This is a genomic window from Pseudomonas sp. PA1(2017) (genome assembly GCF_001945375.1).
Classification (GTDB): Bacteria; Pseudomonadota; Gammaproteobacteria; order Pseudomonadales; family Pseudomonadaceae; genus Aquipseudomonas.
In genome coordinates this window covers 491,192-547,797 of the sequence record NZ_MSXU01000015.1, presented here as the reverse complement: position 1 = coordinate 547,797, position 56,606 = coordinate 491,192, and the positions used below count along the sequence as shown (strand labels likewise).

Sequence of the window (56,606 nt, the reverse complement as noted above, 5' to 3'; positions counted from 1 at the left end):
GATCGCCAATTCGTTCAGGCGCTTGGCATGCTCGGGTTGGATAAACAGGTTGAGGCGGGCTCGGCTCATAGGGCTATTCCATCGTCAGGGTCTAGGGCGGCCAGCCGCGCCGCGCGCTGCAGGCGTGGATCCGGCTGGGTGGGGAAGGGCGTGGGAATGTCATCCTCGTCGAGCAATAGCAGGTCGCTGGTCAGCTCGTCGTGATCTGGCAACTCGGCGGGTTCCGCCAGTTCGGGCTGACGGCGTGCGCCGCCGTCCTCGATGGTCGAGTCATCGCTCATGTCGGTCTGCGATGCTGTAACGGCCTCAGGCACGGCCAGACCGCTCCAGTCGTCCGTGCGCGGCACCGGTGCATCGACGTAATGGCCCGGCTGCAATCGTGGCGCCGGCAGTACCCGGCTCTGGAAGTTGGCGTCGGTGAAGTAGCGCAGCTTCTTCGCGCGGATTGGCGCCAGGCCCGAGAGCATCACCACTGCCTCGTCGCTGGGCAACTGCATCACTTCGCCAGGAGTCAGCAGCGGGCGTGCTGTTTCCTGGCGCGACACCATCAGATGGCCCAGCCAGGGCGCCAGACGGTGGCCGGCATAGTTGCGCTGCGCGCGCAGTTCGGTGGCAGTGCCCAGGGTCTCGGAGATGCGTTTGGCGGTGCGCTCGTCGTTGGTCGCGAAGGTCACTCGCACATGGCAGTTATCGAGGATCGAGTGGTTCTGGCCGTAGGCCTTATCGATCTGGTTCAGCGACTGGGAGATCAGGAAGGCGCGCAGCCCGTAGCCGGCCATGAAGGCCAGGGCCGTCTCGAAGAAATCCAGTCGCCCCAACGCAGGAAACTCATCAAGCATCAGCAGCAGCTTGTGCCGGCGTTCGATGCCGTCGGAACCGTCGAGCGATTCGGTCAGGCGCCTGCCGACCTGATTGAGGATCAGGCGGATCAGCGGCTTGGTGCGGCTGATATCCGAGGGCGGTACCACCAGGTACAACGACACTGGATGCTCTGCCGAGATCAGATCGGCAATGCGCCAGTCGCATCGCGAGGTGACCTCGGCCACCGTCGGGTCCCGGTACAGGCCGAGGAAGGACATGGCCGTGGAGAGCACGCCCGAGCGCTCGTTGTCGCTCTTATTCAGCACCTCCCGCGCCGCAGAAGCCACCACCGGATGCGGCGCATCGCCCAGGTGCAGCGTGGTCATCATCCGGTGCAGGGTCAGCTCGAAGGTGCAGGCCGGATCGGAGAGGAAGTTGGCAACGCCGCGTAGGGTCTTGTCCTGGCCAGCGTAGAGCACGTGCAGGATGGCACCGACCAGCAGCGCATGGCTGGTCTTCTCCCAGTGGTTGCGCCGCTCCAGCGCGCCTTCTGGGTCGACTAGGATATCGGCGATGTTCTGCACGTCGCGCACCTCGTGGGCACCGCGACGCACTTCCAGCAGCGGGTTGTAGGCGGCCGAGGCCAGGTCGGTGGGGTTGAACAGCAGGCAGTGGGAGAAGCGTGATCGCCATCCTGCGGTAAGGCTCCAGTTCTCGCCCTTGATGTCGTGGATGACCGCCGAGGCCGGCCAGGAGAGCAGGGTGGGTACCACCAGGCCGACGCCCTTGCCCGAGCGCGTCGGCGCGAAGGTCAGCACATGCTCGGGGCCTTCGTGGCGCAGATACTGATCGCCGAACTGCCCGAGGAATACGCCCGCAGGCTGGGTCAGGCCTGCCTTGCCCACCTCATCCGCATCGGCCCAGCGCGCCGAGCCGTAGGTGGTGACCCGCTGTGCCTGGCGCGCCCGCCAGATAGCCATGCTGATGGCCACCACCAATGCCAGCAGACTGCTGCAGGCGGCGATGCTGCCGCCGACGTTGAAGACGTCCGGCGCATAGGCATCGAAGACGAACCACCACTCGAACAGACGCCAGGGGTGGTAGACCGGCGTGCCCATTAGTTCGAACCATGGCGCGCCGAGGCGTGCCTGGTAGCCAAGCGTGGCTGCCGTCCACTGCGTGGCACCCCATACCCCGGACAGGGTAATGGCCAATACCACCAGTACATGGCCGTACAGCACCGTCGTTGCATGCATCTCTGAACCCAACCTCCCAGGCAAAACTCACGGCACGCGGATGTGCCGCGGGCGAGAGGTTCGGCATTGGGAGGGGAGGGGTCAAAGACCGTTTTGGCGAGGACTAAGAAGTTAGGGGCGACACAGCAGGCTGGGGCGGTCGGTGGAAAAACTCAGCAGGGTGTGTACACGAGGTAGATGTCTATCCGAAGCTGCGCCTGGCGACAGGCAGAAACCGGCCAGAAGCAGACCTTCAAGCCGCAAGGGGTGATATTGCCCTATGAATGGACAGTCGGTGGACGACGATCGTGCGCCCCAGTAGCTTTACCTGCTTGCGAATTGCGGATGGGGAAAGCAGCTGTGATCGATGATCCACTACCAGATAATTGGCGGGACCTCCAGACAGGTGTCCAGCGTATCTTCCGTAACGTCGGCTTGCTTGCTGAGGTAGAGGTTGATCTGGAAACGCCGCGTGGCTCGGTGAATGTGGATGTCCACTCGATAGACGTTCGAAGCGTGGACAAAATCAGATACATCGTGGAGTGCAAAAACTGGAGCAGTGCCGTACCCCAGTCTGTAGTCCATTCCTTCACAACTGTGATGCACGAAACCGGTGCGAACATCGGTTTTATCATCTCGAAGCATGGCCTTCAGCAGGGTGCCAAACAATACACCCAGAATACAAATATCGTTGGGATGTCGTACTTAGAGTTTCAACAGAGATATTTCGAAGCATGGTGGAAGAGGTATTTTTGTCCACGTATCGGTGATGCCGCGGACAACCCGCTTCGTTACACCGAGGAATTCAATAGCGATCGAGACCGTGCTTACGAAAAGCTTAGTCGTCAGGATCAAGAAAAATTTGATCTGCTAAGACGAGAGAGCGGTGGATCGCTGATGGTCTTTTCTATGTTCAATTACATGGCCATGTCGCCAGCGTTGAGTACGGGCACATTGCTCGACGTTCCAAAGAGTCTGGATGATTTTAAGGCTAGGGTGCTCGCACGGATTACCCCTCATATCGAATGGCATTGCGACACGTTCAGAGGATTGCTAGAGATTATTTTGAAATACCTAGCTGACGTGGAAGCAGATTTCGACGCGATATTTGGGGGTTCCATCTTCGAGCCAAGAGACCCTATCAGCAGGGTCTCTGCCGATGGCCCCCCTTTGGAGGATGGTATTTACCACCGCTGACTCGCCGGTTAGTGCGGTAGGGCATATGGCAGATTGCGGTCGCCTCAGCGTTGCGACGGCGGGCAAGCATCATCCCCTATGTCTTGTTCTGGTCGATAACAGCCGGTGACGACGGGCAGCTACCGGCCAGATGCGGTCAGTCGCCGAGACATCACGCTGCCACTCGCCGCGGTTCCGGGCTACGCCTTCATCACGCCCCTTCCCAGCGGCGAAACAGCACGCTGGCATTCACCCCACCAAAGCCAAAGCCATTGGAGAGCGCATGGGTGATCGGCATCGGGCGGGCGTTCAGCGCGACCAGGTCGAGCCCCGCTGCAGCTTCGTCCCGATTGTTGAGGTTCAGGGTCGGCGGCGCGATCTGGTCACGCAACGCCAGCACTGTGAAGATCGCTTCGATTCCGCCGGCGGCTCCCAACAAATGGCCCGTGGCGGATTTGGTCGAGCTGATCGCGACGCCTGCATGGGCGCCGAACAGCGCCTGAATGGCGGCCAACTCACCCTTGTCGCCAACCTGGGTTGAGGTTGCATGGGCGTTGATGTGCTGCACCTGTTCAGGTTTCAGGCCTGCCTGCTGTAGTGCCTGTTGCATGGCGCGGCGCGCCCCGCTGCCATCTTCGGGGCCAGCGGTAAGGTGATAGGCATCGGCGCTGGTGCCATAGCCCACCAGCTCGGCCAGCGGCACAGCGCCGCGCACCTGCGCATGTTCGAGTGACTCGATCACCAGTAGCCCGGCACCTTCGGCCATGACGAACCCATCGCGGTCACGGTCGAAGGGGCGCGACGCCTCCTGCGGCCGCCCGGCAAAGCCGGTCGACAGCGCGCGGGCAGCCGCGAAGCAGCCCAGGGTGACGCGATCGATAGCCGCCTCGGTACCACCACAGATGGCGATATCAGCCTCGCCGCTTCTGATCAGCCGAGCCGCATCGCCAATCGCCTGCACACCTGCCGCACAAGCCGTCACCGGCGCGCCAAGCGGGCCCTTGAAGCCGTGGCTGATCGACACGTGCCCCGCTGCCATGTTGGCGAGAAACGACGGCGCGGTGAACGGCGATAGCCGGCGTGGCCCGCGCGCGTCGGTAATGCGTACGGCCTCGGCGATCGCGCCGAACCCGCCCACCCCCGACGCGATGACCGTCGCTGTACGCTGCCGCGCCTCCTCCGTGCCAGGCCGCCAGCCCGCTTGCTGCAATGCCTCGTGCGCGGCTACCAGGGCGAATTCGATGAAGCGATCCATCTTCTTGCGTTCCTTGGCCGCGATGACGAGCTCGGGTCGATAGCCGGCAACACCATCCTCCTCGAGCGAGGGCACTTGCCCGCCGACCGTCACCCCGGTGCCGTCGCTGATGGCTGCCGGCAGCGTACGAATGCCCGAGCGCCCGGCCAGCAAGCGCTGCCACACCGTCTCGGTACCACAGCCCAGGGGGCCGACGAGGCCGACACCGGTTACCACGATGCGCTTGTGCTTTTGGAAATTGATCATTGCAGCCTCTCAGCCAGGTTGGTGGCGAGCAGCCCAGTACTGCTTGCCGGGGATTACGCGTGTGCGTCCTTCGGTTCGTCGCTCGGGCGGATCCTGAACCAGATGGCATACATCGCCGGCAGGAACACCAGCGTCATGATGGTGCCCACGAAGGTGCCGCCGATCAGGGTGTAGGCCAGGGTTCCCCAGAACACCGAGTGGGTGAGCGGGATGAAGGCGAGGATCGCCGCCAGCGCCGTCAGCAGTACCGGGCGAGCGCGCTGCACGGTGGCCTCGACCACGGCCTGGAAGGGATCGAGCCCTTCGCGCTCGTTATGGTGGATCTGCCCGATCAGGATCAGCGTGTTGCGCATCAGGATCCCCGACAGCGCGATCAACCCGACCAGGGCGTTGATGCCGAACGGCTGCTGGAACAGCAGCAGCACCGGCACCACGCCAATCAGGCCCAGCGGCGAGGTGAGAAACACCATGACCATGGCCGAGATCGAGCGCACCTGCAGGATGATGATCAGCAGCGTCAGGGCGATCATGATCGGCAGCAACGGCGCGATCGCCTTGCTGGCCTTGCCGGACTCCTCGATGGAGCCAGCCATCTCGATGCGATAGCCGGCCGGCAGCGTTTCGATGATCGGTTGCAGGTCTTTCCATACGGCCGTGGACACGTCCGGCGGTTGCAGCCCCTCGGCAATGTCGCCGCGCACGGTGATGGTCGGCGTACGGTCACGGCGGCGCAGGACCGTGTCTTCCATGCGCACGTTCACTTCGCCGACCTGGGACAGCGGAATGCGCTGGCCCGCTGAGCCAACCAGCGTGAAGCCCGCGATCTTCGACGGGTCGAGGCGAATCTCTCCCGCCGCGCGACCGACCACCTGCACGGCGCGGATGTCCTCGCGCACCGAGGTGATCGGCACGCCGCTGAGCAGGAACTGCAGTTGCTGCGCCACGGCGTTGGAACTCAGGCCAACGGCCTGCAGGCGATCCTGATCCAGGGAGAAGTGCAGCGTCGGCACCCGCGGGCCCCAATCGGCGTTCACCGTGCGCATCATCGGGCTGGCCTGCAACACCGCCTGCACGCGGCTGGCGATTTCGCGCAGCTGCATGGCATCGGGCCCCATCACCCGGTAGGCAACCGGGTACGGTGAATACGGGCCGAACACCAGTTGGGTGACGCGCACCTTGGCCTCGGGCGCCAGGCCTTCGGAGGCCGCTTCACGGATGCGCAGCTTGAGGGCTTCACGGGCGTCCTGACTGTCCGTCAGCACCACGATCTTGGCAAACGAAGGGTCGGGCAGCTCCGGTGCCATGGCCAGGAAAAAGCGTGGCGGGCCCTGGCCGATGTAGGCGGTGATGATCTTGGCTTCTTCCTGCTCGCGCAGCCACGACTCGACCTTGATGGCCGTGGCGTTGGTCTGCTCGATGGAGGTGCCGTAGGGCAGTTGCAGCTCGACCAGCACTTCCGGGCGATCGGAGGTCGGGAAGAACTGCTTCTTCACCAGCCCCATGCCCAGTACGGCGACCACGAACGCGGCGATCACCACGCCGGCCACCAGCCACTTTTGCGCGATGACGCGCCCCAGGAGCCTGCGAAAGCGGTTGTAATGCCGCGTGTCGTAGATGGCCGCGTGCCCACCCTCGACCTGCTTGATCTCGGGCAACAATTTCACGCCCAGATAGGGGGTGAACGCCACGGCCACCACCCAGGAAGCGATCAGCGCGATGCCGACGATCCAGAACATGTTGCTGGTGTACTCGCCGGCCGTGGACTGCGCGAAGCCGTTGGGCATGAAGCCGATGGCGGTGACCAGCGTACCGGAGAGCATCGGCGCCGCAGTGTGGCTCCAGGCGTAAGCCGATGCCTTGAAGCGGTCGTAGCCCTCCTCCATCTTCACCACCATCATTTCGATGGCGATGATGGCGTCGTCCACCAGCAGGCCCAGGGCGAGGATCAGCGAACCCAGGGTAATGCGGTCGAAATTCTTGCCGGTGGCCGCCATCACCACGAAGACGATGGCCAGGGTCAATGGCACGGCGGCCGCGACCACCACCCCCACGCGCCAGCCCATGCTGATGAAGCAGACCAGCATCACCACCAGCAGGGCGACGAAGAACTTGACCATGAACTCATCGACGGACGAGCTGATGTTGACCGCCTGGTCGGTGACCTTGTCCAGCGTCATGCCCAGCGGCATGGCGTCATTGATGCTCACCGTTTCCGCGTCCAGCGCCGCGCCGAGGTCGAGGCCGTTCCAACCCTCGCGCATCACCACGCCGAGCAGCAGCGCGGGCTCGCCACCGTTGCGCACCAGAAAGGTGGCGGGATCCTCGTAGCCACGCTCCACGGTCGCCACATCGGCAAGTTTCAGGGTGCGCCCCTGCACGGCAATCGGCGTGTCACGGATCTTCGCCAGGGTGTCGAACGCGCCATCCAGGCGCATCACCACTTGCGGGCCGGAGGTTTCCACCGAGCCGGCTGGGGTCAGCGAGTTCTGGCTGTTGAGTGCAGCGAAGATGTCCTGTGCAGTCACGCCCAGCGTCGCCAACCGGTCATGGGAAAAGGACACGAAAATGCGCTCGGCCTGCTCACCGATGATGTTGACCTTCTTCACCCCCGGCACATGCAGCAGGCGCTGACGCAGCGATTCGGCTTCGCGTACCAGCTGGCGTTGCGGCTCGCCCCTGGCCTTCAGGGCATACACCGCGAAGGTCACGTCCGAGAACTCGTCGTTGACCATCGGCCCGATGACCCCAGCCGGCAGGTTCCTGGCTTCGTCACCGAGCTTCTTGCGGGCCTGGTAGAACTCCTCCTGCACCTGCGCAGGCGGGGTGCTGTCGAGCAGCGACACCATGGTGAATGCCAGCCCTGCACGGGTGTAGGTTTCGCTGCGGTCGTACCAGCGCAGCTCCTGCATGCGCTTTTCCAGCGGTTCGGCGACCTGATCCTGCATTTCCTGAGCAGTGGCGCCCGGCCAGGCGGTGATGATGGTCATCTGCTTGACGGTGAAGGGCGGATCTTCGGCGCGGCCCAACTGGAAGAACGCCAAGGTGCCGGACAGCGCGATCAGCAAAATGAGAAACAGGGTGATGGCGCGCTCGCGAACCGCCAGTGCCGACAGGTTGAAACGGCCTTCGCTCATGGCTGGCTCCCGGCGACGGCAGGCGCCTGGGCAACTCGCACCTCCTGATCGGCATGTAGCAGGTGTGCGCCCAGTGCCACCACCTGCTCGCCAGCGCCAAGACGGCCCTCGACTCGAGCCGCCTGATCGCCGATCCCCATAACCCGTACCGGGCGCCAGGCGACTTTCGCCGGCTCGCCTGCGACCACCCAGACACCGGGGCCATTGCCCGGGTCGTGCAGCGCGGCAGCAGGCACCTGCAGCGCCTGGGCTGCATCGCTCGCCGCGGCGATATCGAGGGTGATGGTGGCGCCGAGCGGGGCGTTGGCCAGCGCGCCGTCGAGTACGTAGCGGGCCTCGAAGGTGCGCGTGGTGGCATCGGCGGCCTCGGAAAGCAGCCGCAGCCTGGCCGCAACCGAGGCGCTGCTGCCATACAAGGCAGCCTGGGCAGTCGAACCCGGCGCCGGGCGCAGGGTTTCCGGCAGGTGCACGATGGCTTCGCGCTGCCCTGCTCGCGCCAGCCGCACCACGGGCTGCCCGGCGCTGACCACCTGGCCGGGCTCGGCCAGGGTTTCCATCACCACGCCGTCGGCATCGGCCAGCAAGGCGGCGTAACCCGTGGCATTGCGCGCCACATCGGCCTGGGCCTGGGCAGCGCTGAGCTGCGCCCTGGCGGAATCGGCAGCCGCCTTGATCTGATCGTAGGTCGAGGCCGACACCGCCCCGGCGGTGACCAGCCCGCGGTAACGGGCTTCGTCGTCAGCCGTCTGTTTGGCGCGCGCCAGAGCAGAGGCGACGGCCTCCTGCTGCGCCCGCGCCTGCAACTGCAGGTCGACGGGGTCGAGGCGCATCAGCGGCTGGCCGCGCCTGACCGTTTCGCCGGTGTCGACCAGACGCTCCAGCACCTTGCCCGAGACGCGAAAGCCAAGGTCGCTCTGGGTCCGCGCGACCACCACACCGGTGAAGGAACGAGCGGCCCCGGCTGCCTGCTCGACCGCTGCCACCCGAACCAGCGGCGGCTTGTTGCGGGGGTCTTTCTGGACAGACGAATCGCCGCACGCCACCAGGACGAGAGGCAGCAGGCAAACGGCAAGAACGGCGGGCACGAGGCGCATGGGTTCCATCACTCAAGAGCAATTCAGGAACCTCATTCTTAAACCAGTGACCAATATTGTCAATGGTCACTAACGCATGACTATGGAGCCAAGCTGCGCAATATCAGCGCCGGCAGGTGCGCGGCGGCCTCGGCGGCGTCGTCCAGGTTGTACTGCAGCTGAGCGGAATTGACGTAGGGCCGCAGGATCAGAAAGATCGCGTTGGTGGTTTCGTCCAGCGGCGTCTTGCGCTCGAATTCCCCCGCTTCACGGCCCTCGAGGAGAATCTGCTGGATCAGCTCGCGAATGCGCAGCTCGTGCGCCTTGACCGACGGCCACTGGTCGCGCGAGGCCACCGCCGCGATGTCGTAGAGCTTGCGGTCGTGGAAGAACAGATCGCTGCCAGCCTCTGAAATCGAGCGGAACAGGCGCCTCAGCTTCTCCGAGGCACTCGGCGCATCGGCCAGTGCCGCGTCGACGATGTCCATGATCATGGCCAGGCGATTGGTGCAGATCACCCCGCCGATCGCCTGCTTGGAATCGAAGAATTTATAGATGTAGGCCTTGGAAAAACCGATCGCCTTGGCAAGGTCCGAGACCGTGGTTTTCTCATAGCCGTAGTGGCCGAAATGCTGGGTCGCGGCGTTGATGATCTGGTCGCGGATCTCGTGATCCTGCGGCCCGCGTGTGGTCGAGTTGTTCATGTCGTCGTTCATGCCTAGAGCTTAACTCCACGGTGAGCTGATTGACAGCAAGTGACCAATCTATAATATGGTCACTATCTATTTTCGCCTACGAGAATTCCCATGCTAGCCATGCGCCCCCTTGCCCTCGTGATCAGCACCAGCCTGGCGGCGGGATGCGCGGTCGGCCCGGATTACCATCGCCCGGACGCGCCACTGGCCGACCATTACCTCGGGCAGGCCGCCGTGGAGCGGCGAGCCGCGCCGGCACCCGCCAGTTTCGCCCGCTGGTGGGAGGGCTTCGGCGACGCCCAGCTGAGTGCGTTGATCGACCAAGCCCTGGCGCAGAACCTCGACATCGCCCAGGCCCGGGCCCGCGTCCTGCAAGCCCGCGCCGGCCTGGGCGCTGCCAATGCGGCGCTGCTTCCCTCGGCCACGGTCAACGGCCAGGCCGCACGTGCCTATCAATCGGTGGAAACGCCCTTGGGCCAGGTGTTGGACGCCACGCCCGGCTACGACCGCTATGGTAATAGCTACGAGGCCAACCTCGAAGCGAGCTGGGAGCTGGATGTATTTGGCGGGCTGCGCCGAGGCAGGGAAGCCGCCCTGGCGGATTACCAGGCATCCGAAGCCGGCGTCGTCGCCACCCGGCTGGCGGTCGCCGCGCAAACCGCCGACGTCTACACCAGCATCCGCGGCCTGCAGGCGCGGCTGGCGATTGCCGAGCAGCAGGTCGGCACCCAGCAGGCGTTGCTGGAGAAGGTGCGCCTGCTGCATGCGCGCGGCCTGGCCGCCGACTATCAGGTACAACAGACCGAGGGCGAGCTCTCGCAAGTAAGAGTCAGCGTGCCGGTCTTGCAGACGGGCCTCGATGCAGCCATGAACGCGATGGACGTGATGCTCGGCAGCGCGCCGGGCACCCATCGCGCCGAACTCGCCAACGCAGCCGCCATTCCACGCGCGCCGCAGCTCACCGCCACGGGCACACCTGCTGACCTGCTGCGCCGCCGGCCGGACCTGATCGCCGCAGAGCGCCGACTGGTCGCCGCCAATGCGCGTATCGGCGAGGCGATCAGCGAGTACTACCCGAAATTCTCACTCAGCGCCCTGCTCGGCAGTGCCACCACGCAAAGCGGCAACCTGTTCAGCGCTGGCGCCGCGCAATCGGCAGGCGTGCTGGGCCTGCGCTGGCGGCTGTTCGACTTCGGGCGTATCAACGCCCAGATCGACGGCGCCAAGGGCCGGGAAGCCGAAGCGCTCGCTGCCTATCGCCAGTCCGTGCTGATGGCCAGCGAGGATGTGGAGAATGCCTTCTCGGCGCTGGTCAACCGCGAAACCCAGGCGGCTACCCTGACGGCCGGCGAAACCTCCCTGGCAAGCGCCCGGCAGTCTTCATTCGTCGCCTATCAGAACGGCGCCGCCAGCCTGATCGACGTGCTCAACGCAGACCAGACCCTGTTGCGCGCGAGGGACGCTAGGGCCCAAGCCCAGATCGAATCCGCACGTGCAGGCATCGCAGCATACCGTGCTCTAGGAGGAGGCTGGAATTCCGAACAACTGGCACGTGACCGCGCTGTTGAAAGGTGAATACTTGGAGTCCGCTTTTGGCCGATTTCTGCCGGTTGTGATCGGCAGTCCGTGGCCGGAGGTCGCTCCTTACCTGATTGTAGGGTTCACTCAGCGCTGGGAACTATTCGGCTAGCGACGTTGTAATCTGGTTGACTCTGATTGCTTTCCACTCCAGATCATCATCGAGATGGGTAGGCTGGATGATCAAGGTGACAGCGCGCAGACTCATCATTGTCCAGCAGACGCTGTCGGGAGGCGAACGAGTTGTGGTGGAGGGCTGTGCATGCGGTTCGCCTCATATCGCTTCCCAATCTATTTGAGTACCCGGCGAGTGATTCTGCCCGTTTACTGTTGTTACAGGGACCATCTGCACTCTGGTGATCTACGCCAGTTCGCGTATGAGTTCCGGGTGCTTGCTCAGGATACGGATCAAGACGGTGGCCTGGTCGTTGGGCTTTGAGCGGTTCTGCTCCCAGTTCTTTAAGGTCGCAGGCTTGGCGTGAATGGCCTGCGCAAATACACCCTGGGACATCTGCAGCTTTTCGCGCAGAGCGACGATTTCCGCGCCCGTCGCGGGATCGATTGGCTTATATTCGACCTTGTGAGTACGCAGCGTACGCTTGCCTTCACGTGCTGCGGCCAAGTCGTCGAAGCCTTCGATCAGCTCGAAAAAAATATCGCGTTTGGTCATGGTGCTTGCCTCGCTTTCACTTCGCGCTCAAGGAGCGCTTTCAACTGCTTACGCTGATCACTGCTCAGGTCATCGAGTTCGTCTTTGTCATACAGGGTGAAGAGCCAGAACTGCAGACCGCTGTGCCAGTAGTAATAAATCACCCGAACGCCACCTCGCTTTCCCTTGCTGCGCCTAACTGATCCGAAGCGGACCTTCCTGAGCCCACCGCTGTTGGCGATGACCGCGCCTGCCTCTGGATTGGTCAAGAGCATCTGCTGGAATAGCGAGTATTCGCCGTCATCCAGGTGGGCTTTTCGGTTGCGCTCAAAGGGTGACAATTCAACGAACAATGCTTTCATATATGTGCGCTATCTGCGTATAGTTAATGGTGGCTGTGTTCTTGTCAAGAAATGAGCAGGTGGCCAGATATAGGAAATGCGGCAGCCTGGCTGAGCTGCCGCCAAGACGCTCTTCTGAAAGGCTCGCCGTGAAGGGGAGATCTAGTGATCTGGGCGATCAGGCGATTTCCTTCCGTGAAGTGTGATCCGGCAGCAACACCTGGGTTTCCGCCGGGCTCACCCGCACAATAAATCGCGCCAGTTGCTCGGCCGGCTCGCCTTCTCGCCTTACCATGTAGGTGGTTAGCATCGATGCGCAGCCGTCTAGCGTCCGGGCCACGACGTCCGGATTGTTGAGTTCGTTGATGCGCGCCAGACTGGAGAAGCCTAGCCCGTATCCCGCCGCCACCAGCGCCATCATCAGATCCAGGGTGGGAACGCGGTCGGCAATGGTCAGTCGCGTATCCACGGCGCCCAATACTCGCTGTAATTGTTGCCAGAATCCTTGGCAGACCTGTGGATCGCAGAGCACCAGCGGGTAGCGCACCACCTCATCGAGCGGTACGCGCCGGTAGCTAAGTAGCGGGTGGCGGGCAGGCACCGCCACAACTAGTGGATCGAACCAGACCGGCTCGGCCACCAGCCCTTCGCCGACCTCGTCCGATTGAGCGAGCCCGATGTCGTACAGGTCATCGTTCAGCCCTCTGACCTGTTCGCTGAAGGTGACCTCCGACAGACAGATCTCGACCTCGGGTTCTTCCTCGCGGCATTGGGCGAGCAGGGCGGCCAAGCGTGCCTGAGGTATACCGTCGGACAGCGCGACGCGAATGCGTCCACGGTAGCCGGCCGCTGCGCTCTTGACGCTGGCCTTGGCCTGATCGACCACAGCCATCACCCGACGCGCCTCTTCCAAGAGTACCTTGCCGGCCCAGGTCAGGCGCGTGCGCCGCGTGGTACGCTCGAACAGTTGCACGCCCAGGCGGTACTCCAGTTCCTTGATGATCCTCGACAGGGGCGACTGTTCGATATGCAGGCGCGCGGCAGCACGCGCGAAATGCAGTTCTTCTGCAACGGCAATGAAACAGCGAAGGTGGCGCAGTTCCACGGCCTTTCCTCCATCAGTTAGATGTTGAATTTAAGCGTCGACGTTAGGCCCGGCGACGCAGATTGATGATTTGCAGGAGAGCACCCAAGGCGGCCACACCCCCTGCGCTGGCAGCCAGTGTCCAGGTAGGCATTTGCAACAGCAGCACGAAACCGCCGGCCGCGGCACCGATAGCGCTGCCCAGGTAGAGCGCGGACTCGTTCAATGCGATGGCCAGGTTGCCGTCACCCTGGGCCTGGCGCGCCAGGATCAGCTCGTTGTTCTGTGGTACCTGCAACGCCCAGCCGACGGCTCCCCACAGGGCAATGGGCAGCATTACCAGCCAGGTGCTGAGGGCAGCCGCCAGCGGCAGCAAGAACAGCGACACGGCAAGGATGATCATGATGGCGAAGGTCAGCACCGGGCCCTTGATGCGATCCACCAGCGGGCCGATCAGGAAGCTGCCCAGCACCCCGCCGATACCCCAGACCCACAAGTAGGGGGTGACCGAGCGCACCCCGCCGTAGGCCGGATCAGCCAGCAGCGGAGCGATGAAGGTGTACATGCCCAGGCTGGCAATGGCGGCCAGCAGCGACACCAGCAGGATTACCAGCACATGGCTGTCGCTGAGGATCGCCAGTTTCTGGCCCAGCGTGGTGGCGGTGGCAGCGGGCAGGGAAGGGAGCTTCAGCAGCAGCCCGAAGAAGGCCGCCAGGCCGAGCAGGGTGACCAGCCAGAGGGCGGCCTGCCAGCCGAGCTGTTCGGCGATCAGCAGGCTGAGCGGAACGCCCAGCACCACGCCACTTGCCATGCCTCCCATGATGATGGCAATGGCCTTGCCACGGCGCTCCGGGCTCGAAACAGCGGCAGAAGCACCGATGCCCATTGCTAAGTAGACGCCTGCGCCGATGCCAGCGATGGCACGCCAGGCCATCAGCGCGGTAAAACTCTCGGCCAGCGCGCTGGCGGCGTTGGCGATGACGAACAGGCCCAGGGCCAGCAATAGGCCGGCGCGCTGGCGATGCGCTGGAGTCAGGGCGACGAAAATCGGTGAACCCAGGCCGTAGGCCAGGGTGAATGCGGTGACGAGTTGCGCCGCCACCGCGACGGACACGGCAAACGAGGCCTCGATCATCGGGATCAGGCCTGCGGTGACATAGGAGGCCATGCCAAGGGCGAACGCCCCCAGCGCTATGAGGTAGATAGGAGATTGGTTGGATGTGTGCATTCTCGGACTCGCTTGTGCTCCTCGGAGCGCTTGAGTGGTACAGCGAATAGGAGTGACCCGCACCGGGGCCACTCCCGGTTTGGGCTACAGCTCGAGACTGACGTCGTACTCGCTCAGCCAGGTGTTGAGGCCGACCGCCAGTTCCATGCCCATGCGTTCGTACATGGGCGAGACGCTGCCGAGCGGCTTAGCCAGGGTTTGATGGATACGGCCGCTGTCGAGCAGAGGCGTCACCGGCGCATTGCGATCCGCCTGAATGGCGGTCAGCGCATCACGCAGTGCCTGCTCGTAGGCCGGATCCTGCGTCGAGGGGTAGGGGCTCTTGACCCGCTCGCTGATCGATTCGGGTAGCAGGTCGCGGGTCGCCGCGCGGAGAATGCTTTTCTCCCGGCCATCAAAGGCCTTCATCGCCCAAGGAATGTTGAAGGCGTACTCAACTAGCCGGTGATCGCAGAAGGGCACCCGTACCTCTAGGCCAACCGCCATGCTCATTCGGTCCTTGCGATCGAGCAGGGTTTGGACGAAGCGTGTCAGGTTGACGTAGCTCATCTGCCGCATACGCTGGTCGACGGCGCTCTCACCGGGCAGCACCGGTGCTTCGCTAATGGCCTGGGCATAGCTGTCACGCAAGAAGGTCTGCATGTCGAGTTGGGCTAGCAGGCCAGGGTCGAACAGGGTCTTGCCGTCGAAGTACTTGCCTGTCACCGAGGTCAGCCAGGGGAAGGTATTGGCCTGAATGGCTTCAGGGTCGTGGAACCAGCGGTAGCCACCAAATACCTCGTCTGCGCTTTCACCAGAGAGCGCTACTGTCGAGTGCTTGCGCACTTCCTGGAACAGCCGGTAGAGCGATGGCCACATGTCGCCCCAGAAGGCCGGTGGCAGATCCAGTGCACGCACGATCTGCGCCCGCAGGACAGGATCAGCAAGCTCACGGCTATCGAGGACGATCTCCTGATGACTGGAGCGAATTTTCTCCACCAGATCTCGTACGAAAGGGGCATCTGGAGTACCGCGCACGGCATCGCCGGTGAAGCCGCTACCGTGGTCGACGAAGTCGACAGAAAAGGAGCGGATGTTCTCCTTGCCAGCGGCCAGCAATTTCTTCGAGGCCAGCGCGGTAATGATCGAAGAATCCAGTCCGCCGGAGAGCAGGCTGCACAACGGTACGTCAGCGACGATCTGGCGGTCGACGATATCTTCCAGCAGGTCACGGGTATGGCGGATTGTCTCGTCCAGCGTGTGTTCGTGCTCACGCGCCTCCAATTTCCAGTAGTGGCGGCGTCCCAAACCCCGGCGGTTGATACGCACAATCTCGCCCGGCATGACCTCGCGCATGCCTTCAAAAACGGCATGTCCCGGCGTCTTCACCATCTCAAGAATTTCGCGCAGACCATCGGCGCGCACTTTGCGTGGCACCAGCGTGTTAGCCAATAGCGCTTTGGGTTCGGACCCGAAAACTACGCCGTCAGCGGTGGGGTAGTAATACAGCGGCTTTACGCCCATTCGATCGCGAATCAGCAGAAGCTCTTGGGAACGCAGGTTCCAGATAGCGAAGGCATACATGCCGTTGAGCCGCTCGACGAAGGCTTCACCCCATTCGATATAAGCGCGCAACACCACTTCGGTGTCGCTGCGGGTTTCGAAGCGGTGGCCGAGTGTTTGCAATTCGGCGCGCAGCTCGCGGAAGTTGTAGACCTCCCCGCTGTAGGTGATGGCGGCAAGCTCGAGCGGCCCACCATGTTTTGCGATCATCGGTTGGCGACCGCCCTCGAGGTCGATGATCGACAGGCGCCGATGGCCCAAGCCAACGGGGCCATCAATCCACAGACCGCCCGCGTCGGGGCCTCGCAGTGCCATCGTGTCGGTCATGCGCTGCAGGGTTTCGCGTTGCGTTTCCAGGTTCTGGCTGTAGGACAGCCATCCAGCGATTCCACACATAGTCCTTCTCCTTGTGATTGAGTTACCCGAGGCTTTCCAGATCGCTGTCCTCGGCCAGCAGTACGCGCGTCTCGCCATGGACGTAGCGCGCCGGAGCTGGGGTTTGGGCATGGGTTTCCAGGTTGTTGAGCAGGCGCTGCAAGGCCACAGCGGTATCCAGGCCGGCGAATGGCTGGGGTGGCGATTCTCTAAGAGCCACAGCGCGCACCACATGTCGGCACAGACGAGACAGCTTGTGCACGGCGTCCAGGCCAGGTTCGTCTGGGGCCGTGGCGAACTCGTGGAGCAGCTCCTCGCTGCCGTTGGCACCGCGCGTCCAGATGCGCAGTTGGTCGTGATCCCAGCGCGGCGTATCGAATACCAAGCGCGCATGGATCAGCCGGGCATCGCGGTCGACGAAGCTGAAATCCACGGTGCGCTGGCGCACGATGTTGACGAAGCTGGCGTAACCGGTGACGCGCGCCTCGCCCAGGCTGGCGGTGAGCTGAACGGTGTCAAGCACCTCTGCGCCGGAGATAGAGAAATCCGAACGAACGCCCAGTACGCCATCGAGGCGGAGTTGGCCTGCACGTGGGCAGATCCAGCCGAGTAGATCCAGGGCGTGGATCACCTCGCTGGTCACGCCGCAGGTGGGTCGGTAGTCGTTGATGCGATCCTTGCCCCAGTGGAAGCTGGCGCGTACCAACTGCCACTCATGACGCTCGACCAAGTCCCGTAGTTGCCGGGTTACGTCCGAGTAGCGCTCAACCAGATCCAGGGCAAAGCCACTGACTTGCCCTAGTGCGCCGAGCAGTTCGTCCAAGTCGTCACCGGGCGTGACTAGTGGCTTTTCGCAGAGCACGAAACCCCGGTAGGCGGCGAGCTGCTTGAGCACAGGCGCATGGTTGTGGTCGTTGACGCTGACCACCACGATGTCCGGCTCAAATACCTGTAGCGCTCGCTCGACGTGGTCGAAGTAGGGCAGTTCGGTCGTTTTCCGCCGGCGCCCGACATAGGCCAGCGTTATGGGGATCCCAGTGCTTGTGGCGATATGCTCGAAGGCACGGAGGTAGCGCTTGCCGGCGTAGCCCAGACCGATGATCAGGATCTTCATGCCGAGGCCTCCTGACGGATCAGCAGGCACTCGTCGCTGACGGCGAAGCCCAGGCCCTGGTAAAGCGTGCCGGCCGCCGCAGTGCTCTGCAGCACCACGCAGCCGACGCCTCGGTTGGCGAACCAGCGCAGCAGGTGCTGCATCAGATGCCGGGCGATGCCGCGGCCCCGCCACTGCGGCTCCACCACCACCGATTGCACCCAGCCGGACAGGCCATTGAGGTAGCCCGGTGCAGGCGCACGCTGGTCGATAATGGCGGTCGCACAGCCCAGCACCTGACTGGATTCCTTGTGCTCGGCGGCGAGGATCTGCACGCAGTCACTGTCGTTCAGGCGGCTGCCCAGCCAGGTGCGGTAGGCCGCCCGCCAGCGCGCCGCGTCTTCTGGTGTCTTGCTCGAATAGCTGGCGTTGGTGCCGTCCAGCAGATACGCGCGCAGTTCAACCAAACTGACCAGGTCGGCCTGGGTGGCCGGACGTACCGTGAAGAAGGACTGTTCCATCTCAGGCCACCTCCGCAGCAAACACCTCGGATGCCAATGGGATGCTGAAATAGTCGAAGGTCTCGCGCAGCGACACCGCCAGATGTTCGATCTGCGCATCGTTGTGGTTCGGCGTGGCGTTGACGCGGAAGCGCTCTGTCCCTACCGGCACGGATGGATAGTTGATTGGCTGCAGGTACACACCATGGTGGTGGAGCAGCCGATCTGCCGCCGCCTTGCAGCGCTTAGCTTCGCCAACCAGTACCGGCAGCACATGAGTTTGTGAGCAGGGCATCACCGGTACGTCGTGATGCTTGAGGCGTTCGCGCAGCTTGCTCGTCTGGCGATGCAGACCATTACGCTCTTTGTCGTTCGCCTTGAGGTGTTCGACGCTGGCCAGGCATCCGGCAGTGACTGCCGGTGGCAGCGAGGTCGTGAAGATGAAACCGGTGGCAAAGGATCGCACCGCATCAACGATTACCTGAGTCGAGGCGATGTAGCCCCCGATAACGCCGATGGCCTTGGCCATGGTGCCCTGGATGATATCTACCTGATCGGCGACGCCCAGTTCTGCGGCGATACCAGCGCCTCGGGGGCCGTACATGCCCACCGCATGCACTTCGTCCAGATAGGTGAGGGCGTTATAGCGCTTGGCGACAGCAACAATTTCAGCGATAGGCGCGATATCGCCATCCATTGAGTATATCGACTCGAAGACCACGATCTTCGGTTGGCCAAGCGGATAGCTGGCTAGGATCTGCTCCAGGTCTTCCATGTCGTTGTGGCGGAAGATCTTGCGCTCGTTGGGCGTCGAGCGGATGCCGTTCACGATGGAGGCATGGTTCAGCTCATCGCTGATTACTACGCAATCGGGGATGCGTCGCAGCAGGCACTGAAGAGTGGCATCGTTGGAGCCAAAACCAGTGGGAAATACCAACGCCGCTTCCTTGCCGTGCCATTCGGCAAGAGAGGCTTCCAGCTCTGCGTATACCTCGTGTGATCCACCGATATTGCGCGAGCCGCCGGAGCCCGCACCGTAGGCATCCAACGCCTCGTGCATTCGCTGACGCACAGCGGGATGTTGCGACATACCGAGGTAGTCATTGCTGCACCAGACCACCACCGGGTTCTCTTCGCGACCATCCAATTTGGCCAGAGGATATTGGCCGCACATGCGGCTCAGGGTGGTGAAAGTGCGGTATTGGTTGGAGGACTTCAATGTCTCCAGTTGTTCTCGAAGAAGTGCTTGATACATCCGTTTATCTCCTTAGCGAGTTGATGACACGTCTCTGTGTGCTTTCCTCATCAAGCAAGAGCCTGGTAGGGGCAATTCCCTCCAAGCCGGGCTATTCTTAGCGGGATTTATGGGGGTTACAATTTGACTGTTTATCCTATTACTGGAGGTAACCGGATGAGCGCGCCTCGCACTGCTGAACGCACTCGAATAGAACTGGCCGAATTCCTGCGCAGTCGCCGTCAACGTATTTCGCCGGAGGAGGTGGGCCTGCCCGCCGGTAGTCGGCGGCGCACGCCTGGGCTCCGACGCGAGGAGGTCGCGGCATTGGCTGGGGTGGGTTTGTCTTGGTACACATGGCTGGAGCAAGGTCGGGACATCAGTGTCTCGGCAACCTTCCTCGACAACCTTTCGCGCGCGCTCAAGCTGGATGCCACCGAGCGCCGCCACCTGTTCCTGCTCGCTCACCAGCGTCTGCCGCCAGAGCCGGGCAAGACGTGGTGCATAGTGCCTGCGCTGATTCACCGGCTTATGGGTGACCTGCCGTCACGTCCGGCCTACGTGCTCAACCTGCGCTGGGATGTGCTCGCTTGGAACGCCGCAGCGGATCGGGTTTTCGGCTTCTCCGCGTTGCCGGCGGATCGCCGCAACATGCTCTGGATGCTCTTCACAAGCCCCGCTATGCGAGAGCTGTTCAATCCCTGGAGTGAGCAGGCGCTGCAGATACTCTCCAGCTTCCGTCGTGACTTTGTGCGTGCCACCCAGGATCCTGATATCGCTGCTCTGGTGAAGGACTTGGAGAAGGCGTCGCCCGATTTCAGAGAATGGTGGCGGCAGCAGGACATCCATGGCCCGTGCCAGGGAATACGCCACCTTGAGGTCGATGCGGTGGGACACGTGGTGTTCGAACACACCACGTTAACCATCGATGAGGATCGCCATCTGCGCTTGGTCTACTACGCGGCCAAGGAAGGCTTACCGCAGAGCCAAGCCTTCGAACAGTGGCTGCAGCAAGAACCGGCGCAGGTTTAACGCCCGGTGCCGATTGCTCAACCAATCGAAGGCCCACGCTGGCGGCCTAGTTGCCACGAGACGCTGTTGCCTTGAATCACTGCCGACACGCTTTGCCCGAGCTTCCGCTCGATCACCGGCTTCCACGGCACCAGGCTGAAGCCGATGCCATCATCGAGCAGGGCATAACGGCCGCTGGCCAGTTGCATGCTGCGTCGGTAGATCCCACTGACGCGTTGGCCCTCGACCGCAGGGCGGTACTGCATACCCGTCTGCGCCGAGATCTCACGTGCCGTTGCCGTCAGCTCCCTGACGCGCAATGTGGCCAGCAGGTTGCGTGAAAGTACCACGCGTTGGCCCTGGCGTTCGGCGAGGCCCTGTTCCACCAGAAAGTCCGCGCGCTGCCGCAACGCTTCGCGCACTTCCTTGCCGAAGCCCGTGCCGACCAGCTCGCGGTTGCCACCGATCAGCTGTTGGTCCAGCCAGGTCGCGCCGACGGCGCGCACCTGCTGCTCAAGGGACAGCGGCGTGCGCACCTCGACAGCGACGTCGCCCAAGCGGCGAGCATCATGTTGTCGACCTTGCTCGTGTAGATCGGCGGGGATCCGCCAGACACCCTCTGCCAACCGTTCGACGATACCGGCCCGGCGGAGGGCTTCCAGACGCCGAACGTGGCGCTCGACCAATGCCTCGCGATCCTGTCCTTCGACTGATTGTGATCGTGCCAGGGCCAGGTGATGATCGGTGCGATACAGACCATCTGCAGCCAGCGCGGTAATCGACCGATCCACCGCGCGCGGCTCGCTCAGGCTGTGCGTTTCCACCAGGCCGCCGATTGGGTAGTCGGCCAGTTCCGCGCGGGCAGGCAAGGCCAGGTAGTGGGCCTTGCCGTCGAGTCCGTCGACCACCAGATAACCGCGGTCGTTGAGCTCGTCGGCTAGGCCTTTGGCTACGATCCTACCAATCACAACAGAACCATCCTTGCCCGGCTCGTATACCGCCAGCTCGCGTTGCACGCTACCAATGGCCCGCTGCATCGTGCGCACGATATCGCCGCGCTCACCCATGGCGCGCAGGGTCACCTCGACGTCGTCACGTAGGATCCATTGTCCTGGCCGAACTTCATGTGCGAGTTCAAGCTTCTGCAATTGCTGCAGGCGGCCGATCAGCAACTGCCGGCGCGGATGGTTGGCGAGCAATTTCAGGCTGAGCACGCTAGCTTTGCGTTCGCGCAACAAGGTGCGATCCAGAGTGGTGAAACGCTCCTGCTGCACCTCGCGCTGCAGACTCTGCTGGATCTCCAATTCAGTACGCGGGCCGAGCCATTCGGTGGCCAGCTCCGAGGCGCGGTTGCGCATGCCATCGGCGATGTAGTCACGAGCGATCACCAGGTCCTTGCCGGTGTCGCCCTTGCCGCGCAGGACGATGTGGATGTGCGGGTTGTCGGTGTTCCAGTGGTCGACCGCCACCCAGTCGAGGCGGGTGCCGAGGTCGGCCTCCATCCGGCTCATCAGATGGCGGGTGTAGGTGCGCAAGTCGTCGAGTTGCTCGGCATCCTCGGGCGAGACGATAAAGCGAAACTGGTGACGGTCGTCCCGGCCACGCTCCTCGAACGCATTGAGGTCGGCCTGGTCGGTCAATGGTCCGTAGGCCTTGCCCGGATCGCCCTCGCGACTGACGCCGTCGCGCTCGATGTAGCGCAGATGGCTGAGCGTCGAGCGCTTGCCCGCCTGGCGCAGGTTTACCAAGCGCGTCTTGATGGTGACGCGACGGGCGTTGGACGGCAGTTTCTGCGCGCTGAAGCGAGCAGCGACATGCCCGCGGCCGAGACGGGCACCGGGCTGGTGTCCCGCCTTGCGCGGCTTGCCCGTGCCGGCCTTGTTGGCCTGACGCAGCACCTGGTTGACGAAGGCTTGGCCGCGTTGTTGCGGCTTACCCGGCTGCGGGCGAAAGCGCAGTTCGTCGTCATGACGACTTCCTTTGCTCATGCTTAGACTCCTCCAGGTTGATCGTGGTAGGGCGTATCAGGCACGCTTCATGGCCAGCACAACTGCGGGTCGAACACAGTTTCGGCACCTGGCTATCCCGGCGCTGTGTCGCCGCCAACCCCCGTGCAGACTGCTTTCCGGGCCAACGAAGTGCCGCCCCCTTTTATCTTGCCCTCAGTTTTCTCCGTGCCTTTTGCGTTCAGTAATGGGTAAACAGGGTGTGGGTTCGCTACGGGCGGGCCAGTTGCGTGTCCCAAGTGAGGGCGGTGGAGACAGCAACAGGTGGCCCGCGGCTATAGTTGCTGACCGCAGCCGTTCTGCAGCTGAGCTGAAATTGCGATGATGTAGTCATGGGCGTGCCTCCACCCACAATGGCCGCGCCTGACCTATCACCGAGTCGACAGGCACAGGGCCGAAGTACCGACTGTCGAAGGACTCCGGATTGGCGGTGCTGAGTAGAAAGAGTTCGCCGTCATCCAGCTGTCGGCAGCCACTCCACTGGGGTAGAACGCGGCCTTCCCGATCAACTCGCGAGCGAATGGCGACAGGTTCACTGTCGACGACAATCAAGCTGCTCAGCATGCATACATGTTGGGGAGCAATTGCTGCCACAGTCTTCAGCAACGGGACGTTCGCAGGCAGGTAGCCGCGTTGCGCCGCGAACGTCCTGGCCTCGTAAGGCAAGTTGATCAGCACTGTGTCGCCTGGGCGCAATGAACGAGGCGTCTCGATGTGGTACCAGCCTATGGGTAGGCTGTCTGAGGCGTTGTAAACCAGCCGCGGCATGGGTGTGTAATTGGCCGTCCAAGTCAGTGCGAACAAGCTGCCTGCTATCAGTGCCAATGGTCGTCGACGACGGTACGCGGTAGCTGTCATGGCGAGACCTCCGGGAACTCTCGCTCAAGCAACTCACGCAGCATCTGAGCCATCGTTATACCGCGCTCGATGGCGGCTAGCTTGATTCGCGTGCGTAGTGCTGGCGTCACATCCAGCGTCATACGTGCGGTTTGGCGATCACCTTCTTGGCGTACTGCATCAACGCGCTGCTGTATCCAGGCTTCGGCTCGCGGATCGGCCACTGGGCGTGCCCCAATTCCTACGCGCTTGCTGCTCATGAAGACCACCGCAGAAGCTCATCGACCAGATTGCTGACCTCGCGTGCCGCAGCGCTGTCGGGTGCCAGCTCCCGTGCCAGGCGACCGGCAGCTACGCTCTCGGCAAACACGATTCGCTGGCGCACTTCGCTATGCAGAGCCGGCACCGGTTGGTCCGCCAATGCAGCGCGTGCTTCGCGACCGATGATCGTGGTGCTGACCCGCCGGTTGATTGCAAACGCCGCACGCATCGATGGTTTGAATACCTGCGCTTCGCGAATCAGGCTGACCATTTCCGAACTGGCCCATAGGTCGTAGGGACTCGGTTGAACAGGGATCAATACACGGTCGGCAGCGAGCAATGCAGAGCGGGCAAGGGCAGCGATGCGAGGAGGTCCATCGATGATGACGTGGTCGGCACGAAGGGCCAGCTCCGGTGCTTCCTGATGCAGCGTTTCGCGTGCAAGACCGACCGCACTAAACAGTCTCGGCAAGCCTTGCTGGCTGCGCCGCTGCGCCCAGTCCAAGGCAGAGCCTTGTGGGTCGGCATCAAGCAGGACGACTTTTCGTCCTCGTACAGCCAGCTCGCCGGCGATATGGGTGGCCAGGGTGGTCTTCCCCACTCCACCTTTCTGATTGAGCAGGGCGATGATCATGACCAGACGCCTCCCGCAGACTCCTCGCGATCAGCGTCTGTGCACAAATGCCCGGCGCCCCAATAACAAGTTAGAGCTTTTAAGTTAGTTAAGTTAAGGGGGGCGCTAGGCCGCGTCCTGCGTGGCCTGCAGAGGTGAAGATGCGCCTGATAGCACGATAGTCTTGCGCCTGATAGCACGAGCCCAGTTGCGCCTGATAGCACGACAGAACTCACAGCTTTTCCAGAAAATATCCACGTGCCGTCTACGGCACCGGCTTGAACGCGAGCAGCTCCGTTGAGGGGGAGAAACGGACGAGCTCCAAGTAATAGCCGGGCATCGACTGTCGAGAAACCAATGCCCGCAGATCGCCGGCAAAATCCGAATAACGCGCCATGCTTCCTGATTTGCGGTACAGGTGGCGCAGGTCGAACTGCCAGCCGTCTTTCTGCCTGCCGCCGTGTTTGCGGATGAGTCGATATAACCAGCGCTCCAGGCCGCCGGTGAGGCGGAAGTAAGCCGGATCGATGGTGAGTACCAGGGACTGCTCCAGCACCCCACAGTAGAACCAGTCTGCAAGGATCAGCTCGATACCCTCCGGTCGTCCGTCGGGCGCTGCCAGCTCCTTCCATTCGTTGATCCAAGAGAATCGGTGCAGACGTCTGCCTGTCGTTTCTCGTATCGAGGTGGCTACGCTGGTCGATTGCAGTCGATCCAAGGCCGCTTTCAGACGCTGGTAGTCGCGAGTCGAGGTGCCGCGACCGATGAACCGCAGTATCTGATAGGGCGTTGCACGCATGAGTCGAGAAGTCGGAATGCTCGAGTCGCGCGCCTCGACAATTTGGCTGGCGGCCCAGATCAGGATATCGGCATCCCAGATCGTGGCGATGCCGTGCGCGTGAGTACCCTCTACACGCACCGTCACGTCGCCGGAGCGAAAGTCGATCGGCACCGTGCGCCGTGACTTGGCCAGGGAGAAGAAGGGATGTGCCATCAGATCCTGTGCATCGCGCGGAGCCATATCCCCGGGTAGAGCCCGAAACAGGTCCAGTTGCTCGCTTTCTCCCGACTTCTCCTGCACGCGGCGATTCATGGAAAACTGCTTTATTGATCATCGCGGTTTGCTCCTGAGTGGCGGTCGACATATTCAGGATCGAACGTGGTCTCGAAGCTGCGCTCACCGGCCCACGCTTCCAGGTCAGCAAGGGCGTACATCACGCGTCGGCCGAACTTGTGAAAGCGCGGCCCCCCACCAATCACGCGATGCTTCTCGAGCGTCCGTGGTGAGAGCCGCAGGTAAGAGGCTGCTTCGCTGTTGGTGAGGTAGCGAGGGGCAGGGCAGGCCTGCGGCACGTACGCCTCGCCAGCGCCCTCCACAGGCCGCATGGCGTGCGCCGTTGGCCCTGCCTTGCGGTGCAGCGGGGAGTCGAGATCGATGCACCGCGGCTGACGGGAAAGATCGATTGAATGCGACATGGTGTGTCCTCCGTTGACGTGGGAGGTGCACCGTGCGGCAGCAATCGCATCCGATCATGCCGGGTTGGGTCTGGGCGAATACGCAGGCAGGAGGGGCGAGGATTGATACCGGGACGGTCTGGACGTTGACCGAGTACGCCCATCCACGCGCGTCACCGGTCATGGTGCCCGGCACGCCAAGCTCCGCACGCGTAGCCCCATGGATATACGGATCTGTGGCTTTCCACAAAACCGGAAAACCGCATCTGCGTATTTCCGTAAATCCGTAAAAATCGTAAATCCGCTTCCCCACCAATCCGTAAATCCGTGGATACAGATCGACGGATTTGGGCAAAACCGTAAGACCGTAACGGTCTCAATCAACTGGCAGCATAACGTGGTTGCTCCAGGCTGATCGCCGGGGGCGCGCACCCGTGCATCAATCGTCCGGGTGGGGCGCGCGGGTGGCCCTCAGGACAGGGGCGCAAAAAACAGGCACCGGCTCGCCCCGGTGCCTTCCGCTGGGTTAGCGATTCCAGAACACGTGCACCTGCTCGAAGCCGGTCTCCAGGGTGAACAGGTCGCCGCCGTACTCCATGTCACGGGCCATGGCGCGGTAGTCGATGTATATGGCCAGATGCTGCGGAATGCTGCTGGTTTCCTCGGTCAACTCCTGAGCGTAGTCGGCCAGCGAGCTGTAGCAGCCGCAATAGTCTTCCTCGGCCGCCTTGCGCGCCTGCTCCAGGTCGTTGAAATGCGCGAGCAGCGCGCCGCCGAACTCGGGGTATTCCTCGATAAAACACGCAATCTCATGGGCGCTCTCGAGGCTTTGGTACTCACCGAGGCGGTAGCCGTCGAAGCCCTCGAAGTCATGGATGGCGTACTCCTCCGCACCCTCGACCGGCGAGGCCGCCAGCATGGCGTCGACCTGTTCCTGGATGTCGTTCAGCTCCAGGGTGGCATCGATCCAGACGCCATGCAGGTGACCCGCGTTGTAGGCGGCTAGGTCGGCAACGTAGATCCTGATTTCTTCGCTCATGGCTTTCGCTCCTTCATCTTCAGGGTTCTGCGCTTGCGCTGCGCATGAACCCCTGCCGACTAGGGCGACTAAGGCGGTCGTGAAAAAATCAGGAAAAATCGCGGAGGTTCCACCCAGCGCAGCGGCCGGGTGGAAACCGTCTATTTTTCTTGATTTTGAGGGGGCAAGAACCCCTGCTTTTGTATCAGGGAGAGCGTCACCGCCTGTGGTGACAGCAACGTGCTTCGTCAGTTAGCAACTGGCCGGCACGGGAAATTGGAAGCCTCTATCCTCAACTTCGCCACTAGGCGGTTACTCATCAAGTTTCATAGAGATTGCCTGCATACCTTTCACAAACTCCATGTTGAAACCTTCAGTTGGCACGAAGTAGGGAACAACCACCTTCAAATCATCGAACGCATCGTGTTGCTGAAGCTGGTGTAAATAGCGCTGTAGGAGCTCTGGCTTGGTTGCAGACCTTGAAAGGTGTTTCTTCACTCGCTCCTCGTATTGTCCCACCTCGTCCTCAGTCGCACAGTCGCCCTCATCAGTCATCGCCAGAAGTTCGCGGGCGAAACGTTTTTGTGACCATCCCAATTGCTTGATGAGCCTTTTGATCTCCCGCTGCAGTCGCTCAGTTTCTGTCCCCATCTGTCCCCAGGCACCTAGCTAATGTTCGATACGTCCCAGCGGGGACGCCCAAATCACTATTGAAGGAAATGAAAATGTCCAAAAAAATGACTCAAGCCGACGCTTCGCGCATTGCCTCCGCTACCGCAAGGCTGAATGGAGGTCATGTTCCGATAGCTTCTTTCGCCTCTCGCGCTCAATCGGCCGCAAGCGGCAATGGCGCCGGCTGGCCGAGCAAGAACGATGGCATGCCTTCCGGCGGCGGCCGCGATAACAATCCACCTGCTCCTAAGAAGTAATCCTCAGCGTTAGTAGGACAAGGACGTCCTGGTCAGTTTGCACTGCCTGGCTGCCGACTCAAAGGCAGCTAGGTATTTATCCGTATTTTTGTTGAAGTCCGAGACTTTAAAAGATTTCTGCACCTTGCCCAGCGCACATATGCAGTCATCTCTTTTGCCTGAGTAGGCGTAGCTGGCCAAAGGCTGCTGCGACGAATTAAGGCACATCTCGATAATTGCATACTCATTCGAAATGGAATAGCGATCCATATGTCCTTTATAGTCGAGCAGTTCTTTGGTGCCGATCGCGCCAGCTCCAAACGCTAAGACTACAGCACCCAGCGTTTTTTTGATCTTTCCGTAGGCGTGGCCAGTCAGAGGTTCTTTGCAATGCCCACAATTAACTTGTGTGTCCAGATTTAGTGAATTTGATTTCGAACAACTTGGGCATTTGATCAGCATGGGAATCCTTGAGCTTCCATGGATGATTATAAAGCTCCTTGAGAGAGAAAATTTACGATAAATTACGACATTTTACGTGCTGAGTGAACGTAATTTTCAGTCTGTGGCCTCGATGAGTCAGCAGAGTAGAAGTTTAGCTCCGTCTGGCAAAATCTGGAATTCAATCATCATTTCTACTGTGTGTAGTGAGCCAGATGTGGCGGGCCACAAGCCGCCCGCTATTCAGGAATCAGCTCCTAAAGTAAATCTTATGTCTACTGAAGAAAGAGAAGGCTACGAAGCCTATTGGAGAGGTGAAGGTGTGGGGGATAATCCTTACATTTGGTCGAATAAAACCTGGTGGATGGTTGAGGATTGGGAAAATGGGTGGAAGCGAGCGCAGCAGGAGGATTACGATGATGATTAGTGTTGTTAACTCCGTTCGATCTCAATACCAACTTCTGGTTGCTTATTGCCTGTTGCGCTCGGCTAGTTTTTGGCGACTGTCGTCACTTGCGTTTTCTCAAGCCAGCATCCTGTTCAGGCTTAAGTTCATTGACAAAAAAAGTATCCGGACGGCTATTGCCAGTTCTTGCTGTAAATTCTGTGGCGTGCTCAAGGTCGATGCTTAGATTGGTCGCTTGACGCAGTTCGCCCAGGTGATGCTGTTGCATTGACTTGCCTATGCCTCCCTGCGCATCTTTGGCTGGTGGGTCTGTTTTGAACAAAAGCCTCCCAGGTAGCTGGGTTTACTCGATAGGAGCAGGGATGGGAGTTTTCACGCCGGCTGGAGAAACGCGTGTAGCTGTTTTGGTGGATTGCGACAACGTATCGCCCGAGATTCTGGAGCACGCCTTGCGTGTGGTCGCCCAGTTCGGCCGCGTCGTCCTTAGAAGGGGATATGGCAATCACGGGACCTTGGCCAACAAATGGCAGGAGGCGCTCGTTCGACTGGCCTTCACGCCATGCCTGCAGTACCAGTATGCAGCCGGTAAGAATACTTCCGACATCGCCTTGGCCCTGGACGCAATGGAAGCGCTCTTCGATCATCGTGCGGATACATTCTGCCTGGTAACCAGCGACTCCGACTTTGCCTACCTGTGCCGCAAACTCCGGGAGCGCGGCGCGACGGTCTGTATTGAGGGCGAGCCGAAAACGCCTGATGCACTGCGCAATGCCAGCGATCAGTTCTTCGAATGGCGTCGCGAGGAGCATCTTCAGGAGCCTGTAGCTGAGCAGGCCGAGAAAAACGCCAGCAAGACCGAGGCCTGTAAGCAGGATCTGACTAAGCCGGAACCGGCAAAACCCGTGATCAAACGCCGTCCAAAGTTCGTGGTGGACGCCGTATCGCTACTCGCCGGCGGTACCAGCGAAGGCAGGGTGACGTTGAGTGCGCTCGGCCAGTATCTAAAGCGAACGGATCCAGCCTTCTCGCCAAATGCGTACGGCCATTCGGGGCTGCTCGACATGACAAAGACCTATGACCTGCTGCATCTTACGCAAGAAACGGGTGGCCATTGGAGTGTAGGTCTGACTGCCAAGGAAGAGTCACACGCCTAATACAGGCGAAGCAAAAAAGGGGGCTAAGCCCCCTAAGGTTCAAAGCAAACCTTCCTCAGCGAACGACACCGTGCGCTGGCCAGCCACGATGATGTGATCCAGAGATCGAACCTCGACAAGCGCCAAGGCTTCTTTCAGGCGCTGCGTGAGCGACCGATCAGCCTGACTTGGCTCTGGGTTGCCGCTGGGGTGGTTGTGCGCGTATATCACTGCAGCCGCATTCAGGCGAAGTGCCTCCTTGACCACTTCCCGCGGGTAGACCGAAGCGCAATCGATGGTGCCCCGGAACATCTCGACGTACTGGATCAGGCGATGCTTGGCATCCAGGAACAGGGCCCCAAAAACCTCGTGTTCGAAGCCCGCCAGCTTGGTGATCAGGTAGTCCTTGACCAGCTCCGGCGAGGTAAACGCAGCGCCACGCTGTATCTTCTGATCGATCACCTGTCGAGCCGCTGCCAGGATCTGCTCGGCAGTGGCTGGCGCGTAGCGACCTTGCTCGTCGCGAATCAGCAGGGAAGAATCAAGGACGAGAGAAAGCTGAGACATGATCATGCTCCAGTTGCTCGGGCGGAATTGCCCGGAACCGGCACAAGCACGGCGCAGCACAGCTGTCAGGGGGCGATAGCCGGCCCTGCCGCAAGCACGCGAAGCGTGAGCAGCCCTTGACGGCGAGAACGCCGTGATAGGGTCAGAGTAAACAGCAAGACCGTCATTCCACCGATCTCACAGGCGCCGCCAGCAAGCGAAGCGCGCAGGCTTCAAACAAGGGGAGAGCGGCGGCTGCAGCCGCCAACAACAGCGTAGTCGGGGCGCGCGTTATTTGACGCGGTAGAGCATCAGGGAGCCTAGGTCGATCAGGCGACCGGGCTCGTAGCGTTCGATCACCAGCTTCTCATCCCAGCGCTTATTGCTAAACGTGTCTGGCTCATGAGTCAGGGTCAGTAGGTTGCCCTTGAGCTTGAAGCGCAGGGTGGCCTGGACCCGGTTACGCACCTCCATACCCTTGCGGTCCATGCGCAGGGTGGTGGAGCCGAACACCCAATAGCCACGCATGGGTGAGGCGAAGTCCAGGTCCGACCAGGTGCCTTGCAGGTCGGCCAGGGTCAGCAGAGGCGGGTTGGCCTTCTCGGCGTCTGCGTAGCTCGCCTCGGTGTCGCCAGCCGGAGCCGAGGCCTTGCCGGTTTGTGGCTCGCTGTCGGGGGCGGGCGCCGTGATAGGCAGCTCGTGCGCGATCTCCTCTTGGTTCTCCGATGTACCGCAGGGGCGGTCGGAGAACTGCGTGGCGCCATTGGCGGCCTTGCATTTGAAGATGGCGGCAGAGGCCGGGGCCAGCGGTGCGAGAAGCAGGGCGCAGGCGAGCAGGGTAGAGGCGAGGCTGAAGGGGGAGCGCATCAAACATCCTTGTGATGGGGCCGCTATGATGAAGAAGTCTATCCATTGGCCTGGGGCGGTGACAGCCCCGGCTGCGGTAATCGAGCCGCAGCGCTTTCGGCTGCGTCTTGATAGCTGCCGGAGTGATTGTGCTAGTGCCGTTCGGAGTACGCAACAGCGCCGCGCGAGCCTGCGCTCAGCTCAGCTGAAGCGGGAAGAGAGGCATTTCGACGCAACGCCTTCCTGGCCTGCGAGCAGGCCAGGAAGGCGTCCCAGATCAGCAGCGGCATGCTGTTTCGGCCGGCGGTCGACGCTCTGGTTGAGCATGGCCGAGAGCTACGCCTTCAGCCGACTGCCTACCGGCCTCATGTGAACACAACCGCTGGTGCACACGTCCCAGGAAGCCTACCTCGAAGGCGCGCCTGTCGATGGCCCGCGGCAGCAAATCACGCTCGGCGATCATCACCGCCCAGAGCCATCCGTTACAGGCACTGTCGAGCCAGAATTGGGCCAGTTTTATGCCGCTGTCGAATGCCTTCTTGCAGTCAGTCGACCAGGTGATTTCAACACCTGATTGACCATCGAAGGAGGGCAGGTATGTATCGACTTCCTTACTCATGCGGCACCTCCTCGCACTTCGGAGAGCGCACGGCGATAGAGCACCACCATCTCATCGAGCAGATCCAGTGCGGAGTAGGCCGCGATGCGCACGCGCATGCCATCGGGGGGCACACCTTCAGGCTCAGCCAGTTGGTCAAGCAGATGACCAAGCATGACCGCACGCGTTTCAGCAGCAGCTTCAGAGGGCAGGGGGGATCGTTCAGATTCATGCAGCGGACTACGCTGCAGTGGAAAAGGTACAACGCAGGATTCGAACTCAGCCATGGCACACCTCCAGATAAGAGGCGGACAGCAAGACCATAGGCCAAGGGCGGAGCTCTTGGGTAAAAAAGGGATAGCGCATTTTCCTTATGCTCCTTGGACAGATTAAGGAGCCGCCTACCAGCCTTCTCACAAGCGTAGGAGGCGGACCGTGCAAGGGTGAGAAACCGGCGTCCAAGGGAACCGGCCAGGCAAAAGCCTGCCTCACACGGCCCGCCATAGATATGCAGAAGCCCAACGGTTAACCGCTAGCTTTGCACTATGGCGCTACCGCGCCTTGGACAAGATCCGGGTTCTCACGCCCGGTCATGGGATTTACCACGACGCGGGCAGTCTAGCCCGTGGGTTTTGGGAGGGCAACATACTGTGGCGTAGTCGGCAGTTAACTAGAGCGTAGGCAGGTTAGGACTTTGAGGGGGCTTTCGGCCAATAGCCTGCTCAAGGGCTACGGTTGGCTAAAAAATAGGTAATATAGGCCTCTCAATAAGGTTACGTAACCAACTACTCGCATCGGTGCTGCTTATGGATCGGAGGCGATGACCGTGTCTTAGTTACAACTCAATGCTTATTGAACCACGGGTGTTCGACGAGTTTTCGGTCGAGTGCTGTTGTTTAGATGTTTAAAGGAGTTGTGTGTGGTGGTTAGGGTTATCGTTCTCGTGGTTTTCATTGTTGGCTGTATCGCAGGGGTTGTTTATTTGCTGCGTGAAAAAAACGGAGGTGACATCCGGGTGGTGTGGTATTTGTCTTCACTGACCATTATGATTTCGTTTGGTGTTGCCTGGTTGGCCATTAGTGCTAACGTCCTTAGAGGCGGTGAGTTTGTAGGCGAGTATGGTGACTTACTCAATAGTTTTATCAGGTTCATGCTGGATATTGAAAAGGATTTCCTGATTGTGACTGGTGTCGCTTGTTTGATCATACTCCCACAGTGTGCTTGTTACGTGCTCAGCGGGCTGTCCGGTAATGCAAAATCCCCAATGCTTATGAGCGCAAGTTTTTCCTTTTTGGTCTGGGGAGTCATCAAGTCTTTAGTGATTTACGCTTCTATTCTGATTTCTTTAGGGGGGCTGTATCTTCTTGGTTGTCTATCTGGCAAAGATCAAAGCAGTTTTTTGATTTCTACAGGGCTTTACTCCCTTTTATTGGCGTTCTGCATAATTTCCTTATATCGTGAAGGTGAGCAACTTGCGCGCTTTATGGGGAAGCGTATGCCGTTTCTGAAAAGGGTTCATGAGTGGTGTGCCCGTAAAGAAAGCAGTGGGGCTTGAATAGGAAGGGTTGTAAAGTTGCTATATTGTGGTGTTCAGTTGGTTGTTGTCGTGATATCCGCGATCTATTGGGGTGAAGGTAAAGCCAAGGTGCGGATGTCTTTAATTACCATGTGTGTGGCATGAATATTTTCTGCGGTTGCCAGTTGTGGCTAGTTAAAGTGAAGTTTTTTGAGCTCAGAATAATGCTTGGGTACCACTTCTAGACTCGCAAAGTACGTAGGCTTTTCAGATTTCTTACGGGATGGATAACTATGAAGGGTGCTCTTAGTCGGAGTGTGCAAGGTTAGGGAAAATACATGCACGAATTTATTGTTGGACAGGAATATGTGCGGCAGCGCTTGCTTGACTTTGTTGGTAGCCGCCAAATGCAATCGGGTGTCTTGTGGGGAAGTAAGGAATCTGGATGTTTGATTTGTACGTCTGGCGGGAGAGGGGGCAAAAAGGCTGGATACTCAGATGAACTGCTAACTGATGGAAGCTGGTGGTATTTTGGGCAAGGTATGGCTGGCGATCAGTCATTACTGAATGCAGCCAATGCAAAGCTTTCATCAGGAAAACTGTCGGTGTTGTTCTTTACTACAAGGGAGCCCACAGCGCGAGAGGTAGCCGCGAGGGGTGGATACGGAAAACTGTTTGCATTTCGTGGAGACTTCAACGTCGTTGGTTTCGAACAGTTCGTCCCGAGCGATGGCAATCGAAAAGGGGACAGGCTATGGCGATTCCGGTTGGTTCCGGTAGGGGGTGGTGACGACCACTGGGTGGGAGATGAGCATACGAATGCAGACAGCCATGTAGATCTACAGGATCTACAACGAAGCATATATGTGGACTCCCCAGGATCTGAGGTTGGTGTTAGCTTGCAGGAATACCGTCGCCGTAGTGCTGCGGTACACCTCTACGCGACGCTTCGAGCCAATGGCCGGTGCGAGGGCTGTGGCATGCTTGCCCCGTTCGTTCGTCCTGATGGCCGAGCCTTTTTGGAGGTCCACCACATGACCCGGCTCGCCGACGATGGTCCTGACCTGCCCGCCAACGTTGCGGCTCTTTGTCCAAACTGTCACCGCCGGGCCCATTACTCCATTGATCGGATAGAGTTCGGTTGCGCTCTTCGAGCGCATGTTGCCTTTCTCGAGGAGCGAATCGCTACAGGTCAAGGACTGAAATAGGCAAGTGAACGCGATGGCCCGAAATCCCGGGCCACAGGGCCGTTTCAGTCAGTTGCTGACACGATTCCTTGGGCACGACTTTGGATCATCTTATATATGCGTTCGCCAGTCTCCTGAGCTTTTTTAGCAGATGCCAGTTCACACTCCCAAACGACAAGTACCATCCACCCTAAGGCCTGCAGATCTGTTGCTACTCGCGCATCACGTGCGACATTCTTGTCGAATTTCTCCAGCCAGAAGTGTGTGTTGCTCTTAGGCGTCGTTGCGACATTGCATCCGTCGTGCCTATGCCAGAAGCACCCATGCACGAAGACCGCGATCCTGTATCGTGGGAATACGAGATCTGGCTTACCCGGTAGCCCTGCACGATGTAATCGGTATCGGAGTCCGAGCCGATGGAGAACCTTGCGTAGCGCTAGCTCGGGTTGCGTATCCTTGCCCCGGATGCGTGACATCCTGTCCGAGCGCTCTGCGGGACTAAGGAAGTCTGTCATTAGGAGCCTCCTTGCCCGGTCTACGTTCGCAGTCCGGGCCGTGGTCAGCCTTGGTTAGTGAGCTCGAAGAAAGGTAGTCCCCTTATGACCTCTCCAGCCACATCAAATGACTTGTAGAGGCATTGGTGATTGGGAAGGGTCTTCACCCGTTCTGATAACTCTGCCAGATCCGAGGTGAAGCCGAGTACCCCTAGTTCAGCGGGTGTTGCGTTCGGTACCTTATGGATGAACCAGGTCAGCAATGGTTCCCGGTAGTCGGTTGCCCCAGCCTTGAAATGCCGCAGGTACTGCGAGGCCAGGATGACGCCGGTCCCGAACTCGCGGCCCTGCAGCAGCAACTTGCGGAGCACGTCGAACTCATAGCGCATGATGTTGTCCGCCTCGTCTACCAAGAGGTACGAGTCGATGGCCCGGAGCTGTGGGGACGTGCCAAGGAAGGGGCGCTTCGGCGTGCGTAGCATGTTCTCGTAGAACATGTTCAGCATGATGGCGACGAGCATGTTCTTGCTCCTGTCGTCCTGCCCCATGGAGTCCAGGGATATTACCACGACGCCATCGAGGAACTCGTCGAACGGCTTCGTTTCTCCTGAGCGCGCGAAGACTTCCATGTCCACGAGGTCGTCGATGATCGCCATCGGTGAGTCCGACTTCCCGGCAAGTAGTTCTCGGTACTCGGAATGGATATCGTAGATCGTTGGTTGGCGGCCTTGCGCACCGGCCACCTCGTAGGCGCTGCGTACTGCACCCTTGAGCTTGTCCCGCTGCACGGGGCCGATGCCGGAATACACCTTGTCCAGCACATCTGCGAAAAAACGGAACCTGTCCAGCCAAGGTGCGGAGGATTCTCCCATCCCGGTGGTGTCGAAGAGGTTTAGGGGCAGGCGATAGGGTTTCACCACCTTAGCGCCGGTGGCCTCGACAAAGTCCTGGCTGCTGTAGTCGCGCTTGTAGTCGAATATCAGGAACCTTGGCGTGATCCCGCGGTTAGCCTCGCGGGCACTGGATATCTGCAGGATCAACGACTTGAGGAACTGGGTCTTGCCTGTCCCAAGGTCGCCAACGACACCAATGTTCAACTGGTTGAGACGGGTGTCGGAGATGTTCAGACAGAGTGATCGGGGCTCGAAGCCATCGACAGTCTTGCCAACGGACAGGATGATCCCCGTCCCTGGCTCGTCGGTTGGGCTGGCAGGGCTTGTCCCTGCTTCCGCTACGCCGGCGGATAGCTGCTCGACCAGCTTCGTGGCGGCCTCTGGGATGGCTTCTGCTGGAGCTACGGTGGGCTCGCCCGTATGGGCATCGTCCGATGCGGGGATGTCGGGCTGCACGATTGGGGTGCCGGCGGCACTTGCCTGGCTGGGTAGCAGCCCCCAGTCGTCGACCTTGGCACGCACGCCGTCATAGAAAGACTGTGCGTCATTCCCGGCGATGATACGACCTGCATCCCGGCTGGAAATGACAATGGTCTCAGTGTACTTGTCGCCATCGCGATCATGCGGGCTGCTCTGGAGCGATGCATCCACCACGATCAACCGCCCTTTCTCATCGATGCTGATCGGCGGGGTTGGGCTGAGTATGGCTGCGGCGATACGCTCGTGGTAGCTAGCCCAGCGGCCTGCATGCCCACCTACTGCCTGATGCTGGCTGTAGACGCGCAGGCCGAAGCCAACCATTGAGAGCAGCAGGTGCTGGAAGGCAAGGCGCCATGCCAGGGAACTACTTGCGCGCTTCTCGATGGCACGCAGCAATGACGACAGGGCCTTGGCTTGGGAGAGTGCCTCGGTTGATTCGCCTATACCGAAGACAACCCCCTGCCTGCACTTTACCTCTATGGGCGTAAGGTGCAGGTGGATCCTGTCGCTGCATGCGCGTACGCCCACTACCAGTAAGTCGGGGCGAGACAGGGACGTATCCTTGCGCTCCTTGCCAAGGGAGCGGGCAAGGTCGGAAAGGTAGCCCCGGAAGGGGTCGACGGGGATGATTATTGCTATCGTCGAGTCCTCCGGCGATCCGGCAAGCACCGGCAGCAGGCTTTCCTTGTTACCTGTCACGCGGAACTGGTCCTGCAGGAGCCGGACCGCGAGAAAAAGTCCAAGGTCGCCAGTTGCCCCCGTATCGTCCCCGGAGAGGCCGCGCACCGTAGGAATCCCCCTTCGCGCTACCTCGAGGAGGATTTGCTCGACCTGAGCATCATCCAGATCGTCGCATCCAGGGAGGGGCTTCAAGACACGCCGCAGCGCATCGCGATCGGCCTGCTTGACCTGCGACAATAGATAGTAGCCGCTGGTGTCGCCTGCTCGATGGGAGTACGACGGTAGGTCGTAGTCCCATAGATACGTCCCTTGAATCCAGCCACCGAGGAAGCAGGCAGGGTCGATCGCTGACGATGATACGGCGACGAACCCAGCACATTTCTCCTCGAGCATGTTGGAAACTGCATGGACATTTGGGGAAAATTGCAGGCCGACCTTGCCATCCTTAAGTCTTTCCATCATGAGCATACACGCGGAAACCTTGTCGGCGAACAGATCACCAGATGGTGGCATCTGCAGGCCCTGTCGGGACTCGCTCAGGAACGGGGCCTGTAATTGACGCCTCACGCGGTGCCTGATCAGTCCACCGGCCCCCATCGGCGAAAGCATACCGACTTCCTTGGATTCGGGTTCGGCCGAATCTAGTTGGGCAATGATACCTAAGTCAGGCTTGGACCCAGTTGGTTGCTTGTCATACCAGCGGACATGGTTGCCCGTGTCCTCAGAAAGGTTGGCGATCGTCGCCTGGTCGGGCCGGCCGGCCTCCCTAGTATCGAATACCTCCACAATCCTTGGCCCGACACCGTGCAGCGGCGTGTCATTGCCCCCATTGCCGAACTGCTTGGTGCACCAGGTGGCCAATCCTTCGTTGCATGCATCCGTAGTGCCATTTGCGCTCGACACTACCAGGCTGACGATAGGTTTGGCTGCCAGAAGGTCGGTGACGTCGTCGAGTGCTCGCGAGACCTGAGCTGGACTGAACCCGCTCGATATGCCTCCGACAGCCAGTCCGAAGCTACTGTCGAACGGGGCTTTACGAGCGCGGTCGGGTATCTGTCCCAGCCGGGAGCCGTTCCAAAGCACGGACCAATAGTCTGAGCTGCATTCGACAGAAAGGAAGTCGATCTTGTCCACACCATCCGGTGCCTGCAGCGAGATAGTAAGGAGGTCGGGGACACAATCCGGATCGAGGATGCTCGCGGCCGGGCATGGAGAGTTGCCCTCGGCTTCGTCACGAAGAACTTTCTGGGCCAAGCAGTGCCATGCTAAGCGTAATGGGTGCAAGGGGGAAAGGATGATGGCATCTGGGATCCTTCCCAGGGTACGACCATCAGACTCTAGAGAGCAGACGGCAACGGTGTCGATCCAGCAGGCGATATCCGGGTCGGCGTCCAGCCATGACATGAATGCACCGAGGTACTCCTCGACAAGGGACCGAAATTCAGATTCTTCGGATAGCCAGGCACCAAGTGGTGCGGACTCAAGCAGCCCCGACTGATCGTCGCTACCCCGTATGTACCGGGCGATCCCCCGCCGGGCCTCGACGAAGCCCTTGGGGGGCGTGAAGCTCAAGGCCTCGGGGCGAGGGTCATGCAGGAAACGCCCGTTCGAGAGTACAGGTCCGTGCGGGGCGTCCCAGTCAGGAGGAGCCCACCGGGACGCATAGTCCTCCGCGATCACCAATGGCCTGAAGGAGTTAGATACGTTCTGTTCCTCCAACACCCATGACTGCAGGCTGGAGGAACGTGCATTCCGGTCGAGATGTACAACAGCCTTAGTGTCGAACTTTTCGAGATGTCGTCGGTTTAGCTTGATGAGCCGCTCGAACTCACTCCTGCAGCCTTCTTCCTTTGCCTCTTCGCAGGTGAGGTAGACACGACAGGCCTTTGGCGATTGCTCGCCGGCTGGAGTAAAGGTTATGTCCAGCTGGTACTTGCCATCGGCCTCGATCTCTAGGAGGTATTCGTCCTCACCAACCTGCCGAGGGTCGAGTGTCTCCCGCTGCTCCTCAAACTCAGTGGCATCGTCCGGCAAGCCTTCAACCTTCCCAATGCTTGCGTCTGGAGCAAGGTGGAGCCGTAGCTCATAACGACCGGAGCCAGGCAGCGACAGAGACGTCTCCCAGTCCATCGCCGCAGTGTTCTTCCGGGGTTTTTTGGGCGGCGAGAGCTTTGTCGCGAGTCTGCAGGTAACAAGTATTCCTGGCTTCCAACTCGCGAGGGAGATCACCCGGACGCTTGCAGGTTTACAGCCGTCCGCTGACACCTTGTAGCTCATTGGAGTTCCGTGGGGCGCGGGGAACAGGTCAATGTGACTGGTAGACCCGCTGGAGCCAGCTGTTAGTGCCACCGGGACCTTGCCGTAGGAGCCTCCCGTCAATTGGAACTCCTTTGGCTGGCTCTCCTCGCTTGTGGAGATAACCAGCTCGACATTGTCCCGTACCACGGCAGGCGAGCCCTTTCCTATCGGAATCACGCTATTGGTGCATCGGATCGTCAGCTCGCCGACGGCTTCGTCTGGCTCGTCGGCAAGTAGCTCTGTCCATTGCTCGATGGTGAGCGTTGTCCACCAGAATGGTGGGGTCGCCAGTTCAAGATCGGCGTTAGGTAGATAGAAGGCCGCTGCGGCACGCTCGAAGGCCGTAGGTACGTTGCAATTCGACTGAAGATGGGAAAGCAGCTCGCGCAGCGCTTGCACGATCTCTGGTTGGGCGCCTTGCGCCAACCGCTCGATGCCTGTCTTGAAGCCGTCTGCAAGCTCGTCGACGATTTTTCCCAAGACCGAAAGCTGTGTCTTGGCTGAAACTCCTCCCTCTTTCATCGGTGGGAGACCACATGCTAGTGAAAGCGCGGTTCCTGCAGACAACCCTTGATTCGTGTTTGCTATCGAGTAAATACGTGAGAGCAGGCGCCATGCGGCGCGATGACCGCCCTTTTCTGGGTCCACCTCGTCAACTGAGGCTGCGGCGGCACGGATTAGTCCTCTGGCGTCATCCTTCTGGGCCTCTGGTATGCCGGCAGAGAGCAGTGCATTGTTGACTGCTCGCTGGACAAAGCCATCTTCCCACCATTGTTCAAAGGACCCATGCCCCGTACTAGTGGCTGCCCCCAACCCGAATTCGTCAGTCGTGGACTCGATCGAGAGATTGTTGTGCAGTCCAGGAGGAACCAGAGCAATAAAGCTAGGGTTGGCAGGGTCGTTGCGCACATCCAGCAAGTGATCGTTTTCGCACTTGCCGGATTCTCCAATGCGGGGTCTAGCCCCCTGTAACTGGCCGGCCGGATACTGGAGCAGTACCGGCAGGGTCACCAGTCCACCGCCGACCCCATCTGGCACCTGAATCCCTCCATCTCGGGCCAGTTCGTCATATGTCGGCTCGAGGAGCTCAAGCGGAGGGCCGCGGAAAATCAGGCGGTACTCAAGGTTGGTGCCTCCAAACCCTTGAGTTGAGCCACGGACCTTCTCGTAGATAGTGTCCGAGAGCCAGTGTGCGAGTTTAGTCATATTCCGGGCCCTGGCTGGCTTGGTTTATGGGGAACGGGGGAAGTAGCAGCATGCCACTTTCTGCATCAGGGCTATCAAGCACCAGACCGAGCATCCGCAACTGATGACCAAGGTCGTTCCTACCGATGTCATGCCTATCCACAGCGATACCATAGGCTTCCAGATGTTGCCCAAGCCGGTGGACCGATCGGGGGCCACCCATTCCTGCGAGGGCGCAGTGGACCAGGGTAAGCACGGCGACTGGGCCTAGAGAGACGACCCACGGGCTGGATGGACTGCTGCCTTTTTTCTTCAGGATGTATCCCTGGTCATAACCTCTCAGCAGTGGGACTGCAGCTTGGCGTTGACCAAGGACGTGACGTGCAAACTCGAGCAGATTGGAGCCTATGCCCTTCTTGCAAAGCAGCGCGCGGCCTTCTTGCCCACACACGTCGGCAATCGTCTCAAGCGTGCCTAGGCGACTAAGTTCGGCCTTGTGCAGGCGGATATGTTGGCAAAGTGCAGCTACTCCGGCGCTCGAGGAGAGGTTGCCAGTGAAAGAGGCCCCTATCTGGTCCAGAGACCAGAGTATGGCATTGATCCCCAGACGGGCATTTAGATAGCTGGATACCTTGTCCTTTATACCTTGGAGGGCTTTCCCCCCATACGTCATGTACTGAGTTGCTTCTGGGAACAGCGCGTGTCTTGCGTCAAGCTCGCTAGAAGGAGCAATGCCATCTCTTAGTGCGGCTGACAAGCAGTTCCATTTCCTGGCATGGATATCGCACAACCATGTCACGTGGGATGCTGCTGCCAGGCGAAGCAACGCCTCTAGAAGACTAGTCCACTGCCGGCGGGTCATGGAACTCTTGGCCTGAATGATGGCTTGGAGGTCCTTGGTGAATCGTCGGGCAGGAAGGAACAGAGTTCCTTGGAAGTCCGACGTCTCCAGCGTTGCCATCTCATCTTCGGGTATCGGAGAAAGCGCCCAGTTGCCTACTTCTGGACTCCACGCTGATGTCTCCTGATCGAGCCAGCGTGCGAAGACATCGTCCTCATCATCGACGCTCAATGCAGCGAAAAGACTTTGCCAAAGCCGTTGCGCAGACTCTCGATCTTTCGATCCAAGGCAAACCATGCGGCGTATCAGGCTCCCGGCAGGCCAAGAGTTGCTGCTCAGTCTTGCAGAGCCAGAGAAGAGTGCCGCCCCTGGTACGATGGGGGTTACCTGTAGGAACCGCTTGGACGACTGGTTGGGGAGCTTTGGGCTCTCCAAAATCCCATGAAGCACGGTATTCCAGGCTTCTACGCCGACGACCGCTCCCGTTGGCGAAGGTTGGCGTTTTTCACGGAGTTTCTGGATGCGTCTGTCAAGATCTCGCCCCGCTTGCGGTACGCTACCCTCGCTGACTGCTGAGAAGCCTATGGTTCGGTAGAGCGAAGCAAGCAATACTTCTGAGCTCGCATACTCAGGGGCAGGACTGATTGCCAGGGCTGACTTCTGGTAGCTCGGATGCGACTTGCTCCATGGGGTCTGCTTGAAATCCGCAAGGCTCATACCTCGTCCTCCCGGCTTTCAACGAAACCGTCCCACGAGCGATTTACCACCGTGCCATCCGCGCCGACACGGATACGGGCATCATCTAGGAGCATATGGTCGCGGACGATTGGACCGGATAATCGAGCCTTTGTCGTGTCCAGTAGTGCAACAACCGTGCGCGGAAGGGATGCAGGTGAAAGCCCCCTTTCCAGTTCCTTAACCGCTTTGAAAAGGTCATAGGTCAGCGGGACAGGTTGGACTGATTGCCCTTGGCCTACATGGAGATAGCAAATCGGTGGGTGAGGGCGTCCCTTGGTATTTTGGGGAGACATCCTGACCGGGCTCTGCGGGACGATTAGCGTTGCCTGACGTTGCCGTGGGGGGAGAGGTTGGCCAAACGTAGTAGTTAGCGACACCTCGAACTCCTTTCCGGTGTTCAGCAGATCCTTTACTTGCTTAGCCACCTTGAATAGGTGGTGGTGTTTGTCGCTGTCTTCGACTATCTGCTGAAACGCTTCCAAAATCGGAGCATCCGCCACGACGGCCGTCCGCGTGCATATGCTTCTTCGTACTAGGCGGCAAGAGAAATCGCGGAGCACATGCTGAACTCGGCTGGCGGCCACCGGCCTTTTGCGCCGTATGCTCGGCAGGGAAAGCATGGCGTCTGAGGCGGATAGACGTCGAAGTAGATCGAGCTCATTTGGTGATAGCACCTGATACTTGCGTATGAACTCAATACCGCCTGCCAGGGAGCGGCTAAAGCGCATGTCTAGTTCGCCAAGCGCAATTTTAGTTCGGCTGCTTACTGCTACTTCAATGTCTGGGCTCGCTAGCGCCGGGTCGAGAGTTTGAACCAGCCCCTCCAGCAAGGGGGCGATAGTCGCTGGGAGGTAGTTGCTTTTGCGTTCAGAGAGGAAATGGACGAGTCCCATTAGGGTACGACCTTCCTCTATGTCGAGCTCTTTCTCGAGGCCAAGATCCTTAAGGTCACGGCGAAGTGAGGTAGCTACGTTCCTATCCCAGCGATGGAAAAGAGCATGTTGGTAGCTCGAAGTCGCAAGGTGGAAAACCGCGCTTAGCGATTGCCTGCTATGCCTCTTTGTCGTCGGAGCGTGATTGTCGAGTTCAACAAGGTTCGCCGCCCATTGGCAGGGAGTGGACTGGTATGGAGTTCCTACCGGGTCATGCACCACAGGATGGTGGCCTGCCAGCAAGTACGAGGTGAGGGAGAACAAGTCTCGGAAACTCCAACGTTTGCCACTGGCGAGCTCGTACCAGCGCAGTATCTTCAGCAAGGATGCCCTGTTCTCATCCCGCACGAGGATGGCCTGACTGGAGCAGAAGGGGCATTTGTCGCCAGCTGGGCATCCCCCTTTCGCTGGCCACATCCCGGAGGCGGTGGCCTGGCCTAAGAGTATCTCGGCAGGCGCCACCGGCTCGTCGTCCGGCTTAACCAGAAGTGATTCGGCATCCATCGGCCAGACTGCAATTGATGGGAATCCATCGAGGGGCCAGCAAGAGGGGGCGTCATACGCCAGGCTTACAGCCCGGGTAATGGCTTCGAGAAGACTACGTGCTTGTTCTAGACTGTTGTCTATTGCGTGAATCAGAGCGTCATCGAGGACGCCACGATTGACGCAGCAGAGATAGGCTTGGGTGGATGGCCCATCCAGTAGCCTAGTGAGTTCCTCTATGAGGAGGACGGGAGCCGTGCTTCCCTCGTGCCCAGCAGTGGCAGATGCGTCCTGGACGATGTCAATACTAAGGCTGTCATCACGCCGGGCAAGACGACCAGCATCTACCCTCGCTAGTCGTGGTACTGCTAAGCCTGAAGAGGGATGGAAGGCTTTCGAGAGTTCGTCGACCAACCGGCCATTGCAACCGAGGCTTTCGTCGAGCCAGCGAATAGTGCGCTCGATCGCCTCGGTCTTCCCATTTCCAGGGCCACCTACCAACAGGACTATCCTGGGGGAAGTTGAAGCCTGGGTGGAAAGCCTGTTGGCCCAACTCTGGAGTCGGGATAGGAGGTTCGTCCGTAGCAATTGCTTGTTCGGCTGGCCGCTTTTCTCGTCCAGCAGCCGTTTTACCCCTCCTGAGTGGTGACCGGCCCAGTCGACAAGCGCGGCAGGGTATTGTGCCCCTTCCAGTTGGGAGCTATCCATTCCCTTTGACTCCTATGTATTTAAGCGATGGCTATCATTTTTTCTTCTAGTTCACACTCTGCCTGTTGGTTGGCGAGCATCACGGCCTCGTCCAGCATCGCCTTGATAGCCATGCCGACGGCTCGTGCCAAATAAGGAGGTACCGCGTTGCCCACTTGGGTGTAGCGCGGACATTCTTTTGTCCGCTGGCTCCCGCCAGTGGTGAATTTTCCGCGGAACTGGAACCAATCCGGGAATGACTGCAGTCGAGCAGACTCTCGTACGGTCAGTATCCTGGGTTCCTTGTAGTGGAGGACATCGTCCGGCAGTGTCGTAATAGTGGGAGCCGGAGCACTAGCTTGCATTGGGTAGATGCGGTGCTTCTTGAGTCCATATACTTGGCGTATCTCGGCGTTCATCCGTACGCCCTTGGCGCAGTTAGGGTCGTTGATGATCGCCTGGAACCTGGCCTTGATCTCAGGCTTGTGCCTGGCGAGGCGTAAGCTATCGATGATGCCATCGCAGCCTCGATGCATGAGCCTTTGGAACGCCGTTCGAGGGCCGGTATAGGCGATCTCTTCGAATTTCTTCGGAGAGTCGGGGTCATTGCAGGGCTTTGTTCCTCCATGACCTGTTTCCATATCCGAAATGGCATCCACGGCATGTATGACCTCGGGAAGACCGAGCTCATGCAGCTGCCTAAGTCGGGCTTCCTCTAGCAGCTCAAAGGCTCGGGCTACCCCGCCTTCGAGGTGTTGGGCCAGGTCCTTTCTGAGTCCTATCACTATCAGGCGTGGGCGCTTCTGAGGCACCCCGAAGCGAGAGGAGTCGACGATCTTGCCGAGGACTTGGTATCCGATCCTGTCCAGGCTTTCTACCAGCTTTTCGTAGTAGGACTGAGGTTTGATTGAAAGACCCAGCTGCTTCCATTTTTTTGCGGCGTGCGCGACCTTCATCCCAGGTACATTTTCAAGAACAAGGGCTGAAGGTCGGATCGACTGGACCATTTCTACGTATTTTTCAAAAAGCTTGTTGCGAGGGTCAGATTCATTCCGTTTCCCCGCAAAGCTGAAACCTTGGCAGGGAGGGCCTCCTGCCAGAACATGTACTTTGCCCTTAAGCTGGGTCAGCTCGTTCGGGTGCTGCTCCAAGACTTCGTCGATTGCCCACGCCTTCTTCTCTAGCCATGATGGCCATGAAAATTGGTTCACTGGTACTTTCCGCTCTTGAAGCAAGTTGGCGGATAGAGTCGAGAAAGCCATCTTGTCGCGTTCGATGGCAAACACACCGTTCATGCCCGAGAGCGAGAGACCGAGGGAAAGGCCGCCGCAACCTGCAAACAAATCTGCAAACATCAAAGGCTGATCGGAGGCGGGGAGTGGGGGAAAGTCTTGGGTTTTCATGGGCTCCTGCCCGGGCTCATCGAAATTAAAGGGAAGGAGCGTCTGGAGCTGCCCTTTGCTAGAGCCTGTAAATCCTTCGTAGGGGATTCCCTTCTCCATAAAGCTTCTCCACAGCCGTTTGGGTGGCTTCTATCGGGACTGCACGTGGCGTGCTGCTTCTGCAGGTCTTACGGGGGGCCTGACCGTGAATGATGAATTGCCAGGAACGCAAACGCAATGACTTCCTGCTGTGTTCTGGCAGGGCGCTATGTGCAGCGTAAGGCTGATATGTGTTTGATTTTCTAGAAATTCATATTCTGTCGGTGGCTGGAGGATCCGAGCGGGCTCGCTAATTATCATGTTTCCAAATGACGACGTCCGTGTGATCCATGCGTAGCCTCAGAGCAAGGCTTTAACTGTTTTTTTATACAGTAATTTGTGCTGGTGTTCAATCCCGCACGTGGTTTTCTGGGGAGCAAGAAATTTCCTCGTCTGGCTCGCGCTGTTTTGCTTTGGGGTGGCTAGCCGGTCCAGTTTCCTGCTGTTATGTACTGCCGTCGGGGCTGGCGGTTTTACCGAGGTGTAGGGACTTTTGCGGGGGATCGTTGAAAACCGTCGGATAATGTGGAGCAATGGCTGCAGCGAGCGCTCAAATTTATCCTATTAAAATCAATACCTTATTTGGTCGACCTCCGGCATGGGGTGCAAGGGGTCGAGTGTTCGAATCACTCCGTCCCGACCAAACAATCCCAACATCAAAGCCTGATCAGAAATGATCGGGCTTTTTTGTTTTTGTGCCATTAATCCTGTGTCGTAAAAGCCCACTTGCGCGAATGACCTCGTGTCAACAACAGCAATGAGGCGGGTTTAGCCGCATCATGCGGGTCGATTCGTGGCCACTTCGAGCGTCTGCACCCAAGTGAGCGCCCAGCTACAGCACCGCCGATTCGCTGTGGTAATGAACCTGGTGGGCCTCGCTTGGCAGCGGCACCTCCCATTTGAACAGCATGCGGCGGATATCCTCGTTACGCAGGCTGGTGTCGCGCCGGGTGTTACGCCGGTAGACCTCTTTCTCGGGCATCTCCAGATACTGGATCTGCACCTCGGCCTGGTAGGCGTACAGCAGGTCGAGGGTCTTCTTGCGCATCTGCGCCGACAGGTGCGTGGAGTTCCAGACAAAGGGCTGTTTCTCGCGCAGCAGCGACTTGGCCCGATCAATGGCGAAGTGCGCGGCGGCGCCTTCGTTCTCACCATGGCGCAGGCCCAGGGCCTCGCGGGCGTCGTCGAAGGAGATCACCGGCAGATCCGGGTGGTGTTTGGCCACCCAGGTGTTCTTGCCACTGGCCGGCATGCCGGACAGCATGATGACCCGCGAGCCCTCCGGCTCATGCAGCGGGTAGTCGGGATGCACCCGGGCACCGCGGAAGTACTGGATACGGGTGTAGTCATCGGCGAATGCCCGTGGCTCGTACAGGCAGCCTTCCTCGTCGGCCAGCTCGCGAAACAGCTCGATCTCGTCGAGCACGGCCTGCTTGCCCACGTAGGTGCGCCCCTGCATGTCCGCTTCCGCGACCGCGCAAAGCATCCATACCGGTAGCTCCCACGACAGCTTGTGCAGGATGAACTCCGGGCTCTGCCCGCTGCGATTGCCCGACAGCGCGAAGAACGGCAGTTGGTGTACCGAAATAATCCGGCAGACCTGTTCGCGCAACCCGAATGGCATGCCTGCCCGCCACAGCAGCAGGCGGGCATCCACGGCGCCGCGTCGCGAGTGCCCAGGCTGGCCGATGCGCCCGGTTTCGCTATCGATCACCGTGGTGTCCGGCTTCGAGATGTCGTGCAATAGCGCGGCCAGGAACAGCACCAGGCGCTGCTCCTCGGTAGCCTGCTGATAGCGCGGTTGCGCTAGCAGGGCCTCGACCACCATGCAGGTGTGGATCCATACGTCGCCCTCGGCGTGGTAGTGCGGATCCTGGGGCGTGCTGGCCAGGCGCAGCAGGGCAGGAATCGCTTCCAGGCATGCCTTCGCGTCGAAGCGCTGGCCCGGTTCTGGAACCAGGCTTTTCAGTTGTTGAATGTCCATTTTGTTGTTCTCCTTCAATAACCAGACCGCTGGCCATCCCAGTCCATCGACAGGCGAGGGGCATAGAGATCTACCCCGTCGGCCAGCAGATTGGGAATGAATGGCTGGTTCGTATGATGCTGGTCCGCTTCGAGGATCGCCTGGACGAAGTCCTGGCGAACCCACTTGAGGCGTCCGTTGATTTGTTTCTCGTCTTCGAGCTTCAGGTACAGGCCTTCCATCACCGTCGACTTGTCGCACTGCCGCCAGGCCCGTTCCAGGTCCAGGCCTTCGCGCTGCACCGTGGCTTCGAAGGCGCTGCGCCATGCCGGCGACTTGGCCAGCGAGTCGCCGACCAGCTCGAGCAGATCCTTGAGCCGCGCTGGTGCCAGCCCTTCATGAAGTACCGGCACCGACAGCACCGGACCGTCGCGCAGCAGCTGGCGCCGAGCTGCGGTCGACAGGAACAGGCCATGGGCCCGGTCCCAGATGTCGAACTCGCAGAAGAAGTGCGGCAGGCGGTCGTAGAACACCGAATGCTTCTTGTGCATCCACTCGCCGAACAGCACGTAGCGGTCTTCAAGGCGGCTCAGCAACCAGTCTTCGTGGGCCACGGCCCACTGCTTGAAGAGGTTGAACTGGCGCTCCCGACCGCCACCGGTCAGGTAGTGGCCACGCGATTGCAGCAGCAGTTCACCGGCCGCGGAGAAACTGATGCCGGCATTGGCACCGTCCAGTTTTTCCTCGACGACCAGCCACTGCCCGCTCAGCGAGGCAAAACGAACCTGATCGCTATCGGTATCGCCCGGCTGCAGGCGAGAGCTCTCCAGGTGGGGCGTGCGTGGGTATTTGTGTAGCTCGAGGTTTTGCGCATAGGCGCGGAAATCCATGTTCATGGGTTTTCTCCATTGCAATTGGGAAAACCGACGACAGGGATTTAGGCGGGCAAAATGTGGGAAGCGGCCACGCAAGTGCGCAGGCAGCCATCAGGCACGATGGACCGTCGTCGGTATCAGGCTTGTTGGCTGGAGCAGGGCACTTCGTTCACCACTTGAGAAGGGGGTGGAAATAAGGGGGCGCATTCAACATGCAAAAAAATGAAATGTCAACATTGCACTGGCTGTTGAACGCATAGACTTGGGAGTCGCTAACCCCTTTCGAGTTTTTTGACTCAGTCTTTTAGTGGTCGCTTGGCAGCTATGCTGCTGTCTTGTCATGGGGCTAACCTGTGGGCGCGAAATGTCAGCAGCGCTTAAGGGCTGCCTGGAAATCACTTTCGCCATTCTCACCCCACCATGCCGCAGATATCGTCCCACCTAGGTTATGAAGTTTCCGCAACAATTCTAGGAAAGACTCGATCTTCGCTTGTCCCCACTCGGGGCCCATTCGGTAGTCCAAGACCAGGCCGTCGGTAGATACGAAAACGCCTAAGTCAGGGATAACCTGATCGGTGCCGCGTACGCCGCCAAGAACGACATGAAATGGGTCGGCCAACCCCTCAGCCATCAACAAAGCATCGGCCGGGCCCGAAAATGACTTCTCGCTCCGTGTTGCTCGCATCCAGAGGTGTCCGCCATCAACGGTGACGTTTCTCGCTCCTCTTTCATATAGCAACGCAAAAGCTTCAACTGCCGAGGCTGCTTCTCGATAGGCCACTTCTATTTCTGGAAGAGAGCCGTCATCCGTTGAAAAGTACTGTGCCAGATTCAAATCGATCTCCTGCTGCCAGGTGCGTCCATGCTTTGTGCACAGATATGGGGCGAGTGACACAGTTTTTCCTTCCACAATGTAACCCTGCGGTATGATTATTAAGTCTTTTTAAATTGAGTAAATGCGTCCGAGCTGATCTGGCTAGACATGGACATCTGGCACAAGTATCACGCCGAATCGTTAAGGGAGATATCAGGTTGGCTAGAATGTGGATGGTTCGCGGTGAGGGTGGGGCGCGTTATGACTCGTTCCGGGAGCTTGGAATAGCTGCCATCGGCTGGCGTCAGTTGGCCCCTCATGCGAAGCCGGGCTTGAGCCGCAAGCAGCTGATAGCGCTTTATCAGTCCATAGAGCCAACGGCAAAGCAGGGCACCGTGATTTCCGGAGCCTCCCAGGTGTGGCGCTTCATCAACGAGATTCAGGTAGGGGATTGGGTCGTTACCTATTCGCCGGCCAACCGTCTCTACTTGATTGGCACCGTCACGGGGCCGGTTAAGCACCAACCCGAGCGAGCGGACGAGGGCCTGTCGCTAGCACGTGATGTTCAGTGGCAGTCGCGAGAGTTGGCGCGCGACAGTTTCAGCAGCACCACCAAAAATAGCCTGGGCTCGACGCTAACGGTGTTCGAAGTGCCCTCTAGTGCTGCTACCGAAATCCTTTCGGTGTTGAAGGGCAAACCAGCACCGGTAGCAGAAGAGGACGTTGAAGATGTCTTGGCTGATCCTCTGGCCGATATCGAAGAGCGTGCTCGTGAGCAGATCAAAGATCTGATCGTCAGCCTGGGCTGGAAGGAGATGCAGGAGCTTGTCGCTGGCATTTTGCGCGCTATGGGTTACAAGACCCAGGTTTCTCCAGATGGCTCGGACCGGGGTAAAGACATCGTGGCTTCCCCTGATGGTTTCGGCTTCGAACACCCACGTATCGTCGTAGAGGTTAAACACCGTAAGGGGCAGATGGGCAGCCAGGACATTCGGGGCTTTCTGGGCGGCCGACACAAAGATGATCGTGGGCTGTATGTGAGCACCGGCGGGTTCACGAAAGACGCCCATTACGAGGCTGACCGTGCTTCCATTCCTCTGGCTATGTGGACGTTAGAGCATGTCGTGCGAGCCTTGATCGAGCACTACGACAATACAGATGCCGAGACGAAGCGACTGGTGCCCTTGAAGCGGCTTTATTGGCCTGCTTGATCGTGTCTGTGCTGTATTCAACGTGAATGTAATACCCGGTAGTGGATGTTGTTAGCATCATCCGAATTGGATTTAGGCTGGATCATGGATAAGAAATCACTTTCTGAGCGGGAGGTATGCAGCAAATAAATTGCACAGTTCCCCCCAGAAAAACCTCCGCTGAATTCGACTGATAAACCCCATCTCGACCCCCTTCCGATCAGTCTCATGCGATACCACATCTCGCTCGAAAATCAGCGCAGCCCACAGCCAGTGGGTGCGCTTGCCGTCTAGCCAACGTTCTGTCGCATTAATTGGCAACCTGATTGGTTGCAGTAGGTATTGCCGGTCTACCAGCATGCTCTTGATAGTGGCAAAATGATCTCTCTTAAAGGATGTTACGGCATTCATCCAGCTTGGGTGCGTAGATGGATGCAGTACGAGCATATGCAAGGAATGTATGATTTCGATCCAAGTAGATGGTCAGGACAAAGCCGCAGGAATCGCCAAATGGTGGCTCTGGAATGACAAACAAGAGGGACTTCAGCTGCGTTGCTCTTATGCAGATAAAAGCAAAGCCACTTTTCCACTGAGCGACTGCAATATCGCCCCCACTCGTGAAGTGGGCGAGATGTTGTTGACCAGGCTTGGTAGCTCGATCATCACGCCCATTTCCAGAGCCACGATCTATGGCGAGCGATATGCCGTCGTGCTTCATGTGGGCTCTGACGACCCCTATATCTATAAAGTCGAAGATATCTGTTTCACCGAACAGTCGGCGATGAAGGGCGCCGCAGTTTTCAATTACCTTATCGCCGTGGCGATGGCTCGGCAAAGCCACGCTGAATCGAAGGCGGATCTTGATATCGCCGCCAACGTGGTGCGCCAACTCGAGCGTTTACCTGCCAATGCTGATACCGCTTTGCATGCCTACTGCACGGCCCAGAATGGGGCGCTCGATGGGGGAGAAGGACTGATCTTTCCATTCGGCCTTAACGAGAGCCAGCTTGCCGCTGTAGAGCGGGCTTTCAGCGCGCAGGTCAGTGTGATCGAGGGCCCGCCGGGCACCGGCAAAACCCAGACCATCCTCAACATAATTGCCAATATCCTGTTACGCGGGCAAACGGTTGCAGTGCTTTCCAACAACAATGCAGCTGTCGAGAACGTCTACGAAAAACTGGAGAAATGTGGCCTTGGTTATTTGGTTGCCAAGCTGGGCAACGGAGATAATCGCAAAGACTTCTTCGCTGATTTACCTGCCTGGCCATCGACAGAACCTGAGCCTGCTCCGGCGCTTGAAGAAATTCAGGCTCAGTTGGCGCACTTGAAGCAGTACTTGGAGGATCACAATCGAGCTGCGCAGTTGGAAATGGAGCTCGATGAGCTAGCTGTTGAGCGCCGCTACCTGCAACAGTGGCAGGAAGACAGCGGATTGCAGGCCGCTGCTTCGCTGGAAAAGTACGGGCTGACGCCGCGTAAGACGGCTGATCTGATGGCCTACCTTGCCTACCTGGGTGAAGAGCGTATCCGGCTCAAGGATCGTATCGAGCTGCTGCTCAATTTCAAAGTTTTTCGGGCTAAGCCATTTGCTCAAGGTGATGCACGCTTATCCGTATTCCATGCACTGCAGATGCACTATTACGACAAAGTGCTGTTGGAAAAGCAGGCACAGCTTCAAAAATGTCGTGACTCGCTTGCCCGTGGGAATTTCGAGGCCTCGCTGGATAAATTGAAGGCGGGCTCGATGAAGCATTTGAAACACCATTTGCACGCTAAAGGGCGACCCTCAGTCAGCTTCGATGCCAAGACGTATCAGCAACAATTCGACGCCTTTCTGCAGCGCTTTCCAATTGTGGGCAGCGGCACGCACTCGATCATCAATTCAATTGCTCGGGGAGCGATCCTCGATTATGTGATCGTTGATGAGGCTTCACTGCAGGATATCGTGCCGGGCATTCTGCCGATGGGCTGCGCGAAGAACCTGATCGTTGTCGGTGACAACCGTCAGTTGGCGCATATTCCCAAGTTGCTTGGCCTGCCCGCCCCTGCAGACGCCTACGACTGTGAGCGCCATAGCCTGCTCGATTCATGCATTGCGGTATTCCAGGAAGCGTTGCCTAGAACGCTTTTGAAAGAGCATTACCGCTGCCACCCCAGGATCATCCAGTTCTGCAACCAGCAGTTTTACGGCAATGCATTGGTGCCGATGACCAAAGACAACGGTGAAGAACCATTGAGTTTGGTCATTACGGGCAAAGGAAACCATGCTCGTAAGAACACCAATCTTCGAGAGTTGGACTCTTTGCTCAAGGTGCTCGATGAGGCAGGCGAACCCTACGGCATCGATGAAGACGGTCGCGGTTTTATCGCGCCGTTTCGGGCGCAGGTCACGCTTTCCGGCTCCCACCTGCCAGAGGATTTCATCAAGGACACCGTGCACAAGTTCCAGGGGCGTGAGTGCGACGAGATCGTTTTTTCTACCGTGCTCGACAAGAAGCAGTACAACCAGACGCGTAACCGTTTGGATTTCGTTGATGACCCTCGGATGATCAACGTGGCGGTTTCACGCGCCAAGCATCGTTTTACGTTGGTAACCGGTGACGATGTGTTCGCCAGCAACAATAGCCATGTTGCGGCCTTGATGCGATACATCGCCTATTACGCCCAGGACGAGCAGATCGTGCGTGCCCCGGTGGTGTCTGCCTTTGATCTGTTGTACCACGAGTACGACCAATCTCTGGCGCGGTTGGAGGGGCGTTTACGTCCGGACGACTCACGCTATAAGTCTGAGCAGATTGGCGAGCAGCTATTGCGCGAGGCACTTGCCGTACCAGCGTGCCAAGCACTGACTTACCACAAACAGATCAAGTTGAACCAAGTCGCTTCGCCGACAAATCCCAGTTTGACGGAGCGCGAACTGGCGTTCATGACGAGGGCGAGTTGCGATTTCGTTGTTTATTTCAAAGTGGGTAAAACCCCTTTGGGGGTGATCGAGGTGGATGGTGGCTTTCACGATCGACCCGATCAGGCCGCACGGGACGCGTTGAAAAACAGCATCTTGGCAAAAAGCAACATTCCTATCTTGCGCTTGCGCACGGTTGAAAGCCGTATTGAAGAGAGGATTGCCGATTTTGTCGCGCAGTGGGCAAGCCCGGCAGCTGAACCTGCGCAGGTGGAGGACACCGTCGCGGTATAGCCATCACGCAGGCATTTGATTGGCACGGCCGCTGCCGCTTGTCGAAACCATTGCACTCCCGTTACGCGCGGCTTTTCAGACCTGTATGCGCAGATGTCCTGCGTCGTTACGGGAGTGTGGTCATGGCAGTCGAACATAACGAATCAGAGTCCGCTTTCGAGTCTTCCAGCAACAAGGAAGTGGATACCGGAGCAGGGCATAGCTCGGGGCTGGAAAAGGCAAAGTCGGAGCCCAAGCAGGGTACTAACGAGGCCGAGGCCAAGAAGAATCGTGTGGACTGGACGCCGCCAGCGGGCAATCCGGGTTCGGATCAGGATGCGCTGAAAGAGCGTGAGAATGGTACGGCGCGGACGGATGAGCGTTAGTCATCTTTCCTCGGTGCTGATTTAGCTGCGTTGCCTTGGTGATGCCTTCTTTGAGTGTGGGGTGTGCTGGCGATTTTTCGCGGGCATGGCCCGCTCCCACATTCGGCTGATTTTCTCTAATCGTGATTCTGCCTTGCGGTTGTTAGTGGCGCGCAAAGGCTGGCCGCCACGTAGGGCTTTGGCCGTAGCTGAATAGACAAACAGGACGTGAACAATGCCCGCCGCAAATACCCCGCCAACTCCCACATTGAAGCGTGCGATCACCGGCTCGATGCTGACCCTGTTCATTCTTGGCGATGTGCTGGGCGCTGGGGTGTATGCGTTGGCGGGAGTGATCGCTGGCGAGGTGGGCGGGGCGGTCTGGGTGGCGTTGCTGGTGGCGCTGGGCTTTGCGTTGCTTACAGCGGGTTCGTACGCCGAGCTGGTTACCAAGTACCCCCATGCCGGGGCCTCGGCGGTGTTTGCGGCCAGGGCGTACAAGTCGCCGCTGGTGTCGTTTCTGGTGGGCTTTTGCATGCTGGCTGCTGCGGTGACCAGTGCGGCGGGGCTGTCCCTGGCGTTTGCCGGGGATTACCTGGCAGCGTTCGTCGACGTTCCCGCCCATGTGGCGGCGCTGGTTTTTCTTGTGGTGATTGGCCTGCTCAATGCGCGGGGCATCAAGGAGTCGCTGTCGGCCAATCTGGTGATGACTACTATCGAGCTGTCCGGGCTGCTGCTGGTGATAGTCGCTGCGGCGTGGTTCCTGCGCGGCGGCGAGGGGGATTTCAGCCGGGTGGTGGAGTTCAAGGCGGGGGTCAACCCGGCCTATGCGGTGCTGGGTGCGGCGCTGCTGGCGTTCTATTCCTTCGTGGGTTTCGAGACCTCGGCCAATTTGGCCGAAGAAATTCGTGACGTGCGCAAGACCTACCCACGGGCGCTGTTTGGCGCCTTGCTGATTGCCGGAGCGATTTATATGGCGGTGGCCATCGGGGCGGCGGTGGTGATGTCCGTGGAACAGTTGGCCCATTCCACCGCGCCGCTGCTGGAGGTGGTGAAGGCCTCGGGCCTGGGCATCCCGGCGCAGTTGTTCGCCTTTATCGCGTTGATCGCCGTGGCCAACGGCGCCTTGCTGACGATGATCATGGCCAGTCGCCTGGCCTATGGCATGGCCCATCAGGGCTTGTTACCGCGTTTGCTGGGCGGAGTGCTGGCCGAACGGCGTACGCCGGCGGCAGCCATCGTGGCGACCACGCTGGTGGCCATCGTGCTGACGCTGACCGGCTCGCTGGCCACCCTGGCGCAGACCGTGGTGCTGTTGTTGCTGTTCGTGTTCATCAGCACCAACCTGGCGGTGCTGGTGCTGCGTCGGGACAAGGTCGCGGCGGACCATTTCCGCGTGCCGACCTGGGTACCGGTGCTCGGCGTGGCCTCGTGCCTGCTGCTGATGAGCCAGCAGGACGCGCAAACCTGGCTACGGGCTGGCGCGCTATTGCTGGTCGGCGTGGTGCTGTATGGCATCACCCGGGCCGGCGGGGTGAAGCCGCTGAAGGCCGAGGACTACAAGGTGGTGGACAGCTGAGCGGGGCGACTGCCAACGCCCGAGTAAAGGTGGCACGCAGCGGATGATTGCAGTCGGTTTCATAGTGCCATTAGCACGCCTGTGCTAATGACCGGGCTTTGGTGCGGGGTTATGGTTCGGTGGTATCTCCAACGTTTTCAAGCCCTTGCGCATTTGCAGCGAGGCAACCGTTCGTTGTGGAGCATCACTACAATTTCAAGGAAGCACACCATGAAACTGCGTTCCCCGGTCACCTCTCTCGCGCTGCTTGGCGCCCTGTTCGTTGGCCTTGCTGGTTGCAGCAATATCAAGCCGTCCGAAGATAAGCTCAAGTCGCTGGCCGAGACCAACCTGGGCGAGCCGGTAAGCAGCGTCGGCAACGTGCGCAGCGACTCCATGCAGACCTATTTCGTCGCGCGCACGAGTTCGGGTGACTACAACTGCACCGTGCCCAGCGGCGCCAGCGGTGCCTCCTTCGCTGTTGCCAGCTTCGGCCTGATGCAGCCTTCTGCCTATTGCCAGAACAAGGGCAGTGGCAACGGCCGGCCCGCGCCGTTCGGCCAGTAAGGCCAGGGCCACTGGCCCGAATCCAGAGCCCCAGTGTGAAAGCCCGGCCAGGGATGGCCGGGCTTTTTCACGTCTATCGCCCGGCTGAGGCAGTCTTCATGAAAGCCGCCAGGTCCCCGTTGAAGCGCTCGGTTTCTTCGAAAAAGGGCGCGTGCCCGGACTGCGCATAACGTTTCGCCTGCGCCCGCGAGTTGAGCGCCTGGGCGCGGGCAATGCTCGGTTGCACCTGCACGAGCTGGTCCCTGGCGCCGTAGAGCAACAGCAGCGGAACCTGCGCCTTGGGTAGCCCGTCAGCGGCCGCACTGCGCATGCCTGGAATGGCGCGGGTCATCGGCCAGGAGGCCATCGCTGCGTTGGTCAGCAGCACCTCCATGCTGTCGGCATCGGGCTGGGTGTGGAAGCACAGGCGCACGAAGGCGCGCAGGGCATCGAGGTGGGTTTTCAGGTCATCCGAGGCCAGGCCGGCGTACACCTTGGGGTGTGGGGTGATCAGCGCTTCGGTCAGTTCGATAACGGCATTGACGTAGACTGCCCCGCCGATCGCGGCATCGCCATGGGCGGCCAGGTAATCGGATATCACCAGCCCACCCAGGGACCAGCCTACCAGCACGGGTCGCTTGGCGCCCGTTGCGGCCAGTACGGCGGCCAGGTCGTCGGCGTAGCGGCGGCCATCGTTGTAGGCATCGCTATCGGTCGGCTTGTCGGAGAGGCCGTGGCCGCGCAGGTCGTAGGTGATCAACCGGTAACCCTGCAGCGCTGGGCTTTCGATCTGGCGTTGCCAGTTCAGCCGGCTGCCCAGCAGACCATGGATGAACACGATGGCCGGGCCATCGGGATTACCCGCTTCCTGTACGGCAACTTGCAGGCCATCGGGCGTGGTCACAC

At 59.7% G+C, this 56,606-nt stretch carries 51 protein-coding genes (2 of these 51 running past the window's edge); 13 read left to right on the top strand and 38 right to left on the bottom strand.

The annotated features are described in order from the left end of the window. A protein-coding gene (locus BVH01_RS23095; protein WP_075932553.1) for a CopG family transcriptional regulator crosses the window boundary here: on the bottom strand, positions 1-69 show its 5' end (the start). 366 nt of this gene lie to the left of the window's left edge; 69 of the gene's 435 nt are visible here — the first part of the coding sequence; the start codon lies at positions 67-69; the stop codon falls past the left edge of the window. After that, entirely contained in the window at positions 66-2,057 is a 1,992-nt protein-coding gene (locus BVH01_RS23090) for a conjugal transfer protein TraG (RefSeq protein ID WP_075932552.1), read from the bottom strand. Before BVH01_RS23090 ends, BVH01_RS23095 begins: the two co-directional genes overlap by 4 nt. Positions 2,058-2,234: 177 nt before the next feature. Between BVH01_RS23090 and BVH01_RS23085 the strand changes: the two genes are divergently transcribed. After that, positions 2,235-3,233, top strand: coding sequence for a restriction endonuclease (locus tag BVH01_RS23085; protein ID WP_256562823.1), 999 nt, complete (start codon positions 2,235-2,237; stop codon positions 3,231-3,233). 190 nt (positions 3,234-3,423) lie between these two features. Here the strand turns inward: BVH01_RS23085 and fabF are convergent, their stop codons facing one another. From fabF to BVH01_RS23065, 4 genes are all read right to left on the bottom strand, one after another. Further along, positions 3,424-4,713, bottom strand: a complete 1,290-nt coding sequence (fabF, locus tag BVH01_RS23080) for a beta-ketoacyl-ACP synthase II (RefSeq protein WP_075932551.1) — start codon at positions 4,711-4,713, stop codon at positions 3,424-3,426. Positions 4,714-4,766: 53 nt separating this feature from the next. Further along, on the bottom strand, positions 4,767-7,847 hold the full coding sequence (locus BVH01_RS23075; protein WP_075932550.1) for an efflux RND transporter permease subunit: 3,081 nt from the start codon (positions 7,845-7,847) through the stop codon (positions 4,767-4,769). Continuing rightward, positions 7,844-8,941, bottom strand: coding sequence for an efflux RND transporter periplasmic adaptor subunit (locus tag BVH01_RS23070; protein WP_371915616.1), 1,098 nt, complete (start codon positions 8,939-8,941; stop codon positions 7,844-7,846). The genes BVH01_RS23075 and BVH01_RS23070 overlap by 4 nt, the downstream gene beginning before the upstream one ends. An 80-nt stretch (positions 8,942-9,021) precedes the next feature. After that, the gene (locus tag BVH01_RS23065; RefSeq protein WP_075932548.1) at positions 9,022-9,636 is read right to left on the bottom strand and encodes a TetR/AcrR family transcriptional regulator; all 615 of its coding nucleotides are present in this window, start codon (positions 9,634-9,636) and stop codon (positions 9,022-9,024) included. 90 nt (positions 9,637-9,726) lie between these two features. On the opposite strand from BVH01_RS23065, the gene BVH01_RS23060 reads away from it, so the two are divergent. Beyond that, the gene (locus tag BVH01_RS23060) at positions 9,727-11,190 is read left to right on the top strand and encodes an efflux transporter outer membrane subunit (RefSeq protein ID WP_075932547.1); all 1,464 of its coding nucleotides are present in this window, start codon (positions 9,727-9,729) and stop codon (positions 11,188-11,190) included. Positions 11,191-11,554: 364 nt separating this feature from the next. Here BVH01_RS23060 and BVH01_RS23055 read toward each other — a convergent pair whose 3' ends face one another. The 8 genes from BVH01_RS23055 to hemA all read right to left on the bottom strand — a co-directional run bounded on the left by BVH01_RS23055 (position 11,555) and on the right by hemA (position 19,260). Then, a complete protein-coding gene (locus BVH01_RS23055; protein WP_075932546.1) occupies positions 11,555-11,863 on the bottom strand; it encodes a DNA-binding transcriptional regulator in 309 nt (102 codons plus the stop codon). Continuing rightward, positions 11,860-12,204, bottom strand: coding sequence for a toxin (locus BVH01_RS23050; RefSeq protein ID WP_075932545.1), 345 nt, complete (start codon positions 12,202-12,204; stop codon positions 11,860-11,862). Before BVH01_RS23050 ends, BVH01_RS23055 begins: the two co-directional genes overlap by 4 nt. A 157-nt stretch (positions 12,205-12,361) precedes the next feature. Then, the gene (locus tag BVH01_RS23045; protein ID WP_075932544.1) at positions 12,362-13,288 is read right to left on the bottom strand and encodes a LysR family transcriptional regulator; all 927 of its coding nucleotides are present in this window, start codon (positions 13,286-13,288) and stop codon (positions 12,362-12,364) included. A 43-nt stretch (positions 13,289-13,331) separates the two neighbouring features. Then, entirely contained in the window at positions 13,332-14,495 is a 1,164-nt protein-coding gene (locus BVH01_RS23040) for an MFS transporter (protein ID WP_075932543.1), read from the bottom strand. An 84-nt stretch (positions 14,496-14,579) separates the two neighbouring features. Then, positions 14,580-16,433 (bottom strand): asparagine synthase (glutamine-hydrolyzing), encoded by a 1,854-nt coding sequence (asnB, locus tag BVH01_RS23035; protein WP_075932542.1) that lies wholly within the window; start codon positions 16,431-16,433, stop codon positions 14,580-14,582. A 22-nt stretch (positions 16,434-16,455) separates the two neighbouring features. After that, complete coding sequence (locus BVH01_RS23030; RefSeq protein ID WP_075932541.1) at positions 16,456-17,526, bottom strand: Gfo/Idh/MocA family oxidoreductase; 1,071 nt, start codon at positions 17,524-17,526, stop codon at positions 16,456-16,458. Further along, positions 17,523-18,026 (bottom strand): GNAT family N-acetyltransferase, encoded by a 504-nt coding sequence (locus BVH01_RS23025; RefSeq protein WP_075932540.1) that lies wholly within the window; start codon positions 18,024-18,026, stop codon positions 17,523-17,525. Before BVH01_RS23025 ends, BVH01_RS23030 begins: the two co-directional genes overlap by 4 nt. A gap of 1 nt (position 18,027) precedes the next feature. Then, entirely contained in the window at positions 18,028-19,260 is a 1,233-nt protein-coding gene (hemA, locus tag BVH01_RS23020; RefSeq protein ID WP_075932539.1) for a 5-aminolevulinate synthase, read from the bottom strand. A 156-nt stretch (positions 19,261-19,416) separates the two neighbouring features. On the opposite strand from hemA, the gene BVH01_RS23015 reads away from it, so the two are divergent. Then, complete coding sequence (locus tag BVH01_RS23015; RefSeq protein ID WP_075932538.1) at positions 19,417-20,271, top strand: helix-turn-helix transcriptional regulator; 855 nt, start codon at positions 19,417-19,419, stop codon at positions 20,269-20,271. Between the two features lie 17 nt (positions 20,272-20,288). Here BVH01_RS23015 and BVH01_RS23010 read toward each other — a convergent pair whose 3' ends face one another. From BVH01_RS23010 to BVH01_RS22975, 8 genes are all read right to left on the bottom strand, one after another. Further along, complete coding sequence (locus BVH01_RS23010; RefSeq protein ID WP_075932537.1) at positions 20,289-22,238, bottom strand: relaxase/mobilization nuclease and DUF3363 domain-containing protein; 1,950 nt, start codon at positions 22,236-22,238, stop codon at positions 20,289-20,291. A 348-nt stretch (positions 22,239-22,586) separates the two neighbouring features. Continuing rightward, complete coding sequence (locus BVH01_RS23005; RefSeq protein WP_075932536.1) at positions 22,587-23,114, bottom strand: S26 family signal peptidase; 528 nt, start codon at positions 23,112-23,114, stop codon at positions 22,587-22,589. Then, on the bottom strand, positions 23,111-23,353 hold the full coding sequence (locus BVH01_RS23000) for a hypothetical protein (RefSeq protein ID WP_075932633.1): 243 nt from the start codon (positions 23,351-23,353) through the stop codon (positions 23,111-23,113). The genes BVH01_RS23005 and BVH01_RS23000 overlap by 4 nt, the downstream gene beginning before the upstream one ends. Next, positions 23,350-23,988 (bottom strand): ParA family partition ATPase, encoded by a 639-nt coding sequence (gene parA / locus BVH01_RS22995; protein ID WP_075932535.1) that lies wholly within the window; start codon positions 23,986-23,988, stop codon positions 23,350-23,352. The genes BVH01_RS23000 and parA overlap by 4 nt, the downstream gene beginning before the upstream one ends. Positions 23,989-24,232: 244 nt before the next feature. Then, positions 24,233-25,060, bottom strand: coding sequence for a replication initiator protein A (locus tag BVH01_RS22990; RefSeq protein ID WP_075932534.1), 828 nt, complete (start codon positions 25,058-25,060; stop codon positions 24,233-24,235). A gap of 11 nt (positions 25,061-25,071) precedes the next feature. After that, complete coding sequence (locus BVH01_RS22985) at positions 25,072-25,353, bottom strand: AlpA family transcriptional regulator (RefSeq protein WP_139317905.1); 282 nt, start codon at positions 25,351-25,353, stop codon at positions 25,072-25,074. Between the two features lie 595 nt (positions 25,354-25,948). Then, the gene (locus tag BVH01_RS22980; RefSeq protein WP_075932532.1) at positions 25,949-26,461 is read right to left on the bottom strand and encodes an antirestriction protein ArdA; all 513 of its coding nucleotides are present in this window, start codon (positions 26,459-26,461) and stop codon (positions 25,949-25,951) included. Between the two features lie 291 nt (positions 26,462-26,752). After that, complete coding sequence (locus tag BVH01_RS22975) at positions 26,753-27,091, bottom strand: hypothetical protein (RefSeq protein ID WP_075932531.1); 339 nt, start codon at positions 27,089-27,091, stop codon at positions 26,753-26,755. Between the two features lie 74 nt (positions 27,092-27,165). On the opposite strand from BVH01_RS22975, the gene BVH01_RS24180 reads away from it, so the two are divergent. Next, the gene (locus BVH01_RS24180) at positions 27,166-27,369 is read left to right on the top strand and encodes a hypothetical protein (RefSeq protein ID WP_218189123.1); all 204 of its coding nucleotides are present in this window, start codon (positions 27,166-27,168) and stop codon (positions 27,367-27,369) included. A 9-nt stretch (positions 27,370-27,378) separates the two neighbouring features. On the opposite strand, the gene BVH01_RS24600 is transcribed toward BVH01_RS24180, so the two are convergent. Next, a complete protein-coding gene (locus tag BVH01_RS24600) occupies positions 27,379-27,810 on the bottom strand; it encodes a hypothetical protein (RefSeq protein WP_139317897.1) in 432 nt (143 codons plus the stop codon). A 76-nt stretch (positions 27,811-27,886) separates the two neighbouring features. Between BVH01_RS24600 and BVH01_RS24595 the strand changes: the two genes are divergently transcribed. Next, on the top strand, positions 27,887-28,216 hold the full coding sequence (locus BVH01_RS24595; protein ID WP_139317896.1) for a hypothetical protein: 330 nt from the start codon (positions 27,887-27,889) through the stop codon (positions 28,214-28,216). Between the two features lie 82 nt (positions 28,217-28,298). Here the strand turns inward: BVH01_RS24595 and BVH01_RS24590 are convergent, their stop codons facing one another. After that, positions 28,299-28,517 carry a hypothetical protein gene (locus tag BVH01_RS24590; protein WP_139317895.1) on the bottom strand — a complete coding sequence of 73 codons (219 nt, stop codon included), beginning with the start codon at positions 28,515-28,517 and terminating at the stop codon, positions 28,299-28,301. A 40-nt stretch (positions 28,518-28,557) separates the two neighbouring features. Between BVH01_RS24590 and BVH01_RS22965 the strand changes: the two genes are divergently transcribed. Continuing rightward, positions 28,558-29,349, top strand: a complete 792-nt coding sequence (locus tag BVH01_RS22965) for an NYN domain-containing protein (RefSeq protein WP_075932529.1) — start codon at positions 28,558-28,560, stop codon at positions 29,347-29,349. Positions 29,350-29,388: 39 nt separating this feature from the next. Here the strand turns inward: BVH01_RS22965 and radC are convergent, their stop codons facing one another. From radC to BVH01_RS22945, 4 genes are all read right to left on the bottom strand, one after another. Further along, positions 29,389-29,895, bottom strand: a complete 507-nt coding sequence (gene radC / locus BVH01_RS22960; RefSeq protein ID WP_075932528.1) for a DNA repair protein RadC — start codon at positions 29,893-29,895, stop codon at positions 29,389-29,391. Positions 29,896-30,165: 270 nt separating this feature from the next. Next, positions 30,166-30,741 (bottom strand): DUF4124 domain-containing protein, encoded by a 576-nt coding sequence (locus tag BVH01_RS22955; RefSeq protein WP_075932527.1) that lies wholly within the window; start codon positions 30,739-30,741, stop codon positions 30,166-30,168. A 256-nt stretch (positions 30,742-30,997) separates the two neighbouring features. Beyond that, positions 30,998-31,339 (bottom strand): LasR-specific antiactivator QslA, encoded by a 342-nt coding sequence (locus BVH01_RS22950; protein ID WP_075932526.1) that lies wholly within the window; start codon positions 31,337-31,339, stop codon positions 30,998-31,000. Then, positions 31,336-31,605 carry a hypothetical protein gene (locus BVH01_RS22945; RefSeq protein ID WP_075932525.1) on the bottom strand — a complete coding sequence of 90 codons (270 nt, stop codon included), beginning with the start codon at positions 31,603-31,605 and terminating at the stop codon, positions 31,336-31,338. The genes BVH01_RS22950 and BVH01_RS22945 overlap by 4 nt, the downstream gene beginning before the upstream one ends. Before the next feature lie 635 nt (positions 31,606-32,240). Here BVH01_RS22945 and BVH01_RS22940 point away from each other — a divergent pair. Together BVH01_RS22940 and BVH01_RS24175 are read left to right on the top strand one after the other, a co-directional pair. Then, the gene (locus tag BVH01_RS22940) at positions 32,241-32,873 is read left to right on the top strand and encodes a hypothetical protein (protein ID WP_139317894.1); all 633 of its coding nucleotides are present in this window, start codon (positions 32,241-32,243) and stop codon (positions 32,871-32,873) included. 299 nt (positions 32,874-33,172) lie between these two features. Next, positions 33,173-34,042: an HNH endonuclease signature motif containing protein gene (locus BVH01_RS24175; protein ID WP_083659526.1), complete on the top strand. Its 870-nt coding sequence runs from the start codon at positions 33,173-33,175 to the stop codon at positions 34,040-34,042. A gap of 44 nt (positions 34,043-34,086) precedes the next feature. Here BVH01_RS24175 and BVH01_RS22930 read toward each other — a convergent pair whose 3' ends face one another. The 8 genes from BVH01_RS22930 to BVH01_RS22895 all read right to left on the bottom strand — a co-directional run bounded on the left by BVH01_RS22930 (position 34,087) and on the right by BVH01_RS22895 (position 48,887). Further along, positions 34,087-34,536: a very short patch repair endonuclease gene (locus tag BVH01_RS22930; protein WP_075932522.1), complete on the bottom strand. Its 450-nt coding sequence runs from the start codon at positions 34,534-34,536 to the stop codon at positions 34,087-34,089. Positions 34,537-34,580: 44 nt separating this feature from the next. Continuing rightward, on the bottom strand, positions 34,581-40,073 hold the full coding sequence (locus tag BVH01_RS24745) for a hypothetical protein (RefSeq protein ID WP_075932521.1): 5,493 nt from the start codon (positions 40,071-40,073) through the stop codon (positions 34,581-34,583). Beyond that, positions 40,066-41,610, bottom strand: a complete 1,545-nt coding sequence (locus BVH01_RS22920; RefSeq protein WP_075932520.1) for a hypothetical protein — start codon at positions 41,608-41,610, stop codon at positions 40,066-40,068. Before BVH01_RS22920 ends, BVH01_RS24745 begins: the two co-directional genes overlap by 8 nt. Beyond that, a complete protein-coding gene (locus tag BVH01_RS22915) occupies positions 41,607-43,754 on the bottom strand; it encodes an ATP-binding protein (protein ID WP_075932519.1) in 2,148 nt (715 codons plus the stop codon). The genes BVH01_RS22920 and BVH01_RS22915 overlap by 4 nt, the downstream gene beginning before the upstream one ends. Positions 43,755-43,774: 20 nt before the next feature. After that, positions 43,775-45,235, bottom strand: coding sequence for a DNA cytosine methyltransferase (locus tag BVH01_RS22910; RefSeq protein ID WP_139317893.1), 1,461 nt, complete (start codon positions 45,233-45,235; stop codon positions 43,775-43,777). A gap of 811 nt (positions 45,236-46,046) precedes the next feature. Beyond that, positions 46,047-47,198 carry an AAA family ATPase gene (locus BVH01_RS22905; RefSeq protein ID WP_075932518.1) on the bottom strand — a complete coding sequence of 384 codons (1,152 nt, stop codon included), beginning with the start codon at positions 47,196-47,198 and terminating at the stop codon, positions 46,047-46,049. Positions 47,199-47,212: 14 nt separating this feature from the next. Next, positions 47,213-48,073: an RNA ligase family protein gene (locus BVH01_RS22900; protein ID WP_075932517.1), complete on the bottom strand. Its 861-nt coding sequence runs from the start codon at positions 48,071-48,073 to the stop codon at positions 47,213-47,215. Between the two features lie 346 nt (positions 48,074-48,419). Next, positions 48,420-48,887 (bottom strand): hypothetical protein, encoded by a 468-nt coding sequence (locus tag BVH01_RS22895; RefSeq protein ID WP_075932631.1) that lies wholly within the window; start codon positions 48,885-48,887, stop codon positions 48,420-48,422. A gap of 197 nt (positions 48,888-49,084) precedes the next feature. On the opposite strand from BVH01_RS22895, the gene BVH01_RS22890 reads away from it, so the two are divergent. Beyond that, positions 49,085-50,077 carry a restriction endonuclease gene (locus BVH01_RS22890; RefSeq protein WP_075932516.1) on the top strand — a complete coding sequence of 331 codons (993 nt, stop codon included), beginning with the start codon at positions 49,085-49,087 and terminating at the stop codon, positions 50,075-50,077. A gap of 96 nt (positions 50,078-50,173) precedes the next feature. On the opposite strand, the gene BVH01_RS25355 is transcribed toward BVH01_RS22890, so the two are convergent. Next, positions 50,174-50,416 (bottom strand): LasR-specific antiactivator QslA, encoded by a 243-nt coding sequence (locus BVH01_RS25355; RefSeq protein ID WP_075932515.1) that lies wholly within the window; start codon positions 50,414-50,416, stop codon positions 50,174-50,176. A gap of 100 nt (positions 50,417-50,516) precedes the next feature. Between BVH01_RS25355 and BVH01_RS22880 the strand changes: the two genes are divergently transcribed. The 4 genes from BVH01_RS22880 (at position 50,517) to BVH01_RS22865 (ending at position 55,721) form a co-directional block, all read left to right on the top strand. Continuing rightward, complete coding sequence (locus tag BVH01_RS22880) at positions 50,517-53,252, top strand: AAA domain-containing protein (RefSeq protein ID WP_075932514.1); 2,736 nt, start codon at positions 50,517-50,519, stop codon at positions 53,250-53,252. Positions 53,253-53,374: 122 nt separating this feature from the next. Continuing rightward, positions 53,375-53,617, top strand: coding sequence for a hypothetical protein (locus BVH01_RS22875; RefSeq protein WP_075932513.1), 243 nt, complete (start codon positions 53,375-53,377; stop codon positions 53,615-53,617). 214 nt (positions 53,618-53,831) lie between these two features. Then, positions 53,832-55,175, top strand: coding sequence for an APC family permease (locus BVH01_RS22870; protein WP_075932512.1), 1,344 nt, complete (start codon positions 53,832-53,834; stop codon positions 55,173-55,175). A gap of 210 nt (positions 55,176-55,385) precedes the next feature. Further along, complete coding sequence (locus BVH01_RS22865) at positions 55,386-55,721, top strand: hypothetical protein (RefSeq protein WP_075932511.1); 336 nt, start codon at positions 55,386-55,388, stop codon at positions 55,719-55,721. Between the two features lie 73 nt (positions 55,722-55,794). On the opposite strand, the gene BVH01_RS22860 is transcribed toward BVH01_RS22865, so the two are convergent. Continuing rightward, positions 55,795-56,606: the 3' portion of an alpha/beta fold hydrolase gene (locus BVH01_RS22860; RefSeq protein WP_075932510.1), read on the bottom strand. The gene runs 100 nt beyond the window's last position; 812 of the gene's 912 nt are visible here — the last part of the coding sequence; its start codon lies beyond the right edge, outside the window; the stop codon is at positions 55,795-55,797.

What these genes read in the sequence shown, in the direction of transcription:
- BVH01_RS23090 (WP_075932552.1), bottom strand. Translation starts at nt 2,057, where the DNA reads ATGCATGCAACGACGGTGCTGTACGGCCATGTACTGGTGGTATTGGCC.
- BVH01_RS23085 (WP_256562823.1), top strand. Translation starts at nt 2,235, where the DNA reads ATGTCTATCCGAAGCTGCGCCTGGCGACAGGCAGAAACCGGCCAGAAG.
- fabF (WP_075932551.1), bottom strand. Translation starts at nt 4,713, where the DNA reads ATGATCAATTTCCAAAAGCACAAGCGCATCGTGGTAACCGGTGTCGGC.
- BVH01_RS23075 (WP_075932550.1), bottom strand. Translation starts at nt 7,847, where the DNA reads ATGAGCGAAGGCCGTTTCAACCTGTCGGCACTGGCGGTTCGCGAGCGC.
- BVH01_RS23070 (WP_371915616.1), bottom strand. Translation starts at nt 8,941, where the DNA reads ATGCGCCTCGTGCCCGCCGTTCTTGCCGTTTGCCTGCTGCCTCTCGTC.
- BVH01_RS23065 (WP_075932548.1), bottom strand. Translation starts at nt 9,636, where the DNA reads ATGAACGACGACATGAACAACTCGACCACACGCGGGCCGCAGGATCAC.
- BVH01_RS23060 (WP_075932547.1), top strand. Translation starts at nt 9,727, where the DNA reads ATGCTAGCCATGCGCCCCCTTGCCCTCGTGATCAGCACCAGCCTGGCG.
- BVH01_RS23055 (WP_075932546.1), bottom strand. Translation starts at nt 11,863, where the DNA reads ATGACCAAACGCGATATTTTTTTCGAGCTGATCGAAGGCTTCGACGAC.
- BVH01_RS23050 (WP_075932545.1), bottom strand. Translation starts at nt 12,204, where the DNA reads ATGAAAGCATTGTTCGTTGAATTGTCACCCTTTGAGCGCAACCGAAAA.
- BVH01_RS23040 (WP_075932543.1), bottom strand. Translation starts at nt 14,495, where the DNA reads ATGCACACATCCAACCAATCTCCTATCTACCTCATAGCGCTGGGGGCG.
- asnB (WP_075932542.1), bottom strand. Translation starts at nt 16,433, where the DNA reads ATGTGTGGAATCGCTGGATGGCTGTCCTACAGCCAGAACCTGGAAACG.
- BVH01_RS23030 (WP_075932541.1), bottom strand. Translation starts at nt 17,526, where the DNA reads ATGAAGATCCTGATCATCGGTCTGGGCTACGCCGGCAAGCGCTACCTC.
- BVH01_RS23025 (WP_075932540.1), bottom strand. Translation starts at nt 18,026, where the DNA reads ATGGAACAGTCCTTCTTCACGGTACGTCCGGCCACCCAGGCCGACCTG.
- hemA (WP_075932539.1), bottom strand. Translation starts at nt 19,260, where the DNA reads ATGTATCAAGCACTTCTTCGAGAACAACTGGAGACATTGAAGTCCTCC.
- BVH01_RS23015 (WP_075932538.1), top strand. Translation starts at nt 19,417, where the DNA reads ATGAGCGCGCCTCGCACTGCTGAACGCACTCGAATAGAACTGGCCGAA.
- BVH01_RS23010 (WP_075932537.1), bottom strand. Translation starts at nt 22,238, where the DNA reads ATGAGCAAAGGAAGTCGTCATGACGACGAACTGCGCTTTCGCCCGCAG.
- BVH01_RS23005 (WP_075932536.1), bottom strand. Translation starts at nt 23,114, where the DNA reads ATGACAGCTACCGCGTACCGTCGTCGACGACCATTGGCACTGATAGCA.
- BVH01_RS23000 (WP_075932633.1), bottom strand. Translation starts at nt 23,353, where the DNA reads ATGAGCAGCAAGCGCGTAGGAATTGGGGCACGCCCAGTGGCCGATCCG.
- parA (WP_075932535.1), bottom strand. Translation starts at nt 23,988, where the DNA reads ATGATCATCGCCCTGCTCAATCAGAAAGGTGGAGTGGGGAAGACCACC.
- BVH01_RS22990 (WP_075932534.1), bottom strand. Translation starts at nt 25,060, where the DNA reads ATGAATCGCCGCGTGCAGGAGAAGTCGGGAGAAAGCGAGCAACTGGAC.
- BVH01_RS22985 (WP_139317905.1), bottom strand. Translation starts at nt 25,353, where the DNA reads ATGCGGCCTGTGGAGGGCGCTGGCGAGGCGTACGTGCCGCAGGCCTGC.
- BVH01_RS22980 (WP_075932532.1), bottom strand. Translation starts at nt 26,461, where the DNA reads ATGAGCGAAGAAATCAGGATCTACGTTGCCGACCTAGCCGCCTACAAC.
- BVH01_RS22975 (WP_075932531.1), bottom strand. Translation starts at nt 27,091, where the DNA reads ATGGGGACAGAAACTGAGCGACTGCAGCGGGAGATCAAAAGGCTCATC.
- BVH01_RS24180 (WP_218189123.1), top strand. Translation starts at nt 27,166, where the DNA reads ATGTCCAAAAAAATGACTCAAGCCGACGCTTCGCGCATTGCCTCCGCT.
- BVH01_RS24600 (WP_139317897.1), bottom strand. Translation starts at nt 27,810, where the DNA reads ATGCTGATCAAATGCCCAAGTTGTTCGAAATCAAATTCACTAAATCTG.
- BVH01_RS22965 (WP_075932529.1), top strand. Translation starts at nt 28,558, where the DNA reads ATGGGAGTTTTCACGCCGGCTGGAGAAACGCGTGTAGCTGTTTTGGTG.
- radC (WP_075932528.1), bottom strand. Translation starts at nt 29,895, where the DNA reads ATGTCTCAGCTTTCTCTCGTCCTTGATTCTTCCCTGCTGATTCGCGAC.
- BVH01_RS22955 (WP_075932527.1), bottom strand. Translation starts at nt 30,741, where the DNA reads ATGCGCTCCCCCTTCAGCCTCGCCTCTACCCTGCTCGCCTGCGCCCTG.
- BVH01_RS22950 (WP_075932526.1), bottom strand. Translation starts at nt 31,339, where the DNA reads ATGAGTAAGGAAGTCGATACATACCTGCCCTCCTTCGATGGTCAATCA.
- BVH01_RS22945 (WP_075932525.1), bottom strand. Translation starts at nt 31,605, where the DNA reads ATGGCTGAGTTCGAATCCTGCGTTGTACCTTTTCCACTGCAGCGTAGT.
- BVH01_RS24175 (WP_083659526.1), top strand. Translation starts at nt 33,173, where the DNA reads ATGCACGAATTTATTGTTGGACAGGAATATGTGCGGCAGCGCTTGCTT.
- BVH01_RS22930 (WP_075932522.1), bottom strand. Translation starts at nt 34,536, where the DNA reads ATGACAGACTTCCTTAGTCCCGCAGAGCGCTCGGACAGGATGTCACGC.
- BVH01_RS24745 (WP_075932521.1), bottom strand. Translation starts at nt 40,073, where the DNA reads ATGACTAAACTCGCACACTGGCTCTCGGACACTATCTACGAGAAGGTC.
- BVH01_RS22920 (WP_075932520.1), bottom strand. Translation starts at nt 41,610, where the DNA reads ATGAGCCTTGCGGATTTCAAGCAGACCCCATGGAGCAAGTCGCATCCG.
- BVH01_RS22915 (WP_075932519.1), bottom strand. Translation starts at nt 43,754, where the DNA reads ATGGATAGCTCCCAACTGGAAGGGGCACAATACCCTGCCGCGCTTGTC.
- BVH01_RS22910 (WP_139317893.1), bottom strand. Translation starts at nt 45,235, where the DNA reads ATGGAGAAGGGAATCCCCTACGAAGGATTTACAGGCTCTAGCAAAGGG.
- BVH01_RS22905 (WP_075932518.1), bottom strand. Translation starts at nt 47,198, where the DNA reads ATGGACATTCAACAACTGAAAAGCCTGGTTCCAGAACCGGGCCAGCGC.
- BVH01_RS22900 (WP_075932517.1), bottom strand. Translation starts at nt 48,073, where the DNA reads ATGAACATGGATTTCCGCGCCTATGCGCAAAACCTCGAGCTACACAAA.
- BVH01_RS25355 (WP_075932515.1), bottom strand. Translation starts at nt 50,416, where the DNA reads ATGCTGGTAGACCGGCAATACCTACTGCAACCAATCAGGTTGCCAATT.
- BVH01_RS22880 (WP_075932514.1), top strand. Translation starts at nt 50,517, where the DNA reads ATGATTTCGATCCAAGTAGATGGTCAGGACAAAGCCGCAGGAATCGCC.
- BVH01_RS22875 (WP_075932513.1), top strand. Translation starts at nt 53,375, where the DNA reads ATGGCAGTCGAACATAACGAATCAGAGTCCGCTTTCGAGTCTTCCAGC.
- BVH01_RS22870 (WP_075932512.1), top strand. Translation starts at nt 53,832, where the DNA reads ATGCCCGCCGCAAATACCCCGCCAACTCCCACATTGAAGCGTGCGATC.
- BVH01_RS22865 (WP_075932511.1), top strand. Translation starts at nt 55,386, where the DNA reads ATGAAACTGCGTTCCCCGGTCACCTCTCTCGCGCTGCTTGGCGCCCTG.